General features: G+C 60.9%; 52 protein-coding genes and 2 pseudogenes. 24 read left to right on the forward strand and 30 right to left on the reverse strand.

Annotation, left to right across the window (positions count from 1 at the left end):
* A pseudogene (locus P3T40_RS20920) lies at positions 1 to 533 on the reverse strand (ISL3 family transposase); the annotation flags it as partial.
* Here P3T40_RS20920 and P3T40_RS20925 point away from each other — a divergent pair.
* The gene (locus P3T40_RS20925) at positions 532 to 963 is read left to right on the forward strand and encodes a hypothetical protein (RefSeq protein ID WP_429269640.1); all 432 of its coding nucleotides are present in this window, start codon (positions 532 to 534) and stop codon (positions 961 to 963) included. The pseudogene P3T40_RS20920 and the gene P3T40_RS20925 overlap by 2 nt on opposite strands.
* A 14-nt stretch (positions 964 to 977) precedes the next feature.
* Here the strand turns inward: P3T40_RS20925 and P3T40_RS20930 are convergent, their stop codons facing one another.
* The 8 genes from P3T40_RS20930 to P3T40_RS20965 form a co-directional block, all read right to left on the reverse strand.
* Positions 978 to 1223 carry a DUF485 domain-containing protein gene (locus tag P3T40_RS20930; protein ID WP_429269641.1) on the reverse strand — a complete coding sequence of 82 codons (246 nt, stop codon included), beginning with the start codon at positions 1221 to 1223 and terminating at the stop codon, positions 978 to 980.
* A 135-nt stretch (positions 1224 to 1358) separates the two neighbouring features.
* Positions 1359 to 2579: an FAD binding domain-containing protein gene (locus P3T40_RS20935; RefSeq protein WP_429269642.1), complete on the reverse strand. Its 1221-nt coding sequence runs from the start codon at positions 2577 to 2579 to the stop codon at positions 1359 to 1361.
* A gap of 5 nt (positions 2580 to 2584) precedes the next feature.
* Positions 2585 to 3070: a VOC family protein gene (locus P3T40_RS20940; protein ID WP_429269643.1), complete on the reverse strand. Its 486-nt coding sequence runs from the start codon at positions 3068 to 3070 to the stop codon at positions 2585 to 2587.
* Between the two features lie 219 nt (positions 3071 to 3289).
* Positions 3290 to 4213 carry a LysR family transcriptional regulator gene (locus P3T40_RS20945; protein ID WP_429269644.1) on the reverse strand — a complete coding sequence of 308 codons (924 nt, stop codon included), beginning with the start codon at positions 4211 to 4213 and terminating at the stop codon, positions 3290 to 3292.
* A gap of 161 nt (positions 4214 to 4374) precedes the next feature.
* Positions 4375 to 5046 (reverse strand): TetR/AcrR family transcriptional regulator, encoded by a 672-nt coding sequence (locus P3T40_RS20950; RefSeq protein ID WP_429269815.1) that lies wholly within the window; start codon positions 5044 to 5046, stop codon positions 4375 to 4377.
* Between the two features lie 200 nt (positions 5047 to 5246).
* Positions 5247 to 6461 (reverse strand): MFS transporter, encoded by a 1215-nt coding sequence (locus tag P3T40_RS20955; protein WP_429269645.1) that lies wholly within the window; start codon positions 6459 to 6461, stop codon positions 5247 to 5249.
* Between the two features lie 41 nt (positions 6462 to 6502).
* The gene (locus tag P3T40_RS20960) at positions 6503 to 7645 is read right to left on the reverse strand and encodes an FAD binding domain-containing protein (protein ID WP_429269646.1); all 1143 of its coding nucleotides are present in this window, start codon (positions 7643 to 7645) and stop codon (positions 6503 to 6505) included.
* Positions 7642 to 8295, reverse strand: coding sequence for a DsbA family oxidoreductase (locus P3T40_RS20965; protein ID WP_429269647.1), 654 nt, complete (start codon positions 8293 to 8295; stop codon positions 7642 to 7644). Before P3T40_RS20965 ends, P3T40_RS20960 begins: the two co-directional genes overlap by 4 nt.
* A gap of 398 nt (positions 8296 to 8693) precedes the next feature.
* On the opposite strand from P3T40_RS20965, the gene P3T40_RS20970 reads away from it, so the two are divergent.
* The 5 genes from P3T40_RS20970 to P3T40_RS20990 all read left to right on the forward strand — a co-directional run bounded on the left by P3T40_RS20970 (position 8694) and on the right by P3T40_RS20990 (position 13623).
* Positions 8694 to 9647 (forward strand): helix-turn-helix domain-containing protein, encoded by a 954-nt coding sequence (locus P3T40_RS20970; RefSeq protein WP_429269648.1) that lies wholly within the window; start codon positions 8694 to 8696, stop codon positions 9645 to 9647.
* Between the two features lie 61 nt (positions 9648 to 9708).
* Positions 9709 to 10653 carry a helix-turn-helix domain-containing protein gene (locus tag P3T40_RS20975; RefSeq protein ID WP_429269649.1) on the forward strand — a complete coding sequence of 315 codons (945 nt, stop codon included), beginning with the start codon at positions 9709 to 9711 and terminating at the stop codon, positions 10651 to 10653.
* A gap of 165 nt (positions 10654 to 10818) precedes the next feature.
* Positions 10819 to 11190 carry a response regulator gene (locus P3T40_RS20980; protein ID WP_429269650.1) on the forward strand — a complete coding sequence of 124 codons (372 nt, stop codon included), beginning with the start codon at positions 10819 to 10821 and terminating at the stop codon, positions 11188 to 11190.
* A gap of 68 nt (positions 11191 to 11258) precedes the next feature.
* Positions 11259 to 11933, forward strand: coding sequence for a response regulator transcription factor (locus P3T40_RS20985; RefSeq protein ID WP_429269816.1), 675 nt, complete (start codon positions 11259 to 11261; stop codon positions 11931 to 11933).
* A 211-nt stretch (positions 11934 to 12144) separates the two neighbouring features.
* The gene (locus tag P3T40_RS20990; RefSeq protein ID WP_429269651.1) at positions 12145 to 13623 is read left to right on the forward strand and encodes an ATP-binding protein; all 1479 of its coding nucleotides are present in this window, start codon (positions 12145 to 12147) and stop codon (positions 13621 to 13623) included.
* Here the strand turns inward: P3T40_RS20990 and P3T40_RS20995 are convergent.
* A complete protein-coding gene (locus P3T40_RS20995; RefSeq protein WP_429269652.1) occupies positions 13584 to 14237 on the reverse strand; it encodes a hydrolase in 654 nt (217 codons plus the stop codon). The genes P3T40_RS20990 and P3T40_RS20995 overlap by 40 nt on opposite strands.
* Positions 14238 to 14283: 46 nt before the next feature.
* A pseudogene (locus P3T40_RS21000) lies at positions 14284 to 14886 on the reverse strand (amidohydrolase family protein); the annotation flags it as partial.
* A 192-nt stretch (positions 14887 to 15078) separates the two neighbouring features.
* On the opposite strand from P3T40_RS21000, the gene P3T40_RS21005 reads away from it, so the two are divergent.
* From P3T40_RS21005 to P3T40_RS21015, 3 genes are all read left to right on the forward strand, one after another.
* On the forward strand, positions 15079 to 16035 hold the full coding sequence (locus P3T40_RS21005) for a helix-turn-helix domain-containing protein (protein WP_429269653.1): 957 nt from the start codon (positions 15079 to 15081) through the stop codon (positions 16033 to 16035).
* A 163-nt stretch (positions 16036 to 16198) separates the two neighbouring features.
* The gene (locus P3T40_RS21010) at positions 16199 to 16441 is read left to right on the forward strand and encodes a DUF1427 family protein (RefSeq protein ID WP_429269817.1); all 243 of its coding nucleotides are present in this window, start codon (positions 16199 to 16201) and stop codon (positions 16439 to 16441) included.
* Positions 16442 to 16450: 9 nt separating this feature from the next.
* Positions 16451 to 16861: a DUF3331 domain-containing protein gene (locus tag P3T40_RS21015; protein ID WP_429269654.1), complete on the forward strand. Its 411-nt coding sequence runs from the start codon at positions 16451 to 16453 to the stop codon at positions 16859 to 16861.
* A 26-nt stretch (positions 16862 to 16887) separates the two neighbouring features.
* Here P3T40_RS21015 and P3T40_RS21020 read toward each other — a convergent pair whose 3' ends face one another.
* From P3T40_RS21020 to P3T40_RS21035, 4 genes are read right to left on the reverse strand one after another with little or no spacing between them, the layout of a single operon-like run.
* Complete coding sequence (locus tag P3T40_RS21020; RefSeq protein ID WP_429269655.1) at positions 16888 to 18018, reverse strand: FAD-dependent monooxygenase; 1131 nt, start codon at positions 18016 to 18018, stop codon at positions 16888 to 16890.
* Between the two features lie 27 nt (positions 18019 to 18045).
* Positions 18046 to 20310 carry a molybdopterin cofactor-binding domain-containing protein gene (locus tag P3T40_RS21025; RefSeq protein WP_429269656.1) on the reverse strand — a complete coding sequence of 755 codons (2265 nt, stop codon included), beginning with the start codon at positions 20308 to 20310 and terminating at the stop codon, positions 18046 to 18048.
* Positions 20307 to 20792 carry a (2Fe-2S)-binding protein gene (locus P3T40_RS21030; protein WP_429269657.1) on the reverse strand — a complete coding sequence of 162 codons (486 nt, stop codon included), beginning with the start codon at positions 20790 to 20792 and terminating at the stop codon, positions 20307 to 20309. The genes P3T40_RS21025 and P3T40_RS21030 overlap by 4 nt, the downstream gene beginning before the upstream one ends.
* On the reverse strand, positions 20789 to 22075 hold the full coding sequence (locus P3T40_RS21035) for a c-type cytochrome (RefSeq protein ID WP_429269658.1): 1287 nt from the start codon (positions 22073 to 22075) through the stop codon (positions 20789 to 20791). The genes P3T40_RS21030 and P3T40_RS21035 overlap by 4 nt, the downstream gene beginning before the upstream one ends.
* A 263-nt stretch (positions 22076 to 22338) precedes the next feature.
* Between P3T40_RS21035 and P3T40_RS21040 the strand changes: the two genes are divergently transcribed.
* Positions 22339 to 22533 carry a hypothetical protein gene (locus P3T40_RS21040; protein WP_429269659.1) on the forward strand — a complete coding sequence of 65 codons (195 nt, stop codon included), beginning with the start codon at positions 22339 to 22341 and terminating at the stop codon, positions 22531 to 22533.
* A gap of 3 nt (positions 22534 to 22536) precedes the next feature.
* Here the strand turns inward: P3T40_RS21040 and P3T40_RS21045 are convergent, their stop codons facing one another.
* Positions 22537 to 23676 carry an alkene reductase gene (locus tag P3T40_RS21045; RefSeq protein WP_429269660.1) on the reverse strand — a complete coding sequence of 380 codons (1140 nt, stop codon included), beginning with the start codon at positions 23674 to 23676 and terminating at the stop codon, positions 22537 to 22539.
* Between the two features lie 304 nt (positions 23677 to 23980).
* Here P3T40_RS21045 and P3T40_RS21050 point away from each other — a divergent pair, with 304 nt between their 5' ends.
* Complete coding sequence (locus tag P3T40_RS21050; RefSeq protein ID WP_429269661.1) at positions 23981 to 24406, forward strand: CopG family transcriptional regulator; 426 nt, start codon at positions 23981 to 23983, stop codon at positions 24404 to 24406.
* A gap of 65 nt (positions 24407 to 24471) precedes the next feature.
* Positions 24472 to 25572, forward strand: a complete 1101-nt coding sequence (locus tag P3T40_RS21055; RefSeq protein WP_429269662.1) for an extracellular catalytic domain type 1 short-chain-length polyhydroxyalkanoate depolymerase — start codon at positions 24472 to 24474, stop codon at positions 25570 to 25572.
* Between the two features lie 65 nt (positions 25573 to 25637).
* Here the strand turns inward: P3T40_RS21055 and P3T40_RS21060 are convergent, their stop codons facing one another.
* Positions 25638 to 26867, reverse strand: a complete 1230-nt coding sequence (locus tag P3T40_RS21060; RefSeq protein WP_429269818.1) for an Nramp family divalent metal transporter — start codon at positions 26865 to 26867, stop codon at positions 25638 to 25640.
* Positions 26868 to 27116: 249 nt separating this feature from the next.
* Between P3T40_RS21060 and P3T40_RS21065 the strand changes: the two genes are divergently transcribed.
* The 3 genes from P3T40_RS21065 (at position 27117) to P3T40_RS21075 (ending at position 29844) form a co-directional block, all read left to right on the forward strand.
* On the forward strand, positions 27117 to 27419 hold the full coding sequence (locus P3T40_RS21065) for a putative quinol monooxygenase (protein WP_429269663.1): 303 nt from the start codon (positions 27117 to 27119) through the stop codon (positions 27417 to 27419).
* 77 nt (positions 27420 to 27496) lie between these two features.
* A complete protein-coding gene (locus P3T40_RS21070; protein ID WP_429269664.1) occupies positions 27497 to 28249 on the forward strand; it encodes an SDR family NAD(P)-dependent oxidoreductase in 753 nt (250 codons plus the stop codon).
* A 218-nt stretch (positions 28250 to 28467) separates the two neighbouring features.
* A complete protein-coding gene (locus P3T40_RS21075; RefSeq protein ID WP_429269665.1) occupies positions 28468 to 29844 on the forward strand; it encodes an IS4 family transposase in 1377 nt (458 codons plus the stop codon).
* A gap of 16 nt (positions 29845 to 29860) precedes the next feature.
* Here P3T40_RS21075 and P3T40_RS21080 read toward each other — a convergent pair whose 3' ends face one another.
* Both P3T40_RS21080 and P3T40_RS21085 read right to left on the reverse strand, forming a co-directional pair.
* Positions 29861 to 31207 (reverse strand): MFS transporter, encoded by a 1347-nt coding sequence (locus P3T40_RS21080; RefSeq protein WP_429269666.1) that lies wholly within the window; start codon positions 31205 to 31207, stop codon positions 29861 to 29863.
* Between the two features lie 81 nt (positions 31208 to 31288).
* Positions 31289 to 32368: a Gfo/Idh/MocA family protein gene (locus tag P3T40_RS21085; RefSeq protein ID WP_429269667.1), complete on the reverse strand. Its 1080-nt coding sequence runs from the start codon at positions 32366 to 32368 to the stop codon at positions 31289 to 31291.
* Between the two features lie 355 nt (positions 32369 to 32723).
* Here P3T40_RS21085 and P3T40_RS21090 point away from each other — a divergent pair, with 355 nt between their 5' ends.
* Positions 32724 to 33779 (forward strand): alpha/beta hydrolase, encoded by a 1056-nt coding sequence (locus P3T40_RS21090; protein ID WP_429269668.1) that lies wholly within the window; start codon positions 32724 to 32726, stop codon positions 33777 to 33779.
* 37 nt (positions 33780 to 33816) lie between these two features.
* Here the strand turns inward: P3T40_RS21090 and P3T40_RS21095 are convergent, their stop codons facing one another.
* From P3T40_RS21095 to leuC, 3 genes are all read right to left on the reverse strand, one after another.
* Complete coding sequence (locus tag P3T40_RS21095; protein WP_429269669.1) at positions 33817 to 35142, reverse strand: MFS transporter; 1326 nt, start codon at positions 35140 to 35142, stop codon at positions 33817 to 33819.
* Positions 35143 to 35240: 98 nt separating this feature from the next.
* A complete protein-coding gene (gene leuD / locus P3T40_RS21100; RefSeq protein WP_429269670.1) occupies positions 35241 to 35900 on the reverse strand; it encodes a 3-isopropylmalate dehydratase small subunit in 660 nt (219 codons plus the stop codon).
* A complete protein-coding gene (gene leuC / locus P3T40_RS21105; protein ID WP_429269671.1) occupies positions 35893 to 37308 on the reverse strand; it encodes a 3-isopropylmalate dehydratase large subunit in 1416 nt (471 codons plus the stop codon). The genes leuD and leuC overlap by 8 nt, the downstream gene beginning before the upstream one ends.
* Positions 37309 to 37433: 125 nt before the next feature.
* Here leuC and P3T40_RS21110 point away from each other — a divergent pair, with 125 nt between their 5' ends.
* On the forward strand, positions 37434 to 38348 hold the full coding sequence (locus P3T40_RS21110; RefSeq protein WP_429269672.1) for a LysR family transcriptional regulator: 915 nt from the start codon (positions 37434 to 37436) through the stop codon (positions 38346 to 38348).
* A gap of 30 nt (positions 38349 to 38378) precedes the next feature.
* Here the strand turns inward: P3T40_RS21110 and P3T40_RS21115 are convergent, their stop codons facing one another.
* From P3T40_RS21115 to P3T40_RS21135, 5 genes are all read right to left on the reverse strand, one after another.
* Entirely contained in the window at positions 38379 to 39047 is a 669-nt protein-coding gene (locus P3T40_RS21115) for a response regulator (protein ID WP_429269673.1), read from the reverse strand.
* Between the two features lie 51 nt (positions 39048 to 39098).
* The gene (locus P3T40_RS21120; RefSeq protein WP_429269674.1) at positions 39099 to 40181 is read right to left on the reverse strand and encodes a DUF3300 domain-containing protein; all 1083 of its coding nucleotides are present in this window, start codon (positions 40179 to 40181) and stop codon (positions 39099 to 39101) included.
* A gap of 125 nt (positions 40182 to 40306) precedes the next feature.
* Positions 40307 to 41245: an SMP-30/gluconolactonase/LRE family protein gene (locus P3T40_RS21125; RefSeq protein ID WP_429269675.1), complete on the reverse strand. Its 939-nt coding sequence runs from the start codon at positions 41243 to 41245 to the stop codon at positions 40307 to 40309.
* Positions 41246 to 41320: 75 nt separating this feature from the next.
* The gene (locus tag P3T40_RS21130) at positions 41321 to 42253 is read right to left on the reverse strand and encodes a dihydrodipicolinate synthase family protein (protein WP_429269676.1); all 933 of its coding nucleotides are present in this window, start codon (positions 42251 to 42253) and stop codon (positions 41321 to 41323) included.
* Positions 42254 to 42288: 35 nt separating this feature from the next.
* Positions 42289 to 43287 carry a 2-hydroxyacid dehydrogenase gene (locus P3T40_RS21135; protein WP_429269677.1) on the reverse strand — a complete coding sequence of 333 codons (999 nt, stop codon included), beginning with the start codon at positions 43285 to 43287 and terminating at the stop codon, positions 42289 to 42291.
* Positions 43288 to 43426: 139 nt separating this feature from the next.
* On the opposite strand from P3T40_RS21135, the gene P3T40_RS21140 reads away from it, so the two are divergent.
* The 7 genes from P3T40_RS21140 to P3T40_RS21170 all read left to right on the forward strand — a co-directional run bounded on the left by P3T40_RS21140 (position 43427) and on the right by P3T40_RS21170 (position 52713).
* The gene (locus P3T40_RS21140; protein WP_429269678.1) at positions 43427 to 45175 is read left to right on the forward strand and encodes an IlvD/Edd family dehydratase; all 1749 of its coding nucleotides are present in this window, start codon (positions 43427 to 43429) and stop codon (positions 45173 to 45175) included.
* A 154-nt stretch (positions 45176 to 45329) separates the two neighbouring features.
* Positions 45330 to 46007: a GntR family transcriptional regulator gene (locus P3T40_RS21145; protein WP_429269819.1), complete on the forward strand. Its 678-nt coding sequence runs from the start codon at positions 45330 to 45332 to the stop codon at positions 46005 to 46007.
* Entirely contained in the window at positions 46004 to 46810 is an 807-nt protein-coding gene (locus P3T40_RS21150) for an NAD-dependent epimerase/dehydratase family protein (protein ID WP_429269679.1), read from the forward strand. Before P3T40_RS21145 ends, P3T40_RS21150 begins: the two co-directional genes overlap by 4 nt.
* Positions 46755 to 47963 (forward strand): LacI family DNA-binding transcriptional regulator, encoded by a 1209-nt coding sequence (locus P3T40_RS21155; RefSeq protein WP_429269680.1) that lies wholly within the window; start codon positions 46755 to 46757, stop codon positions 47961 to 47963. Before P3T40_RS21150 ends, P3T40_RS21155 begins: the two co-directional genes overlap by 56 nt.
* A gap of 427 nt (positions 47964 to 48390) precedes the next feature.
* Positions 48391 to 49938 (forward strand): UxaA family hydrolase, encoded by a 1548-nt coding sequence (locus tag P3T40_RS21160; protein ID WP_429269681.1) that lies wholly within the window; start codon positions 48391 to 48393, stop codon positions 49936 to 49938.
* Between the two features lie 100 nt (positions 49939 to 50038).
* Positions 50039 to 51346, forward strand: a complete 1308-nt coding sequence (locus P3T40_RS21165; protein ID WP_429269682.1) for an MFS transporter — start codon at positions 50039 to 50041, stop codon at positions 51344 to 51346.
* A 74-nt stretch (positions 51347 to 51420) separates the two neighbouring features.
* On the forward strand, positions 51421 to 52713 hold the full coding sequence (locus P3T40_RS21170; protein ID WP_429269683.1) for an MFS transporter: 1293 nt from the start codon (positions 51421 to 51423) through the stop codon (positions 52711 to 52713).
* A gap of 83 nt (positions 52714 to 52796) precedes the next feature.
* Here the strand turns inward: P3T40_RS21170 and P3T40_RS21175 are convergent, their stop codons facing one another.
* From P3T40_RS21175 to oxc, 3 genes are all read right to left on the reverse strand, one after another.
* Entirely contained in the window at positions 52797 to 53228 is a 432-nt protein-coding gene (locus P3T40_RS21175) for a PAS domain-containing protein (protein ID WP_429269684.1), read from the reverse strand.
* A gap of 104 nt (positions 53229 to 53332) precedes the next feature.
* Positions 53333 to 54583: a formyl-CoA transferase gene (gene frc / locus P3T40_RS21180; RefSeq protein ID WP_429269685.1), complete on the reverse strand. Its 1251-nt coding sequence runs from the start codon at positions 54581 to 54583 to the stop codon at positions 53333 to 53335.
* 26 nt (positions 54584 to 54609) lie between these two features.
* The gene (gene oxc / locus P3T40_RS21185; protein WP_429269686.1) at positions 54610 to 56352 is read right to left on the reverse strand and encodes an oxalyl-CoA decarboxylase; all 1743 of its coding nucleotides are present in this window, start codon (positions 56350 to 56352) and stop codon (positions 54610 to 54612) included.
* Between the last annotated feature and the right edge of the window lie 43 nt (positions 56353 to 56395).

Below are 56395 nucleotides of genomic sequence, written 5' to 3' on the forward strand. Positions count from 1 at the left end.
GCCTCGATCTGGTAGACCAGGGTGAGGTACTGGTGTCCACGACCATACTGGATTTCATCAACGCCCAACGCGCGGATCGTGCCGAGTTCGCGGTGGCTCAGCCCCCAGTCGACGACCCATTCCACTGCATTGAAGACCTTCTCCCAACTGGTTCGGAAGCTGAGCGCCGTTTCTTTCCAGGATAGCTTACGTGCCCATTGCGCCAGGAAGATCATGTAAGCGCGGGTGAGCGTGTGCTTGCCGTTGGCCCACGGCAGAGCTTCGACCTTCACGCCACAGGCACGACAATCGACGCGCCGCATGGTATAGAGCAGAAACACGGCAAAGCCCCAGACGGGGATAAACTCGAAGCGGCGCTGCGTGAGCGAGTCGTAACCCCGCGCAGGCTGGTGACAGCATGAGCAAATCGGCTTCGAACCCTTGCGCGGCCGAACGTCGATCTCGATGCATTGGGTTGCCTCGCACAGCCGTGCACCCTCATAGACAAAGCCGGGAAAATGATGACAGGCGTTAAGCAGACGGGTCAGCAACATGGTTAGAAAGCTCAGAAGCGGCAAGGACGAAGCCGCCATTGTCGCCGAACAGCAAGCGCTCGCGCAGTACGTCCCAGATCTGCATAACTGGCCTGCGTCGTGGCGGGTCGACGACGAAGATATTTCGACTGGACAGGCAATCGTGGCAATACTCACGCCCTTCCTTGAACATCTGCTAACCTTGGGATACGCACACAAGACATTGCTTCGGCACCGCGATCACATCTGGATGCTCGGCGGCGAAATGATCCGACGCCGCCATGAAGATCCCGATCTCCTGAGCCTCCCCGTGGCAACCCTCCTGGACAAACTAATCGAGGAAGACGGCGGCCCCCTCATCTGGCCAGCTATCTCCGAGTCTGCACAAAACTCCTTTGATGCAACATGTCGCAAGCTCTATCAGTATCTGAATCGAGCTTCACTTGGCTAGCCGCGCACACTAATTCACCCACAGATTCCGCCGACGATCCGAACAATTGGACGACCGAGCAATGCGGGCCAAAACGCGAGCGTCAGGATGAAGGCAAAGTAGACGATCAGCATGACGAGGGTGAGCGTCCACGAGAAGGCCCGGCGGGCGCGCAAGAGCGCCTTGAAGCGTGGATCGTTCAGCAACGGATTGGCGGTGATTGCCGGATCGCTGCCTTCGCGCTGCGCGCTGGCCTGGTAGGTTGGGACGGTGTGTTCCATGTTGTCTCCTGTGGACCAGAGTTAGCGCTTTAGCACTTACTCCGATGCCATGCACTTGTTGCGGTGGCATCGCTCTTTTTTATTCTATTGAGCGAATAAACCGGCTCGAAGAGCCGGCCTGTTCAGTACACGAAATCAGAAGCGCTTGGACACCGCCGTCTCGCGCATCACGGCGTCGGGGGTGCGATAGCGCTCGGCCATGACACGTTCTGTGTCGTCCTTGAGTTGCGCCTGCATATACGCGCCGAGATGGCGGGCATGCTGGACGATCGCGGCGCCCACCTCCGTGCGTACGCGACTGTATTCGCCCAATGCCTCGCGCACATCGGCGGTTGCTCGCAAGGCGGCCACCAGCGCCATGGCATCGCTCGCCGCTTTGGTCACGCCCATGCCGCAGTGCGGACGAGCGACGAACGCTGCGTCGCCAAGCAGAGCAACCCTGCCAAAAGCCATTTGCGGCACTTCCAGATCGAAGATGGGCTGGAAAAGCGGTTCCGTCGCACGGGTCACAACCTCGGCGAATTGCGGTGCAAGCAGCGTAACCGCGGCTTCCTCCATATCGGCGAGAACGTCGGGCCGGATCAACTTGGGGGGAATGCCGCCGATCCAGCGCTTACCGGTCTCATCGGTCAGCAGGTTGGGGAGATCGACATCCTCGCTGGTGGCCCGGTACCAGACGAAGTTGTAGCGACGTTCGCCAGGAACGGTGCTGTTGCCGCGGCCTGCCACCGGATAGCCGAGAATCTGTTCACGCGGGGGCAGGCAAAACGCGAACTTTTCGAATAGAGCGTCGCGAGTTTGCTGCGTCAAGGCCATCTCCTCCACGAGTCCGCGCCATGCCACGTAACCCGCGTATTCGAGCTTGACGTCAGGGAGGAACTGCTCGCGGATGGCGGATTTGAATCCATCGGCAGCAATGACGATGTCGGCCTGATGGACGCTGCCGTCACTGAGCGTCACCGTTGCGTGCTCAGGACCGTCCGCGACGGACGCGACGCTGCCGCCGGAGCGGTAATGAAGGTCGGGCAGGGCGGATCGCAGGACGTGATACATCTTGCCCCACGCGGTCAGCGTTTGCGGCAGTGCCCGCTCAGACAGCACGGCGCCGCCTTGATCGAACGTCACGCGCGATTGCACCTTGACGCCGATGGAGTTGTCAATCTGCACGCCTGCCGCAGTTAGGGCTTCGAACAGTTCCGGATGGGTGACGATTCCGGCTCCGCGGCCAGCGAGCTCTTCGGGAACCCGTTCGAATACGTCGACGGCCCAGCCATTGCGTACCAGCAGATTAGCTGCGAAAAGGCCGCCAAGGGAGCCGCCTACGATGATTGCTTTGGGTTTGGCAGAAACGTTCATGATGTTCACTTTCCTGGGTTCGCTGCTTCTTGAGCGGCCGCCGCGTGCGGGATCGTTAGATGAGCGACTTCAGCGGCAGGAAAGTTGAGCTCGATGGTGACGCCAGACGGATCTTCGATGAAGATCTGATGCAGGCCGAGGCTGGGAACGGTGCGGTCGCGCCAGGGGATGTTTTCCGCTTCCAGCGTTTTCCACATTTCCTCGACTCCAGTTGCAAGGAAGGCAATGTGGTCGACGGTCCCGGTGCCGCTCACTGGGAGCGTCTTGTCGCCCAGATATGCTGTCAGGCCCTCCGGATTGTTCGGGTCGACACCGATGATATGAACGGTGCCGAAGTCGGCTTCGTCTCCGCCTTTGTAGAGCCAGAGACCCGGGAAGTCGAAGGGCGGCCGGTATCCCCGTTTGAAACCCAGAATCCGCTCGTAGAAGCGGCAGGATTTTTCCAGATGGGCGGTACGTATCGAATAGTGGGCTAGCTTGGTGACTGGCATGATTGCCTCCTGCAATTTATCGAACGATCATTGATCGATTGATAAATTGTAGGCCAAGCTGTCTCTTGCACAAAGCGGCGCGGAGCAGGTGTTTTCCCTGGTGTCGTGGGGATGACGCGGGCACGATCCCGGGTTAAAAAAAAGGGAAGGACCGGGTCCGATTGACGCGTTCGAAGCCCGGCTTAGGCGTGAACTCCCCAGACTGAAGCGAAGCGGAGTTCAGCCCTTCGGAGTCTTGCCCTGCAAAACAGGATTCCTTGCATACAGCGCCTCCAGCCAGTCGATAAAGAGCTTGAGCTTTTTGGGCAGATGGCGGTTGGGCATGTATAGCACTGAGATTGGCCGTGGCTTCGCGTTGAATCGCTGCAATACCGTCTGAAGGGAGCCGTTGGCGAGGTAAGGTTCTACGAGGTACATCGACGTCTTCGCTAATCCCAGTCCGGCGAGGGCACAGACGACGTAAGCATCGGCGTCGTTCACCGACACCGATCCTCTCATCTGTATAAGCTTGGCCTCCCCATCCACCAGAAAGTCCCACATTCGCGTGCGACCTGTTTCGTTGGAGATATAGTTCACGCCCTCGTGCTGATCCAGGTCTGCGATCATGATGGGAATGCCATGCTGAGCGAGGTAGCCCGGAGAGGCGCACGTACATGTGGTCATGCTTCCGATACGCTTCGCAACCAGGCCGGAGTCCTCCAACGCTCCAACCCGCACCACGCAGTCCACGCCCTCGCCGACAACATCGACCTGGCGGTCGGTCAGCCCCAGTTCAACATGTATCTCGGGATACTGTGCGGCAAAATCGGGCAGTGCAGGAATGACGATGCGCTTGGCCATCGCTGTCGGAAGGTTGACCTTCAGGCGTCCCTTCGGCGCCACCTTGGCGCTTGACAGGGACGCTTCCATATCGTCGATTTCATTGAGTACAGCGACGCACCGCAGGTAATAGGCGTGCCCGTCTTCGGTCAGCGAGACCTTGCGGGTGGTTCGGTTCAATAGTTTGCACCCCAGATGATGCTCGAGCGTCTGCATCATCTTTGATACGGTGGGAGGCGGAAGGCCGGATGAATCCGAAGCTCGTGTGAAGCTGCCCGCTTCCACGATACGGACGAAGACTTTCATTGCCTGGAGCGTATCCATTTTCTGTCATCGTGCTAGTACAACTAAGCAACTTCGCCGGTTACAATCATTCTAGATCGTCGATTTTCTTTAGGCCGTTAATTTTCCTGAAGGCCTTGCGGGTCGCGACGAACGGAGGCCCCGTCGCCTACTGAAGCAGAGGGAAGGGTAGACCAGGGAGACTAGCGTTTGCGCTGCCCGTTGAGCGCGGCGCCAGGCGCCATCTTCTGCAAAACGGCCGGCGTGCCGTTCAAAAAGGCGTCGACCTGGCGTTCGACGTGTGCGTCGAGATCCTTGGGCACGGGAAGGCCGTACACCCACCGCCGCATGCCGATATAGAAAATGCTCGCGTGCAGGCTCCAGATCAGTTCCAGTTCCGCTTCCTGCGCAGCCCGTGTCTTCGGCGCGGGGATGTCATAGGCGGCCCGCAGCTCCCGCATCACCGGGCTGAACACGCGCTCGCGCAGCTTGTCGAGATAACGGGTGTTGATGCCTTGCCGCGTCAGCCCGGCAAAGATGAAGGTGCGAATCCATTCGCGCTGCAGGATGACCCGCGAATAAGCCTTATAGAGCGTACACAGGCGTTCCTGCAGCGGAATCGAACGGTCGGCGATCAGGCTCTCCCATTGCGGATCCCACCGGTAGATCTCGTTGTAGACACGGTCTATCAGCGCTTCCTTGCTTGGGAAATAACGGTAGAGCAGGGGCTGCGTCACACCGATCTGCTTGGCCAGTTCACGGGTACTGCCGGAAAAGCCGTGGGTAGCGAAATGCTCGATGGCTTTTTCCACGATCTGCTGTTCCCGGTCTTCCGGCAGCATGCGCCGGCCACTTGTTGCCGGCGGCGTCGCCATGCCTGCTGCCGGCTCGGGTAACACTCCGGCGGCATCTTCCGCTCGCACTTCGGGGTGTGTGGTTGAGCGCTTTGGCCTCGGCATCGTCGTCCTCTTTCCCTTATCGGATGATCACTAATAAGGGAAATATAGCATGTTCGACGCTGCGATCCCGACGCGCCACGCGACCCGGCAGGACGTGTGTGGGCGTCCTGTACCACTCAATCCATTGCTGCCGCCACCGATCGTCCGAAGGCCAGATAGTGAATCAACGCGATCAGCGGGAACACGCTGGCGACTGTCGCGGTCAGCGTCCATCCGCCGTGGTCATACAGCGTGCTTGCGAGAGCCGAGCCGATCGCGCCGCCGACGAAAATGCTGGTCATATACAGCGCATTCAGACGGTTGCGGCTCGCCGCATGCAGCGCGTAAATCTCGCGCTGGCCGAGCACCATGTTCATTTGCACCGCAAAGTCCAGCACGATAGCGGTAACGACAAGGCCCCCCACGCCCCAGGCCGGATGAATCAGGGCGGGCGTAAACGCGAGCGCTCCGACCACCAGCGCAATCAGCGTCGCGCGCACCGAGTGGCCGGCATCGGCGAGTCGTCCCGCCACCGGCGCGGAGGTCGCGCCCACCGCGCCGACGAGCGCGAACAGGGCGATGGCGTTCTGCGACAAGCCGTAGTGACGTATCAGTTCGATCGGCACGGCGGTCCAGAAGAGACTGAAGGTGGCGAACATCAGCCCTTGGTATAGCGAGCGATGGCGCAGCACCGGCATGGTCACGACCAGATGCTCGAGCGAACGGATCAACTGGAAGTAGGTGGCCTGATGCGAGGGTTGGCGGCGCGGGATCGTCAGCGCGAGCACGGTCGTGACGATGGCCATCAGCACCGCTGCCGAACCGAACACCGCGCGCCAGCCAAAATGCCCGGCCACCACGCTTGAAATCGGCCGCGACAGCAGGATGCCGAGCAAGAGGCCGCTCATGATGTTGCCGACCACACGGCCACGCGATTCATCTGGCGCGAGATGCGCGGCGAGCGGAATCAGGATCTGCACGGCAACCGAGCTGAAGCCCACCAGCAACGAAACGGCCAGAAACGCGCTCGGCTGGCGCGTCACCGCGGCCAGCGCGAGACTGACGATCGAGACCAGCGCCGTGGTGATCATCAGCTTGCGGTTTTCCAGCAGGTCGCCGAGCGGGACCAGAAAGAACAGTCCGAAGGCGTAGCCGATCTGTGTCAGCGAGACGATCAGACTGGCCGTGCCGCCCGTCATGTGGATGTCCGGCGCGATCAGTTCGGTGATCGGCTGCGCGTAGTAGAGGTTGGCGACGATCGCGCCGCAGCAGAAAGCAAACATCGCGATCAGGCCGCGGGTTAGTTTGACTGTGCCGCCCTGTTCGGCAGCAGCAGATGCATGGGATGTCATGGTGGGTCCTTCGAGATGACAAGTGGCCATCAGGTTCAGAGTTAAAGGTTCATCAGGCGGTCGCCGAGCGCCACGCCGAGGTCAGTCATGCGGTTACCGAGTTGAAGCTGCACACGTTGCCACCGCGCGAGCGCCGCATCGAGGTGCGCGCCGTCGTGCTGCGTCGACGTGAGCGTGCTGGCGAGCGCCAATGCGTTCGCGGCGGCCTTGGCCGTGCTGCCGGCCGTGTGAGGCCTCGGGACAAACGCTGCATCGCCGAGCAGGATCACCTTGCCGAACACCATCTGTGGCACGCGTAGATCCTGAATGGCTTGCACAAACGGTTCTTGCGTCGACGCGACCAGCGACTGGAATGCCGGCGCCAGCAGTTCGCCCGAAGCGGCGCGCAATGCGGCGATGTCGGCGTCTTTCAGCGCGCCCGGTGGCAGCGAGAAGGTACGCTGCGTGCCGTCCCGATCAACCAGCAACTGCGCGAGTTCGTCGGCGCTCTGTCTGCGGTACCAGACCCAGTTCCAGCGGCGCTCGCCCACGGCGGTCGAACCGTCTTCGCCTGGGACCAGATAGGCGAGGGCGGAATGTCCCGAGTCCTGCTGAAACGTGAAGCGGTCACGCAAAATATCGGCGGCGCCTGGCGGCAAGGCGTTTTCGGGCACGAGTCCGCGCCAGGCGACATAGCCCGCGTAGCTGGGCGCAACCTCCGGCAATACGACCCGCCGGACACTCGAGCGCGCCCCGTCAGCGCCGATCAGGAGATGGGCACGCTCGACGCGCCCACTCGAGAATCGCGCCACGATCTGCTCACCCTCGACTTCAAAACCGGTAAACATCTCGCCCGCGTGGAGCGACTCGGCCGGCAGGGCCTGCTTCATCGTGGTGTACAGCAGATTCCAGGAAGTCTGTGTCTGCGGCATGTAGAACTGCTCAATCAGGTTGTCGTCACGATCCAGATAGATCCGGTCTCCCGAATCCACGCCGAGCCGTTCAGGCAAGCCGATGCGGGCGAACCGGAAGGCGGCGAGTACATCCGGCTGCAGCACAATGCCGCCACCGCGACTGTCCAAGTCGCTTGGCGACAGTTCGAATACGTCGACATCCCAGCCTGCCTGACGCAATGTCGTAGCCGTGAACAGTCCGCTTAGCGATCCGCCGACGATCACGGCACGCGGTTTGACTGACGTGGTCATGCCGCGCTCCTTTCGAGCGCTGCGCGCAACGCGGCGGTGAATACCGCCGGAGGTTGTGCACCGCTGATGGCTTCACCCGCGATGAACACGGTCGGCACGGAACGGATGCCTTGCCGTTCAGCGAGCCGCTCGGCTTCTTCGACCTTGGCGACGCCGCGACCTTGGGTCAGGTATTCCTGCGCAGCAGTAGCGTCGAAACCGTTTGCCGCGGCGATCGCGACCAGTGTCTCCAGCCGGCCAATATCGCGTCCTTCCGAAAAGTACGCAGTGAATATGGCCTGGTAGAGCGCCGCGGTCTTTTGCGCGTCACCGCTGCTCATGGCGAATTGCATGAGTTGATGGGCGAGGCGCGTGTTCGGGGTGCGCGTGACCTTGTCGTAGTTGAACGGGGCACCTGCGGCGACGCCGGCGGCTGCGACCTGCGCGTCCATGCCTTGCGAGCGCACCCAACTGCCGAACTTGGCCGTCCGGTATTCGCGCCGGTCCATGCCGTCGGCGGGCATCGTGGGGTTCAATTCGAACGGTACATACTGGATCGAAACGGGCACCGGGAGATTGGCTTCACGAATACCGGAAGCAAGTTTCAGATGACCGATCCAGCACCACGGGCAGATAAAGTCGTAATTGACGGAGATTTCGATGGCTTGCACGGCAGACTCCTTTACGCAGAATGCACACAGGATATCGTTTGCGATCTGTTAGAAGAATGGGCCCATGCAGCAACCTGGCATTGCGTGCTGCGCAACGGCAGCTGTGACTTCCGCCGCGCCTTGCCGCCCTGTTTGCCACGTTGGTCTATACCGGCAGCGGAATAAAGTTAACCTTTCTGAATCTGTCTGACCCAAGGTTTCGTTACTTTCAATTGTCCGAACCGGATGATGTCCGGCACTTTCTGTTCCGCTTTAGTCAAGTCCTCATGTCACTCGGTACAAGTCCGGCGAGTTCGGCGTTGGTAGTATCTAATGCGTCCCCGGCATGTTGAACGCCCGTATTGACGGAGCATGACTGGTCGTCTTTCTTACTACGTTAGCTGTACGGAGGGTGACCCATGCGCTCGGAATTCGACCTCAATGTGCTTCCTGCCCGGGAGCGTTACGACTTCTGGCGTGACGTATCGCAGTCGCTGCATGTGCCGGTGGGGGTCAGCTGCGAGCGACCGGAGTCATTCAGCGCGCGTTATGACGGCCGTCATCTGGGGCGCTTTGCGGTAGGGAGTGCATTCATTAGCGTCGAGCACAGAGTGTCACGTACGCCGCAGCATATAAGACGGTCCTCGGACGATATGGTCGGCGTCTGGCTGCCACTGACGGGCGGCATTCTGATGCACCAGGACGGGCGCGACGCGCATATTCGGCCCGGCCAATTGGGCGTTGTCGATCCCGCGCGACCTTACGAAGAGCTGACGTTCGACGACTTCAATTTCCTGTGGATTCAGCTGCCGCGCGAAGACGTCGAAGCGAAAATCGGTTCGACGAAAGCGATTACGAGCGTCGCGTTCACCCCGGAAGAACCGCGCACGCGCCTCGCCATCGAGTATCTGAACAGTCTTTCGCGCGTTTGGGACACCATTGCGGGCACGAGTGCCGAGCAGGCCGCCGGGTATGCCTGTACATTGCTGGCACTCGCTTTCGATCGACAAAAGTCCGCATCGCGAAGCGCGGATGCCGCCGATCCCGAGCTACAGATGCTGCGTATCAAGTCTTTCCTGAACAAGCATCTGGCGGATAGCGATCTGTCGAGTGAAATGGCCGGTTGCGCCTTGGGTATCACGGCGCACGAAGTCGAGCGCATCGCGCGCCTGCACAACATGGAATTCGCACAGTACGTGCTAAAGACCCGGCTGATGCGCTGCGCGCAAATGCTGGCCGATCCGCGTTTCGGGGCGTACAGTACAGCGGATATCGCAAGTATGAACGGCGTGCCGCACGCCGAACGTTTTCACAAGGCGTTTGCCGAAACCTACGCTATGTCGCCCGATGATTATCGGGCTGCGAGACAGTGAAGATCACCATAACGGTCATCTTTCCAGGGTGTAAGCGCGAGGGGGTGGGATGGGCTCAAGCATGAATCTGGATGAAATCCCTGTTGAGAAGCGCTTCAGGTACTGGCGCGATCTGGCGGAGGATCTCTATGTTCCAGTGGGTCTCGAATGCGATGCACCGGAGACGTTCCGGTTCTGGTGGAATGGCCGCCACCTCGGCGACACATGGGCGGGCGAATCGTTGACGACGCCTTTGTACGTCAATCGTACGCGCCAGCATATTGTTCGCTCGGAGAATGATGCGCTCAAGCTCGTGGTGCCATTGTCCGGCGAGATATGGGTTAGTCAGGACAAGAAAGAGACGCGGGTGCGCGCCGGTCAATTCTATCTGCTCGATCCCGCCAGACCGTATCAGGAAACCATCACGGAAGACCTGACGTTTATCTGGATGCATATACCGCGCGCGTCGGTTACGTCCAGGATCGGGCGCATCGAAGCGGTGACGGCGATGGCCTTCGGGAACGAGACGCCCTACGCCAGATTGACGACGGAATACATCCTTAGTCTGTCAAAGGTCTGGGACGATATTACGGGGGTGGCAGCCGAACACGCCAATTCCGCTGCGATCGATCTGTGCACGATGGCAATATGGGAGCGGACGAATCAGGTGCGCACGCACAGCACTGAGCATCGCACCGCACAATTCCAGCGCGCAAAGACGTTTATCGACCACGGTCTCGCAGACCAGGCGCTGACCCTTGACGCCGTCGCGGCGGCCCTTGGCGTCTCCACTCGATATGTACGGGCTCTCCTGTCCGAAGGAGGGCTGACTTATCGTCAATATGTGCTTGAACAGCGGCTCGCCCGTTGCGCGCATGATCTTGCTGACCCACGCATGGCGAACAGGACCGTGACCGACATCGCGTATGCATGGGCATTTTTCGACGGCGCACATTTCAGCCGCGCCTTCAAGGCAGCTTATGGCGTGTCGCCGCGGGAATATCGAGCGGCAAAGCAAAAGCTTTAATCGACATCCAGGATTTCCGGCAGCGAGACCGAATGCGGCGTTAGCCAGACGCTCATACATTTGTATGATTTTCTTCTGGCGACTTGCATCGTACTCTTGATGATCTGAATGCGCATGCCATAAACGTGTGTATCTCCGGATCATTTCCGACTGCCGAGGTCTTGCGTGCAAGCCACACAGATTGTTTCCATCGTCGAGGACGACGAAGAGGTCCGGTTGGCTATCGCTAGCCTCGTTCGCTCGTTGCGGTTGCAGACAAATCTGTTTTCGTCAGCGGAGGAATTCCTGCAGTCCGCACGGCTTCGTGATACTTCGTTTCTGATCTCGGATGTCCGGATGCCGGGCATGTCGGGTACTGAAATGCACGATCAACTTCTGAAACTCGGGTATGCGCCGCCAACCGTTTTTATCACCGCGTTTCCGACGGTCGCCTTGCAGACAAAATTGCAAACGAAGGGCGTCCTGGCTATTCTGCCGAAGCCCATTGATGCGACCGCGATCTCACATTGGCTGAAGCTGGCGCCGGGGACACCTTAGCGTGTGGCGACTCGATGATTCACCCTGAACGGACTATACTTTCTCTCATGGAAAAGGGGAGGAGGGTGATGCTCTCGGGCTCGGATTCGAATTCCGCTCCGCACGACAGCGAGAGCGAAATCCCGGTCGTCTATGTGATTGACGATGACGAAGAGATTCGGCTTGCGCTGAGTGCGTTGCTCCGTTCAACAGGGCTGCGTGTTGAAACCTTTGGTTCGTCGAAAGATTTTCTCGCGTTCCCGAAATACGATGCACCCAGTTGCCTGATTCTCGATGTCAGGCTAAGGGGCGAGAGCGGCCTGACGTTTCAGGAGGAACTGGCGAGGACCGATCTGCGCATTCCAATCGTGTTCATCACAGGGCACGGCGACACCGAAATGTCGGCCAAGGCAATGAAGGCAGGTGCGCTCGACTTCTTTGCAAAGCCCTTTCGCGATCAGGACATTCTCGACGCCGTCGAAAACGCCTTGAGCCGGGACAGCCAGCGTCGCGCGGCTGAAGAATCGATCGCCACACTGCGCAGTTCCTACGGGTCATTGACTCACCGTGAGCGCGAGGTGATGGGCTTTGTCGTGGCTGGCTTGATGAACAAGCAGATCGCTTCAGCGATGCGCGTTAGCGAAATTACGGTGAAGATTCATCGTGGACAAATGATGAAAAGGCTGGCCTGCCGCTCCGTGGCGGATCTGGTTCGAATGGCAGAAGCACTCGGCGTCGGCTCCGAGCATTTGAATATCTCCTGACCCGTCTCACCGGTTCACACTTTGACGGCCCGCAGTGCACGTACCTCCCGATTGCAGCTATACAAACGTTTGAATAACTCAAACCAATGTTTGTGAAACGAACCTGCTTGCAGGTTTGAATTCATAGAGGGACTGCGATACCTTGAAGGCTTCAAGACGCGAGGCATGCCGTGCGATGGCTGGCAGGTCAAACCTGGATTGGGGGGCTTCGATGATTCAGATTGGCCGTTTTGAGCTCGATCCCGAGTTGCGCACGCTCAACGGCCGAAGCGGTCGCGTGCGCATCGGTGCGCGAGCGTTCGACATCCTTATGTATCTTGCGACTTCACGCGGCCGCCTCGTCACCAAGGATGAACTGATCCGGCATGTGTGGCCGGACACGATCGTTGAGGAGAACAACCTGCAGGTTCATCTGTCGGCCTTGCGCAAGGCGCTTGGAGCCGACAGGAATCTGATCGTGACGCTGACCGGGCGGGGCTATCAGTTGGCGGGCCACTTCACACGCGCGCAGGAAACAACGGCCGCGCAGACGGCGAGGAATGCGCGTGTGCCAAGGCGCATCATCGGGGATCTGCCCGCACAGGTGGGTGAACTGTACGGCCGCGAGAACGTGATTCAGGAAATCACTGATCTTTTGCCGCGGGCACGGGCAGTCACGCTGGTGGGCGCCGGCGGGATTGGCAAGACGTGCCTTGCGAGTGCTGTTGCCCGATGCCTCGCAGACCAGTTTGCCGATGGCGTGCACTTCGCCGGACTGGCGCCCCATGCGAACACGCCGGCAGTGCTGGGCGCAGTCGCTCACGCCTGCGGTCTGGCGTGCTCAGGCGGCACAATGAGTGCCGTGCAGATCGCGGCGGCACTTGCGGAGAAGCGCTGTTTGCTTGTACTCGATAATGCCGAGCATGTCATCGACGTGGTTGCCGATCTGGCCGAGGCTCTGACCCGTTTCAGTCCAGAGTTGCGCCTGTTGACGACCAGCCGTGAACCGCTTCGAGTGGCGGCCGAATCGGTCTACCAGGTGAAGCCGCTGGAGGCCCCGGCGAGCGACGCCCAATGCCAGGAGGTGCTGGCGCATTCCTCCGTGCGGCTGTTCTTGCAACGCGCCCGAGCGCTCCAGCCGGGCTTTGGCGACGACGCTGCGAGTATTGCGCTGGTCGGGGAGGTGTGCCGTCGGCTGGACGGCGTACCGCTTGCCATTGAGCTGGCCGCCGCACGCGCGGCGACGCTCGGTATAGACGGCTTGCACCGCAGACTCGATGACCGCCTGAATATATTGACCGGTGGCCGCAGGACTGCGCTGCCGCGGCACCGGACACTGCGTGCCACGTTTGACTGGAGTTACGCATTGCTCGACCCGGTAGCCCGGACCGTGTTTCGCCGGGTGGGCCAATTAGGCGGCACCTTCCACATCGAAGATGCGTGCACGATTGCCGCGAACGATGAAATCACCCCGACGCTCGTCATGACCAGCATCATTGAACTGGTCGAAAAATCGTTGCTCGGGGTAGAGTTCGAAGGCCCGGTGACACGTTACCGCCTGCCGGAATCGACACGGGCCTATGCGCGGGAAAAGCTGCGCGACGAAGGTGAAGGAGATGATCAGGTGGCCGGACAGCGGGTGTCCGGCTCTCGTGGTTCGCGATCCGCGCGTCAATGGCCTTCGCTTGCGCCGAACATGGTCTTCGCGTAGATCAAACCAAGGCCGTATGCGCCGCCATGGGCAATCGAGGTGGCAACGGTCTGGTTATAGGTTTCAGTACGGGCCCAGTCGCGTTGAAGTTCGAGCAGGTATTGCAGCGAAGTCATAGGTCGTGCGCCGATCTGGATCATCCGTTCCATCGCACGTTCATGCGCCTCGTCGGAGACATCGCCGCATGCGTCAGCAATCACGTAAACCTCGAAGCCCTGATCGATCGCGGATAAGGTGGGGCCGACGATGCAGACCGAGGTCCAAAGACCTGCCAGCGCAATCTTGTCCTTGCCGATCTTGTTGACCTGTTCAGCGATGCGGGCGTCTTCCCAGGAGTTCATCGTAGTCCGGTCGATAACGTGGTGCTCGGGAAACACCGAGCGGATCTCGTCGAAGATCGGACCGGAGAAGGATTTCTCGGCGACGGTGGTGAGAATCGTCGAGACCTTGAATTCCTTCGCTGCCTTCGCGACCAGCGCCGCGTTGTTGCGCAGCGTTACCGCATCGATCGATTTGGTCGCGAAGGACATTTGCGACTGGTGATCGATCATGATCAGCGTGTGATTGCTGGGATCAAGCATGGTCTTGCCGGGTTGAGCTTTTGCTACGGGCATGGTGGCCTCCGTAAAAGTGCTTTGAACCTACGATCTCCCGAGCGAGTCAGAAGGCAAAACAGCTACAGCCGAGCGCGCCCCAGAAGCCATTGGCGTCGCTCGCGGGAACATTGCTGCGCCATGCCCACAGGTGTCCGTGACCGTGTATGCCACACAGACTCACGCAACCGTCCGCGCAGGCCTGCAGCGGCGCCACAACTGGCCGGTACCGGCTGTAGCCGCCGAACTCGGTCACGGGTGACCATGACGGGCTAACCGGCAAGGGCGGGGGGGCAAGCGAACTGAACTCTTCATCGGCGTATACGACCTTGCCGTTCACTACTGTCAAAACCGATGTCAGGTATTTAATCTGCGGTTCGTCGATCGTGAAGTAGTCGTCGGTCAGTGCGGCGAAGTCAGCGAACTGTCCGGGCATCAGCGCGCCTTTACGGTCATCCTCTGAGGAGAACCAACTGCTGCCCACCGTATAGCGGCGCAGCGCTTCCATGCGGTCCAGCCGGTTTTGCTCGGGATACATCGGCGTGCCGCCGACCGGCAGGCCGGCTGCGAGCATCAGGCGGATGGGTGGCGTGCGCGCTACAGCTTCTTTGCCGTAGCGTTCGATGAAATACTCGCCCTGGTAGGCCATCCGATGCTGCAACGAGATACCGCGTTCTGAAGGGAATGGCGCGGAATTTCCACACCCGCGCGCGATGATTACGATCTGTAATTTCAGGCGGGTCGCTATCGAACTGTGCGGTTTGTGGGCTATGTATGATTGCGTCCGCGAATTCGACGGTACAGAATTTCGCCGTGAGCCGCTGCACCGTGATCAAGTCGTTCCGACATACGGGAGAAGGTAATGGCATCAACCGTCTTTAGCCTCGACGATACCCCCGTGAATCAACGCTTCTCGCACTTTCGCGAGGTGGTGGAATCGTTTTACATCCCAATCGGGCTGGAATGTGAGCATCCCGAACGGTTCAATGCGTGGGTTACCGGCAGCGAACTGGGCGAGGTCAGCGTCGGGACCTGCTTTCTTGCAGAGCAGCGCGTCAGCCGCAAGCCCGAGCATATCGCCCGCTCGGAAGACGATCGAATCAAGCTGATTCTGCCGCTGTCAGGCGCCATCGCGTCGCATCAGGACGGGAACGATGTCGTGGTTCGTCGCGGTGAGTTCTACATAACGGATCCCACCCGGCCTTATGAGGAACAGATTCTCGAAGACTTGACCTTTATCTACCTGTTGTTGCCGCGCAATCACGTGGTATCCAAAATCGATCAGATCGAAAAGGTCACGGCCACGAGTTTTGCTTGCGAGCAGCCGTACGCCCGGCTCGCTTCTGATTTCGCTCACAGTCTTTCAGCGGTCGGACCTGCGCTCGAAGGGTCCAAAGCGGTTCAGGCGGCCTCGGTTGTCACCGACCTTTTCACCATGGTGCTGTGGGAGCATATGAGCCAGGTGCGCACGCATAGCACCGTCTACCGGTCCACCTTATTTCGCCGGGCCAAGGCATTCATCGACGAGCACCTCACGGAGCCTGATCTCAGTCTTGCAAAGGTCGCGGCGGCGATGGGCGTGTCGAGTCGCTACCTGAGCGACCTGTTTTCGGAGGCCGCCTTTAATTACCGGCCGTATGTGCTGGAGCAGCGGCTCTTGCGCTGCGCGCAAAACCTGACCGACCCGCGGCTCGCTTATCTTGCGATAGCGGAAATCGCCTTGCAGTGTGGCTTCAGCGACAATGCGCATTTTAGCCGGGCGTTCAAGGCGGCGTATGGAATATCGCCGCGCGAGTACCGCGCGTGTCACAAGATTTAACGCTGCCTTCAGGACTTTTAAGTCGTCTATCCGTAACCTGATCTCAGTCGCAGCGTTGCGGATGGCTTCCTCGTTCTGGTTCGCATCACTAAGCGTGCATACCAGCACGCTGGCACGCGGTTCTGGACGTTCAGTCACGGAAGAACAGCATGAGAGAGAAGCGATGCCGTATCTGATCTCATTTGGAGCCGGTCTGGTGGTAGGGCTACTTTACTGGCTGGTGCGCGTGCATTCGCCTGCGCCACCCTTGATTGCACTGGCCGGCCTGCTGGGTATAGTTATTGGCGAAGGGGCGGTGCCGTTTGTGCAGACGCACCTGTTGCACGCCGGCTCTCGTGCGAACGTCGCGCCTGCGGCAAACGAGCAGCGTTCCGAGAGCGCGATCGATTTGCCCAAACAGACTTGAGATGCCGTCATGGAACAAGCCAATCCCTGGACTCGGGTAGTGTCGCTTTTATCTCATCTTGCCGGCGAGGACGACCTCCTCAGCGAGTCGTGCCGCGATCTCGCCTGGAACCTCCACGGTGCATGCAGAGGGCAGCGGAGCGACCCGCATCAAGACACGTCGACTGATCAATACTGCAGCAAGATTACGGCGATCGAGCGCCAGGGCGATGCAGCGGTTCTGGTTTCATGGTGCGATCCGACGATGTGCCGCTACGTCGATCAGGTCTGGACTCGAGTGACGGCCCGCAATGGCGGCTACTGCGCGCTGACCGGCGAGCGCATCCAGAGAGGTGACCTGATCTTCAAGCCGCGCGGCCGAGGCCAACACCGTCCTTCCAATTGCAACGAGATGATCCTGGCCGCCGCGTTCGTTTCGTAAGACGAGCGCGCCTGGATACAGGGGTGTCAAGCCTGCGCGTTGCCAAGGCCGAATTCGGCCGCCAGTTGCGGGCCTTTCTGCAGCAGCGGCGCAACGGCCTCGCGGCGCGCCGCGGCCCAGACTGCAAGACGCTGCGCAACGTCGTCGCTGTTGGCGGCTAGAGCCTCGGCCAGCGACACGGCGTCGTCCGCTGCTTTGGATGTGCCTGAGGCTGTATGCGGCCGCAGTGTGCAGGCTGCGTCGCCGACCAGCGCGACCCGTCCTTCGACAAAGCTGGGACTCAGCGCGTCGAAAATGGCCTGCACGAACGGCGCCCGGGTGGCGAGCACGAGTTGCGACAAGACCGCCGGCAAGCGCTGCGCCGCCAGCCCGTAGAGCTCGGCAAGCGAGCCGGCATTGAGTCGTCCTGCGCTGATCGACGCATTGTGGTGGCGCCCAGCGGAGTCGGTCAGATGCCGCTGGAGTTCGGCGGCGCTGCCTTCGTTGCGATACCAGAGCCAGTTGAAACGGCGCTTGCCGGGCGTGAGCGAGCCATCCAGGGCAGGAATCAGAAACGCCATGAACAGCTCGCCCGGTTGCCGGTGCAGCGTCATGTTTTCGACCAGGCTCGCGATCGCTTCCGTCTCGAAGGCGGTTTCTTCGACGATGCCGCGCCATGCAATATAGCCTGCGAATGACGACTGGTAGCCGGGAAAAAGCTGGGAACGCAGGCGCGACCCGGTGCCGTCGGCCGCAATCAAAATGTCAGCCTGCTCGCTGTGGCCGTCGCCGAACTGCACGTCGACACCCTGCGCATCCTGGACGAAGCTCGTCACCTCGCGTCCGTAGTGCATGCACTGCGCGGGCAACATGCTGCACAACGAACGATAGACCGCATCCCATGAAGAAAACGGCAACATCTCGGGCTCGTCGCGTGTGACGGCGCCGTCCGCCTCGATCCAGCGGCGCCGATGTGTGGGCACGCTGATCATGTCGCGGCAAGCGTGGCCATGATTCTCGAGAAAACGCATCATGCGGCGCAACACTGCCACGCCGCCGCCTTGCCCGCGTAGGGCATGCGCGGAGCGTTCGTAGACACGCACCTCATGGCCGGTGCAATTCAGTGTAAGGGCTGTCGCGAGCCCCGAAATCGAACCGCCTGCGATTGCTATCTTCATGTGGGCCGCACACTGCCAGTCATACGGTTAGACCTCGATTTGCCTTCGCAAACTGTCGCCGCCAAGCGGCATCTGACGCACACGCTTGCCTGTCGCGTCGAACAGGGCATTGGCGAGTGCCCCGGCCGTAGGCCCCATCGAGGCCTCGGCGCTCCCCAGAAAACGCGCGCCGGGGCGGTCGATCAGATGCACCTTGACACTGTCTGGAACCGCGGAGAAGCGCATGATCGGATAACTGCTCCAGTCAAAGCTTCGGATCTGCTTCGTATCGTATTGCAGTTCTTCGTACAGGGTCCAGCTCGACGATTGAATAATGCCGCCTTCAATCTGGTTGCGCACGCCATCCGGATTGACGATCTGCCCGCAGTCGACTGCGGCCACCACATGCTCGACGCGCACCTGGCCGGTTTCCCGCTCAACGGAAAGTTCAAGCGCAATCGCCACATAAGCCATCAGGTTCTTGTACTGCGCAAACGCAAAGCCAATCCCGTGGTTGGGCTGACGCGGTGGCCGGGGCCAGCCGAATTCCTTCGCGGCGAGGCGGATTACATCCTGCGCGCGTGAATCCTGCAGGTGCTTGAGGCGAAACTCGACGGGGTCCATATGCGCTGCGAACGCCAGTTCATCCATGAAGCTTTCGATGGCGAACACGTTGGTGTGCGCGCCGAGTGAGCGCATGGCCGACGTGTTGAGCGGCATTGTCGGCGAGAAATTGTTCATCACATGGGCGTTCGGCAGGACGTACAAGGGAATCGCATTGCGGTCGCCGCCGCCTTCGGGCTGCAGCATCGGCGTCGACGGTGCAGAGACGAAGGGCTTGGCCAGCTGTCGTGCGGGAACGAGACGCCCGGCGTTGACGATCCGCTCGTTGTGCGAACTGCTCCAGAGCGCGTAGTCCCAGTTGACGATGTTGCCCTGCGCGTCGAGCGATGCGCTCACCTCGGTCACCATCGCAGGCGTGAAGTGATCCCACGTGTTCTCCTGATCGCGCATCCATTGCACGCGCACCGGCTGGGCGGGGAGCGCCACTGCGATCAGCGCCGCATGTGTGGCCGCGTCGTCGGCGCCGTTATGGCCGTAGCAGCCCGAGCCTTCGGTATGGATGCAGCGGACCTTTTCCTTCGGCATCGAGAGCATTTCCGCCAGCCCGTCGCGCAACGGGTAGACGCCTTGGGAGTGGGTCCAAACGGTGAGGGCGTCGTTTTCGAAGACCGCCACCGAGCACGACGGACCAATCGAACCATGCAGCAGGTAGCGCTTGATGTAGGCCGCATTCAGCGTCTTCACCGCCGGTGCCGCAGCCCCGTGCGTGTTGGCGATTTCGATGTGTTGCGTGCAAAGGGGCTTGAGCTGCTGATGGACGGTAGCGGGATCGGGCAGCGCGCGTCCGGCGCTCCATTTGCTGCCAGCCGAGAGCGCTCGTTGTGCGAGTACGGCCTGCCATTCGCCCTTGGCCACGACGGCGAGCATATTGCCATTTCTGACGATCTTCACCACGCCGGGCATTTTCATGACCTCGGCCTCGTTGGTCTCGAGCAGATTGGCGTCGTAGGACGGCGGCATCACAGCACGGGCATGCACCATGTTCGGCAGGTGCATGTCCTGCACGTAGCTGGCGCCGCCCGTGAGTTTGCCCGGTATGTCCAGACGCGGGAGCGACGTGCCGATGACCTTGAACGTGCCCGGATCTTTCAGTGACGAAGTGGGCGTGGCGCTGCGATGCAGATCGACGCTTTGGACGGCTTCCCCGTATGTCACAGTGCGTCCATCGGGGGTGGTGATCTTCGCGTCCTGAACCTTGAGCGTTGCACTGTCGACGCCTAGACGTTGCGCCGCTGCATCCACCAGCAGGCCGCGCACCTGTGCCGCCGCATTCAGCAAGGCTGTGCCGCTGTCCGCGATGGTGTGACTGCCGGCGGTCAAGCCTTCGTCGGGGGAGAGGCCGGTGTCGGCGGTGAGAAAGTTGATCAGCGACGGCGCCATGTTCAGCTCCTCCGCCGCGACCTGCAGCAAGGCGGTGCGCACGCCGGTACCGAGTTCCACCTTGCCGGTGAACACCGTCACCTTGCCGTCAGGCGCGATCTTGATCCACGCGTCGAGCAAAGGGTTCGTCTTCAGGCTGCCGGCGAGCAGATCGTTTTGCTTGCTGACCTGCACTGCGGCGCCTTCGTCGGCGATCACTTCCTGCGCCAGCGCATTCGCGCCCGGCACCAGAGTGAAGCCGACGACCAACGCGCCCGACAGAACGAAGCGGCGGCGTCCCTCGTCGACCTGATCGTCCTGTGCGCTCATTGCGATGCTCCGGTTGCCTGAGCGGGTTCGGGCAGTCCTGCCACCTGCCGGATGGCCGCCAGAATGCGTATATGAGTGCCGCAACGGCAAAGGTTAGGCTCCATCTGCTCGCGCAACTGCACCTCAGTGGGATGCGGCGTGCGGTCGAGCAGGGCTTGGGCGCGCATGACCATACCGGCAATGCAATAGCCGCACTGTGCCGCCTGAAGCTCGATGAAGGACTTCTGCAAGGGGCTGGGATGGTCGACCGTGCCCAGGCCTTCGATGGTCCGCACAAGGCGGTTGCCGATGGCCGAGACCGGCAGCAGGCACGAAAAGACCGCCCGGTCGCCGACAATCACCGTGCACGCGCCGCATTGCCCAAGGCCGCAGCCGAACTTGGCGCCGTGCAGTTGCAGATCGTTGCGCAGGGCATACAGCAGCGGCGTCGACGGATCGATGTCGAGGGCGTGCTGCACCCCATTTACTGTGAGCTGGATCATCGCGCCTCATTCTCCTTTCTGACCTTCGATACGGTGTCGTCGACAGCGGTCCACTGAACCCGCGTCGAGTAGGTGGCGCGCAGGTAGCTCGCCAGATCGGCAAGCTGGTCGTTGCTGAAGACGTCGCCGAACGGCGGCATGTAGTTCATCCTGTCCTCACCGTGCCACGGCACGCCACCCATCATCATCTGGATCGCGTTGCGTGGCGTTTGCGCATTCACAGCCGTACTGAACGCGAGTGTGGGACGCGTGCCGATGGTCTGCATGGGCGAGCCGCTGCCGTGACAGGACGCACACGAGCCGTTAAACAGAATCGCGCCGCGCTGTGCACTGGCTGATCCGGCATCCTGAGATGTCTGCGCAGCGGTCTTCCCGATCGCAGGCGGGACCGGATTCTGAATCGACAGGATGTAAGCCGCGATGGCCTCGACGTCTTCTTGCGGCACGGTGGCCAGGTCGCGCGTGACGGGCAGCATGGGGCCCGCAGCGGCGCCGTGCTCGCTGGCGCGGCCGGTCCGCAGATAGGTCACCAGCTGCTCTTTTGTCCAGGGCCTGACCGCATTGCCCAGCTGGTTAAGCGGCGGTGCCTCCCAGCCGTCCACCTGGCCGCCGTCGAATGCACGGCCGGACTTCTCGCCGCCGATGACGTTGAGCGGTGAATGGCACGATGCGCAGTGTCCGAGGCCGTCCACCAGCAGGTGACCGTGATTCCACTCCGCGGTTTGCGCCGCGTCCGGCGTACGCTCGCCCGGATGCAGGAACAGCACGTTCCAGAACGCGACCAGCGGCCTGAAATTCAACGGAAAGATCAGCTTGTTGTCGGGCGCTGTGGCCTTGACCGGATCGCGGCTCATCAGATACGCATACGCAGCGGCCACGTCATGGTCCGACATGCGCGTGAAGTGGATATACGGAAAGGCTGGGTAAAGTTGATGGCCGTCACGCGAGATGCCGTAGCGCACCGCGCGGGTGAACGCCTGCAGCGACCACGTACCGATGCCCGTCTCAGCGTCGGGCGTGATGTTGGTCGCATAGATGGTGCCGAACGGCGTAGCCAGCGGCAGGCCGCCGGCAAACGGCGGGCCGCGCCTCGCGGTGTGGCAGACCACGCAGTCACCGAGCGCGACGACGCGCGCGCCATCCAGTTTGAGCTGACGGTCGAATGACGATGCCGCAGGCGGCTGCACCGCAGCAATGCTGGGTTCCCACATGATGCCCACAGCGACGGCGCATGCCACAAGGACAGCGGCGATAGCCGCGAAAATTACCGGCTTGCGAGTCATCGCAGCACCTTCCACAAAGTAACCGCGTCACAACGCGTCAACACGAAGATATCGGTCAGCATTCCGTAATACTCACGGACTCAACGTGAGTTGAAATATACTCTATAATTGATCACATGATCAATTGAGTTCGAATTTTTCGAGTTTTCACCCACGGTGTCACATGCCACTCCCGCGTATTTGAATGCTATACAGGCTGCAACGAAATATCCTTGGGCGCCGCTTAATTTTCCTGAAGTCACGTGCATTTCGTGCTGCAACGCATGGCGCGAGAGACCTGGAACACGATCGCGGACGCCGACGCCAAGGCGATCATGCTGGATGCACTGCGCCGGGTGCAGGACGCACTGAACGACATCGCGACGCAACTGCAGCGCATCTCGGGATGGCAGCCGGCCGAAGCCGCAGGTCCCGGCGTGGTCAACGCGGCCCATAGCGTGGCTGCAATCACTCAGTGATATTCAAAAGTCGCCTAGTTCCAGTCCTCCCGGGGCCGCCTTTTCGTTCGCATAGGTCGGGTAGTCTGTGTATCCCGCAGCGTCGCCCCCGTACCACCCAAAGCTGTTGGCGGTCGTTAGCGGCTGCTGATGCCCGATGCGTGCGACGAGGTCCGGATTCGCGATGAAGAGCCGAGCGTACGCGACTAACTGTGCCGTTCCGTCAGCAATCAAGGTGTCCCCTTGCTCCAGGCTCAGGCCTCCATTGACCATCAATGTTCCATCAAAGGAGCCCCTGATAATTTCGATAATTTCCGGCAAATCCGGCTTTCCGATCCAGCCATTGGTGTCTGCTGCGTGGACGTAGGCAACGCCCATTTCCTGGAGCATCTGTGACACGTAACGGCAGGTCGCGCCAGGGTCGGGGTCCCGGACATTGTTGTACAACGCGAAGGGTGAAATGCGCACACCGACTCTGCTAAGCGGCATGACATCGCCAATCTGTTCGAGAATCTCGCGGAGAAGGCGTGCGCGATTTTCGACGGAACCGCCGTATTGGTCATTGCGCGTGTTAATAGTCGAAGAGAGAAACTGATGCAGGAGGTATCCGTTGGCGGCGTGGACTTCGACGCCATCAAAGCCTGCCGCGTGAGCGCGCTTGGCCGCCGCCCCATAGCAGCTTACGACTTCGGTGACCTCGGCCGTGCTCATCGCCCGCGAGGGAGTGGCGTGGATCTTGGTGTAGTGCCCGTTTTGCAACTGCGCCCATACCTGTAGTTGCTCGAGATCGTCATTGATTCCCGAGGGTGACAATGGAGCTTGCCCGTCGAGCAGCGCGAAAGAGCTAATGCGGCCCCCATGCCAAAGCTGCAGGAAAATCCGTCCGCTTGCTGCATGCACACGCGCAACAACAGGACGCCAGGCTTCCCTCTGTTCATCGGTATAGATCCCCGGCGCTAGCTCGAACGCGGCAGACATTTCGCTGACGTTGGTGGCCTCGGTAATGATCAGACCGGCCGAAGCCCGTTGCTCGTAGTACTGAGCCATGAGCGCATTGGGCAATCCACGAGTCTTTGCTCGACAACGTGTCATAGGCGCCATAACAACCCGGTTTTTGACGGACAAGCCGGATGGTAGTTGATGAGGCGTGAGAAGGGCGGACATGCTTTCTCCTGCAGGCGTCGAGGGTGGTGGCGTCAGAAACGTATTTGATTCTATGCAGTGCGAAGCAGCCGAACACGTTAAAAGATATGAAGGTCTGACCAGCCGGTGTAACGGGAACATCGCGCTACTCCTGCCTCCGGGCGCATGCGGAAAGGTTCAGAAAATTTAATGTTGCGTCGAGCTGTGGGGCAGCGCTGGGCAGATTGGCGGCGCGCGCCGACATCGTCCGACCCCTAATTAAGATGTTGCGGCGCGCCCAGAATCGGCCTATAACCATCCATATGGATGGTAAGAAGATGGAAATATGAAAAATCTGGCGGCACCCGACGCGACGCGTCCCAAAGGCGGTGATTCGGAAAAGATCACGATCAATCTCGGTCCCGTCGATCTCGGACAGATCGATCTGCTGGTCGAAGAGGGCTTTTATTCGAACCGGACAGACCTGATTCGCACGGCCATTCGCAACCAGCTCGCGCTGCACGCGCAGGTCGTCCAGGAAACCATTACGCGTCGTGCGCTGGTGCTCGGATTGCAGCATTTTTCCAGGCAGGATCTCGAGGCGGTGCGAGCCGCGCACGAACGTCTCAACATTCAGGTGCTGGGGCTGGCGAGCATTGCCTCGGACGTTTCGGCAGAACTCGCGCTCCAGACCATCGGGAGCGTGGAGGTGCTGGGAGCGTTTCATGCTTCGCCAGCCGTGAAGAGGGCGCTTGCGGACAGAATCCGCTAGCCGTTCGACGACCGGCACCGTCAAACCCCGACTAACCCCGATACACTCGCTAACCGGACAAGATGATGAAATTAAATGAAGGATTCCTAAATTCGATGCACGAAGCGATGACGCTATTACGTACCCGCGGCGCTGCTGAAGCGACAGAAGTGATACAACGCGCACTGCGAGGCGAAGCCTCCGGCGCACCGAGCGAAACCGTGCCGCAGGATGAGACGGCGAGACCCGTAGTCTCACCGTTTGCGGAAGCAAGGAAGACGGCGCCTGTCGCCCGTGCGACGCGGCAAGCAGACGTCGACGTTGAAGAGCGCGGCCATTTCAGCACGCTCACGTATTCGAACGCTGCCGGTAGCCGTCAATATCGGCTCTATGTGCCTGCGGGCGCCACCGGTGAGCCACTTCCGTTGGTTGTGATGTTGCACGGTTGTACGCAGGACGCCAATGATTTCGCGAGGGGCACGCAGATGAATGCGCTTGCCGAGCGGCATCGATGCCTCGTTGCTTATCCGGTGCAGCCGCGGGAGGCCAATCCGTCGAAGTGCTGGAACTGGTTCAAGCCCAACGATCAGCATCGCGAGCGCGGCGAGCCGTCGTTGATCGCAGGCATCACGCGTGAAATCATCGCAGCTCACAACGTTGATCCTTCACGCGTTTATATCGCCGGTATGTCGGCGGGCGGCGCCATGGCGGCGATCATGATTGAGGCGTATCCGGAACTGTACGCCGCGGCCGGTGTGCACTCCGGTCTTCCCGCGGGCTGTGCGCACGATTTACCTTCGGCGCTCGCAGCCATGAAAGGCGGCAGACGCGGTGGAGCAGCAGGGCGTGCAATCCGCGATGCACGTGCGCCACGACGGCCCATGATCGTCTTTCACGGCGACGCAGACGCGACGGTGCACATCACGAATGCCACGCGCATCGTGCAGGGCTTTGATGCAAAACCGGACGTTTCCAACGACGCGCGCCGGATCAATGCGGGCCAGCGGGCCTGCAGCGTTTCGCGACTGGTCTCCAGCGATGGTGTCGAGGCGGAAATGTGGACCATTCACGGCGCACCGCACGCGTGGGCGGGTGGGAATGCCCAGGGCAGCTACACGGACCCGAGCGGTCCAGACGCGAGTGCCGAAATGCTGCGCTTCTTTTTTGATCATCCCCGTCGCGAATGATGATCTGCTCTCCGAAGGATCGCGCGACGGCGGCTTTATCGACCACGGCGGTCCGGGCACGCTGATCAGCCAGGCCAGAACATGCCGATTGCCGCCAATCCCATCGCCGCCGTAGCGATCCAGCCGAAGATGCGCAGCAGACCAACTACGGCAAACTCGCCCATGACCCGCCGGTTGCCCGACATCAGCATGACAAGCGCCATGATCGGCACGGCGGCGAGACCGTTGATAACAGCGCTCCAGTAGAGCGCTTTGATCGGATCGAAGTGTGTGAAGGTCAACGCGACGCCGCCGAGAATCGATACTGCAATTACGGCGTAAAACTGCTTTGCGAGGTTGACCTGGAGCGCCAGACTATTGCGCCACTTCATCGTTCCGGCCGCAGCGTATGCAGCGGAGCCAGCCAGCACAGGCAGCGCGAGCATACCGGTGCCGATAATGCCAAGGCTGAACAGCGCGAATGCAAGGTTCCCCGCGATGGGCTTGAGCGCGCTGGCGGCATCGGCCGTTGTGTTCACCTCGATGTGGTGAGCATGCAGCGTTGCCGCCGCCGACAAAATGATAAAGAACGCGATACCGTTGGACAGACCCATGCCGACCCATGTGTCCAGATTGATGCGCTTGAGTTGGGCGGTGGCCTGTATCGGCGCACGTAGCAGTGGCTGCTGCACCGGACTTGAGCGGATCTCCTCGACTTCCTGCGATGCCTGCCAGAAAAAAAGATAGGGGCTGATTGTCGTCCCCAGTACCGCGACCACGGTTGTCAGATAGGGAGCCGAAAAAACGATGGGAGGTTTGACGATGCTCAAACCCACCGCCTTCCAGTCGACGGGAATCACGAAGGCAATCGCAACGTACGCAAATAGCGTCAGCGTGAGCCATTTCAGATAGCGTGCATAGCGCTCGTACGGCATGAACATCTGCAGCAGAAGAGAAAATACGCCCAGCAGCACGACATAGAGTTGCACCGGGCCGCCAAGCACCAGCTTCGCGGCTGCGCCCATGGCCGCGATATCGGCGGCGATATTGATGGTGTTTGCGATGAACAGCAGCAGCACTGCGAAGTAAAGCACGGCAGGCGAGTAGTGACGCCGCAGATTGGTAGCGAGTCCTTTTCCGGTAACTCGTCCCATCCTTGCGCTGACCAGTTGAATGGCGACCATCAGCGGGTACGTGAGCAGCATGGTCCACAAGAGCCCGAAGCCGAACTGCGCGCCGGCCTGCGAATAGGTTGCGATGCCGCTCGGATCGTCGTCGGCGGCTCCCGTTATCAGGCCCGGGCCCAGGCGTCTCATCCAGGAGCGTTCCGCTTTGTCTTCGACAACGAGCTCCGGCTCTAGCTGGTCCTGCAGATTTTCGGTTGTCATTTTCATGCTCCCGGTGGTCGGCTCGACGCAGTCTCTTCGCAGTCTCTTTGGGACGCATACGCAAGGAGCGTTCCTGACCGCTTTGCTCGTTTGTGCCCCCCAGATGCCCTGACGGCCCGCGAGCATGATCGCCGGTATGGCGCTACACTCGTGACCCTTTGTCAAGGAGAGCACCGCATGTCGTCTGAAATCCGTGTAGTCGCAATCGTTCAAGGCAAACCGGGTACCGCTGACGCGATCGAGCAAGTGTTATTGCGTTGTGTGGCGCCGAGTCGTGCCGAGACGGGCTGTCTGCTTTATACGCCGCACCGCGACCTCAACCGCGCCGATCAGTTTGTCTTTTTCGAACGATGGGCAAGCCGCGCAGCGCTCGCCCAGCACGAGCGCACCGAGCACTTTAAGCAACTGGTTCGCGAACTGACACCCCTGGTTGTCAAGCCGCTCGACGTGACGATACTCGAGGCGCTACTCGACGACTGAGCATGTTCCGTCGCCGCGGCGAGGTCATCGTTGTCGACGATGGTCACGCTCTCGTTTAACAGTCCTGGAGGCAAAACATGGGGTTCGATTTCAACGGTAAGCGCGTCGTCGTTGCGGGAGGCTCGCGCGGCATTGGCCGCAGCATCGCGCAAGGTTTCGCGCACGCAGGCGCCGCCGTGTCCGTCTGTGCACGCAATCTGCAAGGATTGAAAGCAGTCGAGGCGGAGCTAGCCGTCTATAACCATGCGGTCCATACCGCACCTTGCGATCTCGCTGACGGCGAGGCGATCACCGCTTACATCGCGGCCGCTGGCGAGGCGCTCGGCGGTATCGACATTTTGATCAACAACGCGTCCGGTTTCGGAGGCGGGGATACCGAGGCCGGTTGGGAGGCCGGCATCCAGGTCGACCTGATGGCAACGGTGCGCGCGGGTCATGCGGCATTGCCATTCCTGCGGAAGTCGGCCGACGCCGCCATCGTCAACGTGACGTCCATCGCAGCGCTGCGTCCGTCGCCACGCACCCAGTCTTACGCGGCGATCAAGGCAGCGGTCGCGCACTATACGGCTTCACATGCATTGACACTCGCGCCGGATCGGATCCGTGTCAACGCGGTAGCACCCGGCTCGATCGAATTTCCAGGTGGGTCGTGGGAACAGCGCAAGACGTCCGATCCCAAGCTTTATGAGCGGATACTGCATTCGGTTCCGTTCGGCCGGCTTGGGACGCCGGCGGAGGTCGCGAGTGCGGTGCTGTTTCTCGCCAGCTCGCACGCGGGCTGGATCACCGGCCAAACCTTGGTAGTCGATGGCGGCCAGGTGTTGACGTAAGCACCAATACGCATGCAGGGACGGGCATAGGTCCGTCCCTGCATGCAACATCCGTAAGGCGATACGAACTGTGTCTAGCTGGAATGGCACTTACTTAAGCCAGCATGGAGGAGAAGACGCGGGTAAGTACTTGAAGAGAAACGGAGGAGGCTGATCCAGGGATTGATAGGATGGTTGTTACCAGGCAAACACCCGTCTCATTCCAAGGACCGGCCCCCATGGATCGTAATGCACGAAGTCATCAGAGGCAAACACGAGGCGGCGTTCAAAGCCGGGCACGCAGGGCCCAGGCGGTTGACTACTTCAACATACTGACGAGCCCAGGGCTGTTGGACATAACGGAAGCGCATTTGCCAGAACATCGGGAACGGCTGTATCCGCCGACGGTGACACTGTCGATGTTCATGCGCCAGGCGCTGGAAGAGGACGCCTCCTGTCAGAAGGCGGTCAACGGGTGGGCCGCGCAGCGAGCTGCCGACGGGCTGCGACCCATGAGTGTGCGTACGGGAGGCTACTGCCGCGCTCGCCAGAGACTGCCGCTGACGATGGTGCGGGAGTTGACGCGCGAGACAGGACGTCAACTGCACCAGCAGGCCAGAGCGGCCTGGAAGTGGCGCGGGCGCCCGGTCAAGCTGGTTGACGGTACAGGGATCTCGATGCCCGATACGCCGTCGAACCAGGCCCGCTTCCCGCAGTCCAGTTCTCAGGCCGAAGGAGTGGGATTTCCGTTAGCCTATCTGGTTGCGGTGATCTGTCTGGCAAGCGGCGCAGTGCTGGAGGCGGCTATCGGAACGTACGCGGGCAAAGGCAGCGGGGAGCTGACGGCGTTTCGCATGCTGCAAGATACGTTTTGCAAAGGTGATGTGATCGTCGCCGATGCCTTGTACTGCCACTACTTTCTGATGGCCTCAATGATCGCCGCCGGAGTGGATGTCGTGATGGAACAGCATGGGGCGCGCCGCACCGACTTTCGGCGAGGCAAGTCGCTGGGCATGCGCGATCACATTGTGACGTGGCCCAAACCCCGGCAGCGTCCCGACTGGATGACGCGTGAGCAGTACCAGGCCTTCCCCGATGAACTGATGGTGCGCGAGTCCAGGCTGCATCACCGGGTACTGGTCACCACGATGCTTGATGCACGCAAGACCAGCAAACAGGACCTCTCGCAGTTGTACGCCAGGCGTTGGAACGTGGAACTGGATCTACGTAACATCAAGACGACGATGGGTATGGACGTACTGCATTGCCAGACTGCCCACATGAACGAGAAGGAGATCTGGGTCCATCTGCTGGCCTATAACGTGATTCGGTTGCTGATGGCTCAGGCCGCGAGCCACCATGCCACCGATCCGAGAACACTGAGTTTCAAACACACCGTGCAGTTATGGACTGAATGGCTGGCCCGAGGTCTGGCAGCAACTCACCACCAGAGTCTCCTGTTCAACCTGATCGCGCAGTCTCGTGTTGGGAACCGCCCCGGGCGCATCGAACCACGAATGCGGAAACGAAGACCGAAGTCTTACCCATGGCTCAAAGAGCCTCGTCACACCGCACGCGAGCGCGTCCGAAAATATGGGCACGCGCCACGGGCTTAAGTAAGTGCCATTCTGTCTAGCTGGACTGCGTAACCGCATAGGTGTCCTGCTCCCGCTTCATTGGCGGCACGATAATTTCGATTTTGCCCACAAGAAAGATATACGACAGGATGCCCAGTACGGCGACGATCGAGACGTACCACATTGCATAGTGGAAATTATGCGTACGCTGCAGGATGACGCCGAAAATAATAGGCGTCGTAATGCCCGAAATATTGCCGAACAGGTTCAGAAATCCGCCCATCGTCCCGATCAGATTGCGGGGAATGACATCCGTAAATACCACCCAGCCGAGATTGGCCACGTTGTTGCCGAAGAAGGCCAGCGACAGGATGCCGATCGCGATGACAGGCTGGTTTTCGAAAAAATTCACAAACACTATCATGGCCGTCAGCGTGAGGCCAAAGATCACTGGCACCTTGCGCGCGACGGTCAGGGATTTACCCCTTTTCAGCAGGCTATCGCTGAGGAAGCCGCCGGCTAGCATGCCCACCATCGCCATCAGATAGGGGATGGATGCGCCAAGTCCCGCTTTGGAGAGCGTGAGGTTCAAGCCCTTTTCGAGGTACACGATGAACCACGTCATGAAGAAGATCAACGTCGAGTTGTAGGCGAACTGTGTGACGAACAGGCCCCAGACGGTCTTGCTCTTGAGAATGTACAGAATGTCCTTTCCGTCGAATCTGGCTTCAACTGCGGACTGATCCTGAGATCCGTAGCCGCCTCCCGCCTTGATATAGTCGAGCTCGGCCTGACTGGTTTTTTTGCTGTCCTTGGGGTCGCGATACACGAGCAGCCAGTAAATCCCGAACGCGATCCCTGCACCACCTGTCGCGTAGAACACCATTTGCCAGCCGTAACGCGCCGTCAAAAAAGTCAGGACAGGTGTGAACAACGCGAGACCGATATATTGCGAGCTGATATAGGTCGCCGTCGCCCGCGCGCGTTCGTTTTTTGGAATCCAGTTCGCGAGGATCTTGGTGTTCGAGAGATAGGAGGGCGCCTCAGCGAGGCCAATCAAGGCCCGGCAGACCAGCAGCACCGCAAACGAGGCGCCGACCGTCGCGAACAGACGATGGGAAGCAAAACCCATCGCGAACGTACATGTGCTCCAGACAAGGATCGCGCTGCCGTACAGGACTCGCGATCCGATTCGATCGAGGAGATAGCCCACGGGAATCTGACTCGCGGCATAAGTCCACGTGAACATGGAAAAGAGCAGCCCGAGCTGCGTTGCCGAAAGAGCAAACTCTCCCTGTATCTTGCTGCCCGCGATCGCGAGATTGGCCCGGTCCATGTAGTTAATGGCCGTGACCACAAAGAGTAAAAAAACGACGAAATATCGGGTCTTTGTTGTTTTCATGATCTTGCTTTCAAGATGCCTTGGTGAGGCCCAATCAGACGTGTGTCACCCGACTTGAGAGTCGGCCATTCGTCGTCGCTCTCACAGTGGGAATTTGATAACGGCATTCTTCTGCTTGCTGCGGTAAATGGCCGTGAACAGCTCCACGGTCTTCCGGCCATCCACCCCGTCAATCAAGGGCCTCGTATGGTTGCCTACCGCAGTCAGAAAATCGTCGATTTGCCGCTCGTGGTAGACGTATAAGGAGTCCGCAGAACTGAATTGCTTCGCATCCTCATTTTTCCAATCGGCGAGCATGTGTTCTTCTCCTTTGATCGTCCAGATATCGTTGTACGGAGGCTCTGTGATGGTCGACACGCCCGCGATGAACATCGCGCCACCGTCGGTCTGCACGCCAACCGAGGCACCGTTGTCGCCGTGAACGTGGACCTTCCCGTATAAAGCGGGATTCTGCGCATTGCTCACCAGGATGTTGGCAATGGCGCCGCTTTTGAACTTCACGATGGCCGCTGCCGTATCTTCGACTTCAATGTAGTCGTGGTTGACGTTCTTCCATACGCCATAGAGTTCGTCGATATCGCCCAAATACCATTGCAGCAGGTCCAGCTGATGGGGCGCCTGATTGACGAGAACGCCGCCGCCTTCGCCGGCCCACGATCCCCGCCACGGATCGCTCTCGTAGTACTGCCGGTCTCGCCAGCCGAGCATGACGACGTTGCCGATGACGGGCCGGCCGATCTTGCCGGCATCGATGGCCTGCCTGACCCGCATGGCGGATGGATAAAAACGCCGCTGGCAGACGACGCCGACAGCGCGCCGGTGTTCTTCCGCGCAGGACAGGATCAGATCGCAGTCTTCAAGAGACGAAGCGAGGGGTTTTTCGATCAGCACATGGCAACCGCCTTTCAACGCGGCGACCGCGACCGAAGCGTGTTGCGGATGCGGCGTGCAGATGCAGACGACGTCGACCTGCGCGTCCTCGGCCATGGCTTCGACGTTGTCGAATGCCCGCACCCCGTACTGACGGCCAAGGGTCGTCGCCCTATCGAGAGAAGTGCTGCATACGGCGACGAACTCCGAGTTCTCGAGGCGCGCGAGCGCTCTCGCATGGAAATGACCGACCTTTCCGCAGCCGACAATGGCCGTTCTGAGTTTTTTCATGGTGGTTCCCAATTACTTTAAGAGTACTGACGGGTTCATTACCGTTTTGAAAGCCGGGTCGTTTATGAATTGTGCACGGGTATGGAAAGCATTGCACCGTACATGACACTAGCCAACGCACGTCGACACTGAAATGCTGACCGTCGGCATCACTGCAGCGTTTATTCATTTCACTTACCATGTGATCGATCGTGTCAAACGCACAAGACCGTTTGCCCGATCGTTCAATCACACACCGTCATAGCTTCACTACCGCGACGCATTCGAAGCCGACACTGTCCTGGCCATCGGCCCGGCGCCGCGCCGCTTCCTTTGTGATCGATTTAACTTAACTCACCACGCGAATCCATTACCCATGAGGTTTTCGAAGTTCTTTCTCCTTGCATGCGCCGCCTTCGCCGGAGTGTGCGGCACTGCTCTTGCTGACGACAGCACGCTTGCGCCCCGGCAGGTACCCGCGAAGACCGTGCCGGTTCCCACTGATGTCAGCCCTGAGATGCAAAAGTTGATTGCGGCGCCGCTCAATCCTGCCTGGAACGTTTTGTGGAAGACCGGCGAGGAATGGAGAGCGGCGGCGAATGTGCGCGCCGCCCAGGTCGATAAAACGATCCCGGCAATGCTCGAACGTCTGCATGTGACGATGCACGCCGAAACGATGAACGGGGTGAGGGTCTTTGTCCTGACACCTGACGACATTCCGCCTGAACACCGCGACAAGGTACTCATTCATGTTCACGGCGGCTGCTATGAACTTTATCCCGGCGAGTCGGGAACGACCGAGGGCATCATCATGGCGGGGCTTGGACACTACAAGGTCATCTCGGTCGATTACCGCATGCCGCCGGAGGCTTATTTTCCCGCGGCCCTTGACGATGTGTTGACGGTGTACAAGGACGTGCTCAAGACCACGGACTCCAAAAACGTAGCGGTGTTCGGCACCTCTGCGGGTGGTGCCCTGGTACTCGAGACGATGCTGCGCGCGAAGCAGGAGGGGTTGCGACTGCCAGGGGCGATAGCGCCAGGCACGCCGATGTCCGATGTCACGAAGACGGGCGACTCGTTCTACACGAATGAGAAGGTCGACAACGTGCTGGTGTCGCCCAATGGATTCTGTCACGCCGCGACGGTGGTGTACGCACATGGCCATGATCTCAAGGATCCGCTGCTTTCGCCGGTCTACGGAGATATGCATGACTTCCCGCCCACCATCCTTACGACTGGGACACGCGACCTGTTGCTGAGCAATACGGTGCGCGTGCACCGGAAGCTTCGGGAGGCGGGTGTCGAGGCGCAACTTGAAGTCTTCGAGGGTCTGTCGCACGCCCAATATCAGGTGGACGATCGCATACCGGAAACCAAGGAAGCCTTCGGGGAAATCACCGAATTCTTCGACAAGCATCTCGGCCATTGATGGGACATGGCGGCTGCTCAAGCCGCCATGCCTGCGCTTATGGCATCTTCGGTTCGGTACGCGCCGCGCCCCGGCGCAGGCCGAACGCATAGGAGATCACGGCCGACACGAGCAGCGTCGCACTGACGAAATACAAGCCCAGCGAGAAGTCTCCACTCATATCGCGCAGCTTGCCGATCACCATCGGGCCGATCGTGCCGCCGATCAGGCTGCCCATTGCGTTGATCAGCGCGATGCCTGCTGCGGCCGCCGAGCCCGACAGAAATTGCGTCGGCATGCTCCACAACGGCGGCTTCGCCGCATTGATGCCGAAGTTCGCGACCGACAACCCGACGATCAGGATCAGCGCGCTAGTCGCATGGCCGGCCATCAGCATCCCGACACCAGCAGCGAGACAGGCAATCGCAACGTGCAGACGGCGTTCGTTGGTGCGGTCGGAGTTGCGCGCCCACAGCACCATGCCAACCACCGCGACGAGGTTCGGAATGGCATTGACGAGGCCCAGTTCGAAGTAACCAAAGCCGAAATGGTGGATGATCATCGGCGCCCAGATGCCGACCGCGTACAGCCCGGTCGAGGTGCCTGCGTAGACGAGCGCAAGCAGGAGCACGCGCGGGTCCTTCACGGCACCCCATACGCTCGACGCGCTTTGCGCGGCCTTCGTCGCGCGCTCACGTGTCATTTCATCGGTGAGCCAGCTACGCTGCGATTCGCTCAGCCATTTCGCGTCTTCCGGACGGTCGGTCAGGACGAACCACGACGCGATGCCAAGTAGCACGGTCGGCAGCCCTTCGACGATGAACAACCACTGCCAGCCGTGCAGGTGCGCGACGCCATTTATCCCTAGCAACGCGCCCGAGATCGGCGAACCGATCATGTTCGACAGCGGAGCGGCGGTCATGAACATCGCGGTGACGAACGCACGGTGCCGGGCGGGGAACCAGTAGCTGAGATACAGAATGATGCCGGGAAAGAAGCCCGCTTCGGCGAGACCGAGTGCAAAGCGCAGCGCATAAAAGCTATACGGACCGGTGGCGAATGCGGTCGCCGCCGATAGCGCGCCCCACACGACCATTAGCAGTGCGATCCAGCGGCGCGCGCCGACGCGCTGCAGCGCCAGGTTCGACGGCATCCCAAACACGATGTAGCCGACGAAGAAGATCCCGGCGCCGACGCCGAACATCGACTGCGTGAGGCCAATGTCGTGGTTCATGGTCAACGCCGCGAAGCCGACGTTCACCCGGTTCAGGAAGCTCACGAAATACAGCACGATGATGAACGGAGCGATACGCCGCGAGATCTTGCGGATGGTGCTTGCCTCGAGCGTGCTGAGCTCGTCTGCCGCAGGGGAGGTCGATGTCATCTGTGTCTCCTTGCCGTTTCGCGCGACGTGCGAACGATCTGTTTGAAACGAACGGCTCGCCGCGACCTTGTGGCGAGCCGGACGAGCACAACTTCAGTTCATGACGCGGCGGACTCTGCCGCCATTTTTGCCTGCTGCGCCGGCAGATCGATGCGGGCCCACGGCTGCGCGGCCCAGTGGCCAGCTTCGAACGCGTCGATCGCATCAGCCTGGCGCAGCGTCATGCCGATCATGTCGAGCCCTTCGAGCAGCATCTGCTTCTGCCGCGGCGGGATCGAGAACGCATGGCGCCGGCCGCTTGGGCTCACAACAACCTCGCCGACCACGTCGATCGTGATCTGCTTGTTGCTTGCCGTTTCAACCTCGGCGACAAGCGCCTCGACTTCGTCGGGCGGCAGCGTGACGAGCAGCAAGCGGTTATTCAGCGCGTTGAAATAGAAAATTTCGCCATAGCTCGGCGCAATGACGGCGTCGATGCCGGTTTGCTGCAAACCCCATACCGCGTGTTCCCGGCTCGAGCCGCAGCCGAAATTCGAACCGCCGAGCAGGATCCGCACGCCGCGATACTCGGGACGGTTCAACACGAAGTTCTCGCGCGGGCGGCCATCGGTGTCGAAGCGCAGGTCATACAGCACGCCACGTGCGAGGCCCGATTTGTCGATGCCAAGCAGGAACTGCTTGGGCATGATCTGGTCGGTGTCGAGGTTGTTGATCGGCAGGGGCGCCGCGATTCCGGCAATCACATGCTGTTCAGACATGACTGAGTTCCTTGCGTACGTCGACGATGTGTCCCGCGATGGCGGCCGCAGCGGCCATCGCAGGGCTCATCAGATGGGTTTTGCTGCCGCGTCCCTGGCGGCCCTCGAAGTTGCGATTCGTCGTCGAGGCACAGCGCTCTCCCGGCTTGAGGACGTCGTCGTTCATCGCGAGGCACATCGAGCAGCCAGGTTGGCGCCATTCGAAACCGGCGTCGATCAACACCTGTGCGACGCCTTCGCGCTCCGCCTGGTCCCGCACGAGGCCCGAACCGGGCACCACCATCGCACGCACGCTAGCGGCGACTTTGCGGCCGTGCACGACGGCGGCTGCCGCGCGTAGATCCTCGATTCGCGCGTTGGTGCACGAGCCGATGAACACGCGGTCGATGGGCGTGCCTTCAATCGGCGCGCCGCCTGGCAACGCAATATAGTCGAGCGCCTTGCGCATCGTCGCGGCGTCGAGGCCGGCGCCAGCCGCGCTGTCGGGAATACAGCCATCTACCGGCACGGCCTGATCCGGGCTCGTTCCCCATGTGACATACGGCGCAACGATGCTCGCGTCGAAGCGGTGTTCCGCGTCGAAATGCGCATCCGCGTCCGAGCGTAGCGTGCCCCACGCGGCGCAGGCCGCATCGAGGGTTGCCGTATCGAGATCGCGGACCTTCGAGCGTACGTATTGAAGTGTGGTGCGATCGGGAGCGATCAGCGCAGCTCGCGCGCCGGCTTCGACCGTCATGTTGCACAAGGTCATACGGGCTTCGGCGGAAAGCGCGGAGATGGCCTCACCGGTGTATTCGACCGCGAAGCCGCGGGCGCCTTGCGCGCCGATCTGCGCAATGATGTGCAGCACGAGATCCTTGGAGGTCGTGCCTGGTTGCAGCACGCCGTCCACGGTGATTCGCATGTCCCGTGCAACGCGGTAGACGAGGGTTTGTGTTGCCAGCACGTGCTCGACTTCCGACGTGCCGATGCCGAAGCCTAGCGCACCGAGTGCGCCATAGGTGGTCGTGTGGCTGTCGCCGCACAGGACGACCATGCCGGGACGGATCAGCCCGAGCTCGGGCGCGACCACATGTTCGATGCCTTGTACGGGATCGTTGACGTCGAACAGGTGAATGCCTTGTTCGGTGCAGTTGCGCGTAAAGTTTGCGGCCTGCTTTGCCGCGTCGACGACCTCGATCGTGCGCGCCGCGACTGGAACAGGGCGCGTCGGGATCACGTGATCGACGATGCCCATCTGCTGGTGCGGACGACGCACGCGCAACCCTTTCTCACGCAGTCCGGCGAACGCCTGCGGGCTGGTGTATTCGTTCATGATGTGCAGATCGGCATAGAGCAGCACGTGCTGCTCGTCGATCCGGCTTACCGTATGCGACGCAACAAGGCGCTGATACAGGGTCTGTGACATTCGATCCTCATGCAGTTCAAAACAACGGTTCCGAGGCTCAGGAACAGTGGGCGATTGAAGTGTAATCTGCAAGTTGATCTATATAATGCAGATGTATTTAACCTATTCTTAAGCTAGATTTATCAATGAGCGCGGTCTCGGATCTCGAGTTTTTTGTGGGACTCGTACGGCACGGCAGCCTTTCGGCGCTCGCGCGGGAGATGGGCGTGACGCCGCCCGCAGTCAGTGCGCGGCTGGCGCAGATGGAACGGCGCCTCGGCGTGAGGCTGCTGAACCGGACCACGCGCCGCCTAAGCATGACCCACGAAGGCGAGCAGTACCTCGCAACAGGTTCGGGTCTGTTGTCGCAATTACAGGAACTCGATCGCACGATCTCCAGCAGCCGCGCGACGCCGAAGGGACTGTTGCGCGTGAATGCGACGTTCGGGTTCGGGCGGCGCTACGTGGCACATGCGATCGCGGCATTTCACCGCCGTTATCCGGACGTGGACGTTCAGCTGGAACTGACCGACCGGCCGCTGAATCTTCTCGAGACTTCGTACGACGTGTGCATCCGCTTTGGCGCTATTCCCGATTCGAACCTGATCGCGCGCCGCGTCGCGCACAACCAGCGGATCGTGTGTGCGTCGCCCATCTACCTTCGGCAGCACGGCGAACCGGCGACGCCGCGGGAACTGCAACAGCATCGCTGCATCGTGTTGCGCGAAAACGAGACCGCGTATGGCACCTGGCATTTCAGCAAGGGAAACCGTCATGAGACCGTCAAGGTGCACAGCGAACTGAGCAGTAACGACGGCGAGGTGACACTCGTGTGGGGCCTCGACGGTCAGGGCATCCTGACGCGCTCTGAATGGGATGCCAACCCGTATCTGGAATCGGGGCGTCTGAAGCGGCTGCTGCCGGACTGGACGCTGCCGTCGGCGGACATCTGTGCGGTTTATCCGCAGCGTTTGCACCTCTCCGCGAAGGTGACGGCGTTTGTCGATTTTCTCGAGCAGTTCCTTGACGAGGGGCGAGCATGGACAGCAGCGGGTCAGTGAGGTCACAACCCGGCCCGATCAAGCCTTGCGTCATATTCCATTGAACTTCTCTACAACATAGCCAATGCCGCGGACTGTCCTGATCAACTCCGCGCCAAGCTTCTTGCGCAGGTTGGAAACGTGCACTTCGATCGTGTTACTTTCAATTTCCTGTTGCCAACCATACACGCTCTCCTCAAGGCGCGATTTCGACTGAGGGACTCCCTGATGCGAAAGCAACTGTAGAAGCAATGCCCACTCGCGGGCTGTCACCGGCACCCGTATGCCACTTCGCAGGACCGTCTGTGCCGTGGGATCGACAGCAATATCGCGGTACTGGATGACCTCGACACTTCGCCCTTGTGACCTGCGCAACAGCGCGCGACAGCGGGCTACCAGTTCGGAAAGGTCGAAGGGCTTGCCGAGATAGTCATCAGCGCCTGCCTCCAGCAGCCCCACACGATCGGTTACTTCGTCTCTCGCGGTCAGCACGAGGACCGGTACATCATTGCCGGAATGCCGCAGCCACTTCAGGAGTTCCATGCCTGAAAGCTTGGGTAGTCCGAGATCGAGGATGACCAGGGCGTAGTTCGTAGTGGACAGGGCGAGATGTGCTTCCTGGCCGTCACGTGCCCAGTCAACCGTGAACACCGCCTGACGAAGTCCTGCCTCGACACCACTGCCAATCGGATAGTAGTCTTCAACCAACAGAATACGCATAAAGAGGGAACTGCCGAAATGTTGCGTTAGCCAGCTGTGGAGTTGAGCGGTCTAACCTCGGCCGCCCCCGCCATGGCCGCCTGCGCTCCCTGCGCTCATATGTCCCATCCCGGCGTGTCCCATCGCGCCGAAGCCCGGACGCCCACCGCCGAACGCTGCGCGACCGAAGCCTTCACGGCCCATACCGCCGAACTGACTGAATCCGACGCCCGGAACCGTACGCGGTCCGACGAATCCCCGCGGCTGCATCGCAGACAAATGCGTGGCCGCCGCGCCGTACATGCCGTGCATGTCGTAAGCCCCGTGAGAACCATTGAAATCTTCGTGGCTATTCAGGAAGTGATCGGTGTCGAGGCGACTGCGGTCATGCCACACATACTGGCCGCCGTTGAACCACACCGCACGATGATGCCAGTCGGGCCTCCAGTGATGCCAGCCCCATCCGTAGCCGCCGAAGTATCCCAGGTCGAATCCAACGCCGAACACAATCCCCGGCCCATCAAGGTAGAGGTCCGGATCGGGATACCAGCCAGGCCAGAGCGCCACTGGCGCGCCGTACACGAGCGACGGATCGTATTCGGGCACGTACACCATCCCCGGATCGGCTGGCAGGATGCTGATCGATCCATCATCGGTCGTTACCGTTTGCTGTTGGTTGGCTTGCAGGTTACCCGCTGTGCTGGCTCGCTGCCGCATCGTCTGGATGGCCGCCATCACCTGCTGCGGCTGGCTCCGGTAGGCATCGCCAAGCGATGATGTCCAGACCACGTTCTGATCCATGTCCTCGAGCACGGCGGGAAATCCGGTGAGCGCCTTGACGCTGGCATCCCAGACCTGCTGATCGACTTGAGCGGCGAGTTCGCCCCCCTGCAGTTCGGCATGCGACTCCATCCAGCGGTCTGCCGCGACGACTTCGGCAATATGAGTGGCTCCCGCGAGAATCTGTGCGACCAGAGCGTCCGGATACAGCGCGATGGGTGCGACAAGTTGCTGCAGTTCGGCAGGCGTGCGCTGGATGCTGGCGGACGGCGGGGGCACTGCCGGATTATTCTGATCGGCGAACGCATGGCCCGCCATCCCGAAGGCGATGGATGACAACACAACTAATGAGAAAAACCGTTTCATCAACTTCATGGCATCTGTTCCAGGCTTGCAATCCGATACACCTACTATAGGCAAGCGGGGTGTCTGGAAACTGGCCCGTTGATGACGTTTTCTTCATGTTGCGGTGAGATCCGGTTCGATGCGTTCGTGACGCGTCATCCACCGACGGCGCCCTGCGTGTTGACATGCACCGCATAGATCGATTGCGACGCCGCCATGAAAAGCCGGTTGCGGGCACGGCCGCCAAAACACAGATTGGCACAACGCTCGGGCAGTGCGATGCGGCCGATCATCTTGCCTTCCGCCGAAATGATCATGACGCCGTCCAGTTCGTCGTTTCCCATGCCCCAGCCGCACCAGAGATTGCCGTCGACGTCGGCGCGCATCCCGTCGATCGTGCCCACGCCTGCGTTGAAGAAAACCCGTCCGGTGCCGATGCTGCGGCCATCCGGCTGCATTTCGTAGACGTGGATCAAGCGTTCGGGCACGGCACGCGATTCGATGATGTACAAGAGCCGCTCGTCTGGCGAAAAGCACAGTCCGTTGGGGCCCTTCAGATCTCGCGTGACAACCGAAGTCTCGCCGGTCGCACCGTCGATCCGGTAGACGGAGTGGGGCAGTTCCTGCTCGGCCTTGTTTCCTTCGTAGTGACCGGCAATGCCCATCGGCGGGTCAGTGAACCAGATCGAACCGTCTGACTTGACCACGACGTCGTTCGGCGAGTTCAGACGTTTGCCATCATACGAATCCATCAGTACGGTGATGCTGCCGTCGTACTCGGTACGCGTGACGCGCCGGCCGTGTTCGCAGGTAATAAGGCGTCCCTGGCGATCACGGGTGTTGCCGTTGGCAAAGTTGGACGGTTTTCGAAATACGCTGACGACTCCGGTCTCTTCCTCCCACTTCAGCATCTGATTGTTGGGGATGTCGCTCCATAGCAGGTAGCGGCCATCCCCGAACCATACTGGGCCTTCGGTCCAGCGATAGCCGGTTGCAAGACGCTCGACCGCCGAGAAAGCGACACGGTATTTATCGAACGCTGGATCCAGCGAAATGACGCGCGGGTCGGGATAGCGTTCAGCCTGCTGCCACATGGGGTATGTCTCCGATTGAGGGGTGGTTTCTCGAAGGTGGATCTTTGCGGGCTGACCGCGCCCGTTGCTTGAGCACTAAGCCAGAGCCGCCTCGATTCCCGGCATCGCGAAGCCGGCTTGCGTCAGGGCTTCTTCGAGGGTGGCACGTTGCTCACTATTGAGCGCCACCAGCGGCGGCCTGACCGTTCCCCAGTCGCCGTCGTGCGAATAGATGCCGATCGCCGACTTCAGGGCGGGAATCATGGGAAAGCGTGCGAATACGGCCCGGATGTTGTCGAGCGCCTGCTGGCGAGCATCAGCATCGGCGGACTGCCAGTTCCGGTACAGGTCGACGATCGCGGCGGGGTTCACATTGCCGGTCGCCGTAATGCAACCCGCGCTGCCGGCCCGCAGCGTCGCGAGCAGGAAGGTTTCGCTACCGGCGAACACATCGAAGCCTTGGGGCTGGAAACGTTCGAGCATCGCTTGCGTGTGACTCCAGTCTCCGGAACTGTCTTTCACACCGGCGATGATGCCCGGATAAGCCTTGAGCAGACGCTCGATCAGAGCAAGCCCGAGAGGTACCTGGGATACCTGAGGGATGTGATAAACGTAGATGCGCAATGCGTCCGAGCCGACTCGTTCGATGATTTCAGCGTAGCTGCGAAACAGGCCTTCGTCGCTTACGCCCTTGTAGTAGAAGGGCGGCAGCATCAGGACATGGCGGCAGCCCGAGGCCACGGCATGCCGCGTCAATTCGACCGTATCGGTCAGCGCCACGCAACCGGTACCCGGCATGAGCCGGTCGACCGGCAGCCCCGCGGTCACGAGTGTATCGAGCAGGCGCTTTTTTTCGTCAACGGACAGCGAATTTGCTTCGGAGTTCGTACCGAATACAGCGAGGCCCACGTCCTGTTCGATAAGCCAGCGACAGTGGCGCACAAAGCGTTCGTGGTCGGGCTGCAGGTTACGGGTGAATGGCGTGACGACAGGCGAATAGACGCCGCGGGGCCGGTTGACTGCATTCATCGGAAGGTCCTCCTGAACAGGTCGGGCGCGCGTTGTCAGACCGCGCGTTGTTGAGGCTGCGGGCGCAATTCGAGCGCCGCAGGGTTGACGCAAGTCGCTGAGAAGCGGCCTTCGAGTGCGTCTAGAAGATTCAGCGCGGCACGGCGGGCCATGGCTTCGCGCGTCTGAGCGGTGGCCGAACCGATGTGCGGAGCGAGTACCACGTTCGGTAGCGCGAGCAGGGGCGAACTGGATGGAAGGGGTTCGCGCTCGAATACGTCGAGACCGGCGCCCAGGATGCGGCCCTCGCGCAACGCGTCGATCAGCGCGGCTTCGTCAAGCACCTGACCGCGCCCGCCGTTGATGAGAATCGCGCTGGGCTTCATCAAGCGCAGCTCTGCGGCGCCGATCAGCTTGTTGGTGGCGTCGGAAAGCGGCACCAGCAGGCAGACGAAATCAGCTTCGGCCAACAGGTCCGGCAGCGCACGCCAGCGCGCACCGAACGCTTCTTCCGCAGCCGGATTGCGCGAGCGGTTCGAATACAGCACGTTCATTCCGAAGCCGTGCGCCGCGCGTCGCGCCACTGCGCTGCCAATGCGGCCCAGACCGACGATGCCGAGCATCTTGTGATGCACGTCGACCCCGAACTGCGCCGGCCCAGAGGAAGCCTGCCACTCGCCTCGCCGCGTCGAGGCATCCAGTTCCGCGATCCGGCGTGCCGCTGCGAGGATCAACGCGAAGACGAGGTCGGCGGTCGTCTCGGTGACTTCATCGGGGGTATTGCACAGGACGATGCCGCGGCGCGTGAGGTCGGCGACATCGAAATCGTCATATCCCGCCGAGATCGTCGACACGGCCTCAAGCGTGGGCGCGGTGTCGAGCAATTCATTGGTCAACTTCAGCTTGTTGCCTATCGCGCCGTGCGCGCCGGCCAATGCATCCATGAACGCGGCACGCTCGGTATCGGCGTCAGCGGTGGTGACGTCGAACTGGGCTTCGAGAATCTGGAGAGCGGAGGTAGGTAGCTTGCGGTAGGCGACAACGCGTTTTTTCATCGGAACATCCAGTAGAAGAGAAGCAGAAGCGGCTGCGCGCCATATTTCCCGTCTTTGAGAAAGCGCTTACTTGCGCTCTACTATATGTCTCGATAGAATCATCGTCAACATTATCGATAATCTTTCCGAGGACACGGCGATGACAGATACGTTCGATGACGGCCAGCCGCGCGGTTTGCGCCAAGGGCTGACCAACTACGGGGACGAGGGCTTTTCGCTGTTCCTGCGCAAGGCGTTTATCAAGGGCGCCGGCTACACAGACGACGCGCTCTCGCGGCCGATCGTCGCCATCGCCAATACGGGCAGCGCGTATAACCCGTGCCATGGCAATGCGCCGCAGCTCGTTGAAGCCATCAAGCGGGGCGTGATGCTGGCGGGCGGCCTGCCGGTCGAATTCCCGACCATTTCGATCGCGGAAAGCTTCTCGCATCCGACCAGCATGTATTTGCGCAACCTGATGTCCATGGACACCGAGGAGATGATCCGTGCGCAGCCGATGGACGCGGTGGTGCTGATCGGCGGCTGCGACAAGACGGTGCCGGCGCAACTGATGGGCGCCGCGTCCGCCGGCGTTCCCGCCATCCAGCTCGTGACCGGCGCGATGCTGACCGGCTCGCATCGCGGCGAGCGCGTGGGCGCGTGCACCGATTGCCGCCGTTTCTGGGCGAGCTTTCGCGGCGACCAGATCGACGCGGCCGAAATCGATGCGGTGAACAATCAACTGGTGGCGACGGTCGGCACCTGTTCCGTGATGGGCACGGCGAGCACGATGGCGTGCATCGCCGAAGCCATGGGCATCATGCTGCCGGGCGGCGCGTCGCCACCGGCGGTGAGCGCCGACCGTATCCGCATTGCCGAACGCACGGGCGCCCAGGCGGTGGCGATGATCGGTGCAAAGCTGACGCCGGCAAAAATCCTGACGCCGAAGGCAATCGAAAACGCGTTGCGCGTGTTGCTGGCAATCGGCGGCTCGACCAACGGCATCATCCATCTGACCGCGATCGCCGGGCGGCTCGGCATCAAGATCGATCTCGATGCGCTCGACCGGATGGCGCGCGAAACGCCCGTGCTGGTCGATCTGAAGCCGTCGGGGCAGCACTATATGGAGGATCTGCATCGCGCGGGCGGACTCACAACCGTGATGCGCGAAATGAAGAACCTGCTGCATCTCGACGCGCTGACGGTCACCGGTCGCACGCTCGGCGAAGAGCTCGACGCGGCACCGTCGAGCTTCCCACAGGAGGTCGTGAGACCCTTCAGCCAGCCGATCTTTCCGCAAGGCGGCATTGCCGTACTGCATGGCAATCTGGCGCCGGGCGGCGCAATCATCAAGCAGTCCGCAGCGAATCCTCAATTGATGGAGCACGAAGGCCGCGCCGTCGTGTTCGAGGACGCGGCAGACCTCGCGGGGCGCATCGACGATCCGGAGCTTGAAGTCGAGGCGCACGACGTGCTCGTCCTCAAGAAGATCGGGCCGGTCGGTGCGCCGGGCATGCCTGAGGCAGGCTATATCCCGATCCCGCGCAAGCTCGGGCGGCAGGGCGTAAAAGACATGGTGCGCATCTCCGACGGCCGCATGAGCGGGACGGCAGCCGGTACGATCGTGCTGCACGTGACGCCGGAGTCGGCGATCGGCGGCCCGCTTGCGATCGTCCGCACGGGCGACCGGATTCGCCTGAGCGTGGCGAAGCGCTCGATCGAGCTGCTGGTCAGCGACGACGAAATTGCCGCACGTCTGGCAGCATTGCCGCCGCGCGAAGCCGAGCCCGATGCGCGCGGTTATCGAAAGTTGTTCTTGACGACGATCACGCAAGCCGACGAAGGCTGCGATTTCGACTTCCTGAAGGCGACCAAAACCGTCGCCACCGTGCCAGGGAACAAGCCCTGATGCGCAGCAGGCCAGTGTGCGACGCGCGATTTGCGCTACGCTCTGCCGTTTCTGCACTTTGGTGGAGTCTTCCGGTATGAGCAGTGCTGTCACTTCGAAACGCCCTGCGGACGCGAGCGGCCCGGTGCTGCGCGACCGCAATACCGATGAAACGATGCGGCGTGTCGCGGATCAGCTCGAAGAGCAGATCGTGCTCGGCCTGTTGCATCCGCGGGAACGGCTCGTCGAAGACGATCTGTGCGAGCGCTTCAACCTGAAGCGGCACGTTGCGCGCCAGGTGCTGGCCGAGCTCGAACGTCGCGGTCTGGTGGAACGGCGCAGGCATTTTGGCGCGCTGGTGAAGTCGTTCACCCTGCGCGAAGTCACCGAGTTGTACGCCTTGCGGGAATTGCTGGAGACCGATGCGGCGAGCCGGATCGCCTTTCCCGTCGACGCCGTCAAGCTGGCCGAGCTCGAAGGGATCCAGGCCCAGCATGACGATGCCGCACGCGCCAGCGACCTGCGCCGCGTGTTCCGCCTGAACATGGCGTTTCATCGAACGTTTTTCGTATTGTCAGGCAGCCAGGTGCTGGTCGATGCGATCCACGAGTACGAACGGCGCACGCACGCGATCCGTTCCGTCTCGATCGTATTTCCGCAGTACCTGGAGAAGGCCCGCGCCGAACATCATCAGATGATCGACGCTTTGCGGCGCGGCGATCGCGACAGTCTGATCGCGCTGTGCCGCGCCCATCTCGTGCCGTCGCGCGACGCATATCTCAACGCGCATCACCAGCGCTCGATCGCGGCCGCGGCGTTCGCCTCATCAGCATCGAATGGAGTCATCGAATGAAACGGGTTTTGATTACCGGCGCGGCCGGCCATATCGGCCGGACGCTGCGCGCCGGATTGCGCGGGCAGTACCAGTTGCGCCTCGCCGACATCGCGCCGCAAGCCGAAGCAGGCGAGGGCGAAGAAATCGTCACCGCTGACATTACGCGGCTCGAGGATCTGTTGCCAGTGATGCAAGGTGTCGATGTGGTCGTGCATCTCGCCGGCATTCCCGATGAGGACCGCTGGGAAAAGATCCGCGACATGAACATCGAAGGTTGCTACAACGTCTTCGAAGCCGCGCGGCAGGCCGGCGTCAAACGCGTGGTGTTCGCGAGCTCGAATCACGCGGTGGGATTTCATCGGCGCGACCGGCTGATCGACAATTCCGTCGCGCCCCGGCCGGATAGCCGCTACGGCGTATCGAAGGTATTCGGCGAAGCGCTCGGACGGATGTACGCGGATAAGCATGGCATGTCGGTCGCATGCATGCGGATCGGCTCGTTCCGTCCCGACGACAAGCCGACGGCGCCGCGGCACCTCTTCACGTGGGTCAGCCATCGCGACATGGTGCAACTGACGAAGCGCTGTATCGATCACCCCGATTACCACTTCGTGGTCGTGTACGGCGTTTCGGGCAATACGCGCAACCGTTGGGACAATGCCGACGTGCGACAGCTGGGTTATGTGCCGGAGGACGACGCGGAGCGGTATGCCGCTCAGATCGCCGCCACGGGGCAGACTGAGGACGCGCGTGAGGCGCTCTTTCATGGCGGCTTTGGCTGTCTCGTGGAGTTCGACGGGAGCCCTGAACGCATCGACTAGGCTACCGCCCACGCCCGGTGGTGGCCATTCCCCAATTGGCCGCGTTATAGTACGCGGAATAGGGAGGGTGCGATGGTGCGCGCCTCGACACCGGGCAGGGTGCAAGTTGACCATAGAAACAAAGAAAAGAGCTCAGCGTCGCAAATCGAATTCGATTTCCGTGGCGGATGTTGCGCGCGCGGCAGGGGTCTCTACCGCGACGGTTTCGCGCGTGTTAAACGGCAACGCAACGGTCGCTGCCGAGCTTCAGAACCGCGTGCGCGACATCGCGCATCAACTCGGCTACACGCCGCACGCCGCGGCGCGCGCGCTGGCATCGCAGCGCTCAAAGACCATCGGCGCGGTGATCCCATCGCTGGAAAACCAGAACTTCGCGATCGGCGTGTTCGCACTGCAAAAGCGCATCGGGGAAGCCGGCTATACGTTGTTGCTCGGATGCTCGTATTACGATCAGGAAGACGAACTCAAGCAGGTGCGCGCCCTGATCGCGGACGGCATCGCCGGCTTGATGCTCGTCGGCCGTAGCCACTCGCCGGCGCTCTACGAACTGATCGAAAAGGAACAGATTCCGCTCGTCAACGGCTGGACCGTCGATCACGACCATCCGTATGTCGGTTTCGACAATGTTGCGGTCGGGCGGCGCCTCGCCGAATATCTGCTCGATCTGGGGCACACCCGCTTCGGCATGATTACGCAAATGACGCAGCACAGCGATCGTGCGGCTGATCGCATCATCGGCGTGCGCGCGGCGCTACAGTCACGCGGGCTTCAGTTACGCCACGAGCATCTGATCGAAATGCCGCACAAGATCATTGAAGGGCAGATGGCGATGAAGGCGCTGATGAACGGCCCCGAGCGTCCAACGGCCGTGATCTGCGGCACCGATCTGTTGGCAATCGGTGCGCTGGCGGAAGCACGCGACGCGGGTATCGACGTGCCGGGCGAGCTGTCGATCGCGGGCATCAACGACATTGAATTTTCCAGCTTCACTTCGCCGCCGCTCACGACCATGCGCCTCGCCGCCGATGAAATCGGCGCGCGCAGCGCTGAGTATCTGCTCGCGCGGATCGAAGGGCGGCCCGTCAGTTCACAATACATCGTGCCAACCGACCTGATCGTACGCGGTACGACGGCGCGTCCTCGCAACCGCTAGGAGCTGGTACGCGCCGGCAACGATTGCCGGCGCGCGTACCTCTCGCGCAGCACGCGCCTCCTTCAGTCGATCGCCATCCCACGCCTGACACTCATTTCCCAGGCATGACGCCATCGGGTTCGTCATCGCCTATACCCCAACGCATCACCCATTGACGTCGAGATCGGCGCGTATTGCGCCGTTCGGTCGAGCCGGCCCCTCTTCGGGTACCGGCGTGTCCGCCCTATGTGGGGCGGCGCGTTGGACGGTGTAATGAAAATGAGTAAGCGCTTTCTATTGAATTGGTGAGAGAAGTGCCATAAGATGGCTTAAATATGTGGGATCCAAGTGGTAGGGCGTGCATTGCAGTGGCTTTGAAAGAAAGCGGTTACTCGAATCGGACCTTTTTCGACGCTCGAGTGCAAAAATTTTTGGAAGGCAATGTCTGATGATTGAGACGATGAGCAAAAACGTAAGCGGGCCGGTGATCCGTCTGCATCCCGCCGACAACGTGGTCATTGCGCGCATCGACGTAGCAATCGGTACGCCGGTTCCAGCGGAAGATTTTGTTTGTCGCAGTCAGGTGAGCGCAGGCTACAAGATCGCAGCGAGGCCCATAAAAAAGGGCGAGCCGGTTCGAAAATACAACGTGGTGATCGGTTTCGCCGCCACGGATATTGCGCCGGGCACGATGGTGCATAGCCATAACGTCGAGTTCCGCGAGTTCGACCGGGACTACGCATTTGGCGCGGACTACCAACCGGTGGAGATGATTCCGGAAGCTGAGCGCGCCACGTTCCAGGGCATCGTGCGGGACAACGGCGAGGTTGCCACGCGCAACTACATCGGTGTGTTGTCGACAGTCAATTGCTCGGCCACGGTCGCACACAAGATCGCCGAATGGTTCACGCCGGAACGGCTGGCCGACTACCCGAACGTGGACGGGGTGGTCGCGTTCACCCATTCGATCGGTTGCGGCATGGAGATGAGCGGCGAGCCGATGGCGCTGCTGCGCCGAACCATGGCGGGGTACGCGCGCCATCCCAATCTTGCCGCGGCGTTGATTGTCGGGCTGGGATGCGAGCGCAATCAACTGGCCGGACTGATGGATCAGGAAGGCCTGAAGGTCGATTCGCGGCTACACACCTTCATCATGCAGGAGAACGGCGGCACCCGTCGCACGATCGAGGCCGGCGTGGCCGCGGTCAAGGCGCTGCTGCCCGACGCCAATCGTGTGAAGCGCACGACAGCTCCGGCGAGCCACCTGAAGATCGGCCTGCAATGCGGCGGCTCGGACGGCTTTTCGTCGATCACCGCCAATCCTTCGCTCGGCGCGGCGATGGACTTGCTGGTCCGTCATGGCGGCACGGCCATCCTCTCCGAAACACCCGAAATCTACGGCGTGGAACATACGCTTACGCGCCGCGCCGTCAGCCGCGAAATCGGTGAAAAGCTGGTTGAGCGGATCCGCTGGTGGAAAGACGAGTATTCGGTCGGCCGGGACGTTCAGATCAACGGCCAGGTGAGCCCCGGCAATCAGGTGGGCGGACTCGCGAACATCTTCGAAAAGTCGATTGGGTCTGCGATGAAAGGCGGCACTGGGCCGCTGATGGAAGTGTATCGATACGCCGAGCCGGTGAAGCAATCGGGCCTCGTTTTCATGGACACACCCGGCTTCGACCCGGTCTCAGCGACCGGTCAGATTGCCGGCGGCGCGAATCTGATTGCCTTCACCACAGGCCGCGGTTCGATGTTCGGCGCCAAGCCCGTGCCATCGCTGAAGCTCGCTACTAATACGCCGATGTACAACCGGCTCACCGAAGACATGGATCTGAACTGCGGTGGGATTCTGGATGGCGTTGCATCGATCCGGAGCACGGGTCAGCGAATTTTCGACGCTATTCTTGCCGCCGCGTCGGGTGAGCGCACAAAGAGCGAAATGCTAGGGCTGGGCGACCACGAATTCGTACCGTGGCAGATCGGCATCATGAGCTGAGCGCGCAGCGGCTCAGCGCATCCGAGGGCGAACGGCTATTTACACCCATAAGTAAAACCGCCGCCCCGTAGTCAGTCTGACAAAAATGTGGAGACAGCCCTTGAGTACCCAAACACCGGCGATACGAATACCCGACAGCGCGGCAAGCAACTCGATTTACACGCGAGTGGTATGGCGCTTCATGCCCTTGCTGTTCGTCTGCTATGTGGTGGCGTATCTGGATCGGGTCAACGTGGGCTTCGCCAAGCTCCAGATGCTCAGCGACCTGAACTTCAGCGAAGCGATGTACGGCTTCGGCGCCGGCATCTTTTTTGTTGGGTACTTCTTCTTCGAGGTGCCGAGCAACTTGCTGCTGCACAGGCTCGGCGCGCGACGCTGGATCGCCCGGATCATGCTCACGTGGGCGGTGCTTTCGGCCGCGACCGCATGGGTCACCACGCCTGCGATGTTCTACGTATTGCGCTTCTTTCTGGGCGTGGCCGAAGCGGGATTTTTCCCGGGGCTGGTGCTGTATCTGACCTATTGGTTTCCAGCACACCGGCGCGGCAAGATGGTCGCTTTCCTGATGGCGGGCAATCCGGTGGCGGGGATTGTCGGCGGCCCGATATCCGGTTTCATCATGCAGCGTCTGGCGGGGAACGCAGGGCTTGCCGGCTGGCAGTGGCTGTTCATTCTGGAAGCGGTCCCCGCGCTGATTTTGGCAGCCGTCATCTTCTGGTTCCTCGACGACCGGGTGAAGGACGCAAAGTGGCTGCCGGCTCAGGACCGCGACCTCATTGCAGCGGAAATCGACGCGGAAGCGCGCACCAAAAGCCACGGTTCCGTGCGTGAGGTCTTCACGTCGCTCAAGGTCTGGACTTTGTGCGCGATTCTCTTCGGTATCGTGATGGGCTCTTACGCGGTTGGCTTCTGGCAACCGACCATCATCAAGGGTTCGGGCATCACGGACGCTTTCACCATCGGGCTGCTCACGGTCGTGCCTTATCTTGCCGCCCTGATCACGATGATCGTAGTCGGCCGCCATGCTGACCGCACGCGTGAACGCCGCTGGCACGTCGTGTTGCCCCAGTGCGTGGCGGCAGCGGGTTTCGTGTTGTGCGCGTATGCGGGCAACGATACGTATATCGCGTTGCTTGGCCTGACGCTTGCCGCTTCGGGTGTGATTACCGCCTTACCCATGTTCTGGGCATTGCCCACGTCTTTTCTCGGCGGCACCGGTGCGGCCGCCGGCATTGCATTGATCAATGCGACGGGCAATCTCGCGGGCTTCGTCAGCCCTACGGTTGTCGGGTGGCTGAAGACGGTCACGCATTCACTTGATTCGAGCCTGTTCCTGATTGCGGCATCGCTGATCGTGTCTGCAGGTCTCATCTTGACGCAGCTTCCCGCCAGACTCGTCAACAATTAGACCCGCCGCATCACTCGTTCGAACTACAAAATAATAAAAAATCGACATCCTTACTTACATGGAAGAGAGACAACATGAAGATCGGAAAGTATCGCTACGTTGTCGCCTTGCTGCTGTTTATCGCGGGTGCGATCAACTATATGGACCGCGCGGCGCTGGGGGTGGTGGCACCTATCATCAACAAGCAGTTAGGTCTGTCGCCGTCGCAACTCGGCGTGGTGTTCAGCAGTTTCTTCTTCGGCTATTCCATTTTTGCATTCGTGGGCGGGCAGCTCGCCGACAAGTACGGACCACGCCGGGTTTTTTCCTGGGCGATGGGGACGTGGTCCATTCTCTGCGGGCTGACCGCAGCCGCGAGCGGATTCGGCACGCTGCTCGTTTCCCGGGCGCTGTTCGGTTTCGGCGAAGGCCCAATGAATTCGACGACCAACCGGACCATCACCAACTGGTTTCCCCGGGATGAAACAGCGACCATGGTCGGCTTTACGTTTTCGGGCCAGACGGTAGGCAGTGCGATCGCGGGGCCAGTGGTCGGACTGATTGCCATCGCTTACGGCTGGCGCACGTCGTTTGTGATCATCGCGGCGCTCGGGCTGGTGTGGATCGTCGCATGGCGCATATTCGCGACCGACAAGCCGGCGCAAAGCGCGCGGGTCGGCGCGGCCGAACGCGAAATGGTCGAAGCGAGTCGCGGCGCGGCGCACCCGGCAGAGGGCGGCGACGAAAGCACACCGTTGCGCAGCTACCTGTTTCGTCCGAGCACACTCGCGCTTGGCGTCGGCCTGTTCGCGGTGAACTACACGTTGTTCGTATTCATCTCGTGGATGCCGAGCTATTTCACCAACGCGCTGCATCTGGACATGGCACACATGAGCATCCTTAGCGCAGTGCCATGGGCATGCGGCGGGATCGGCTACTTCGGCGGAGGGCTCGTCGCCGACGCGTGTTTCAAGCGCATGAGCAACAAGCTGCTGGCGCGCAAGCTCTCGGCTACTGTGCCGCTCGCGCTATCCGGTCTCGCCTTGCTCGGTGTTAGCGTGGTCGATTCGGTGATGCCCGCAGTACTGCTGGTAGCGTTCGCCGTGCTGTTCCTGACGGCTTCGTCGCAAGCTTGCTGGTCCACCATGCACGAGCTTGTGCCAGGCAGGCATCTGGGTGGCGTAAGCGGCTTTGTTCACCTGATAAGCAATATTTCCGGCATCGTCGGTCCGTTCATGATGGGTGTCGCGGTCCAGTATTTTGGCGGCTACAGCAGCGGCTTCGTGCTCGGCGCGGCGGTCGATCTGGTCGGCGTGCTGGCCATGCTGCTGGTCATCGGCCGGCGAAGGGTAGGCGAGGCAGGGGAGACGCAGACCACCGTCGCATAGGCGGTTCGTTCCTGTCCGTTCCGTTCCGTTTGGGCGTAGGCTGTCCTGACTGGCTGGTTAGCTGAACTTCCCTGTGTGGCCGCTCACGCGCCTGCGGCCGCTTCCAGTTCCGCAAGACGTTTGCGCAGCAAACGATCCTCCTGGAAGCGGCTGGTTTCGTCGCGGATCACTGCGACGATGCCGGTGAGTTCGTTCTGCGGCGAATGCAGCAACGCAACCGTAAAGGCAATCGACAGTGCCCGCCCGTCCTTGTGCGCGGCGGGGACACGCAGCACGTCGTTGCCATAACGGGTTTCGCCCGTTGCCATGGTCTTGTGATAGCCGTCCCAATGGCGGCCGCGCAAACGTTCCGGAATGATCAGGTCCAATGAGTTTCCCAGCGCCTCGCTTTGCGTAAAGCCGAACATGCGTTCGGCCGCGGGGTTCCACAGTGTGATGCTGCCGCCGGCATCGGACATGATGACCGCGTCGCCGATGACGTTGACGAGTTGCTGAAAGTCGATGGCTGTTTGCATGGCGCTCCCCGCATGTAAAAGCGCTGATCCTTGAATCGGATACGGCGCCGGCAGGGGCGCCGTATCTGCTGGCCCGATCGTACAAACAGGCCTGCCTGGCGCCGTCAAACCGCTTTGACTTCGCGCAGGTTAAAGATATCTTGCCTGCTGTAGCCAAGGCTCGCCAGTACTTCGTCGGTGTGTTCACCGAGCAACGGCGACGCGGTGACTTCCGGCTTCATATCCGAGAACTTTATCGGACTGCCAACCGTCAGATACGAGCCGCGTTTCTTGTGCGGCACTTCGACGATTGTGCCGCTCGCGCGCAACGAGGGATCGTTGGCGAGTTCCTTCATCGTCAGCACCGGCGCGCACGGAATGTCGAACTTGCGCAAGATGTCGACCGCTTCGAACTTGGTCTTGTCGGCGAGCCAGGCTTCGATGGTGCCGAAGATCTCGAAGATATGCGGTTGACGTGCCTCGGCAGTCTTGTAGGCGGGGTCATCGATCCATTCGGGTTTGCCGAGTGCCTTGCAGATCGGCTCCCATGCATGGCCCTGGATCGTGAAGTATATGTACGCGTTCGGATCCGTTTCCCAGCCCTTGCACTTGAGCACCCAGCCCGGCTGACCCCCGCCGCCCGCGTTGCCGCCACGCGGCACGACATCGCTGAATTCGCCGTGCGGATACTGCGGATATTCCTCGAGATAGCCCACGCGCTCCAGCCGCTGCTGGTCCCGAAGCTTCACGCGGCACAGGTTCAGCACGCTGTCCTGCATCGACACGGCGACCTTCTGGCCTTTGCCGGTTTTGTCGCGCCCCAGCAGCGCGGTCAGAATGCCGATGGCGAGATGCATGCCGGTATTGCTGTCGCCGAGCGCCGCGGCGCTGATAGTCGGCGGACCGTCCCAGAAGCCGGTAGTGGATGCTGCGCCGCCTGCGCACTGCGCGACGTTTTCGTAGACCTTCAGGTCGTCGTAGTGATGGCCGTCGCTGAAGCCCTTCACCGAGGCGACGATCATCTTCGGATTGAGTTCGTTCAGGCGTTCCCACGAAAAGCCCATCCGGTCCAACGCGCCCGGGCCAAAATTTTCGACCAGCACGTCTGATTCGCGAATCAGTCTTTCGAGTACTTCTTTGCCTTCGGGCTTTTTCGTGTCCAACGTCAGCGACTTCTTGTTGCTGTTGAGCATCGTGAAGTACAGCGCGTCGGCGTCGGGGATGTCGCGCAACTGGTTGCGCGTCACGTCACCCGAACCGGGTCGTTCAACCTTGATGACGTCGGCGCCGAACCAGGCGAGCAACTGGGTGCACGCAGGGCCAGCCTGAACATGGGTGAAGTCGATGATCTTGATGCCTTCGAGAGGTTTGGTCACTTTGGTATCTCCGTAGTTAGTCTGGATCACTTTTTCATCGCCGCGCTTTGCGGATTCAGATTGGTCAGGCGGCCGCTTTCGGTGCCCGCGGCTTCATCGATGACGGCGTTGATCAAGGTCGGCTTGCCCGATGCGATTGCTTCAAGCAGCGCTCTCGTCAGTTCTTCCGGTGTGGTCGCGTGGTGGCCGACACCGCCGAATGCCTCGATCATCCTGTCGTAGCGCGCTCCCTTCACGAACACGGTCGGCGCGACGTCCTTGCCGCCGGTCGGGTTCACGTCGGTGCCGCGATACACGCCGTTGTTGTTGAAGACGATCGTCCAAACCGGCAAGTCGTAACGGCAGATGGTTTCGAGTTCCATGCCGCTGAAACCGAAGGCGCTGTCACCTTCGATCGCGACAACCGGTTTGCCGCTCGTCACCGCCGCACCGATTGCGAAGCCCATGCCGATGCCCATGATTCCCCACGTGCCCGAATCGAAGCGTTTGCGCGGCTCATACATATCGATGATGCTGCGCGCGTAGTCGAGCGTGTTCGCGCCTTCGTTAACGACGTTGATGTCCGGGCGCGTCTTCAGCACATCGCGGATCGCACGCAACGCGCTGTGGAAATTCATCGGCGACGGGTTCTTGTCGAGCGTGGCGGCCATCTTTGCAAGGTTCTTGCTCTTGCGCTCGGCGATCGCTCCGATCCATTCGGTGCTCGGCTTCGAAATTCCCGTATCGAGGCCTGCGCGCAATGCCGCCACGCACGAGCCGATATCGCCGATCACCGGCGCGGCAATCGCGACGTTGCTGTCGATTTCGGTCGGCGAAATATCAACCTGGACGAACTTTTTAGGTTCCGCGCCCCACGTTTTGCCCTTGCCATGCGAGAGCAGCCAGTTCAGACGCGCGCCGATCAGCACGACGACATCTGCTTCCTGCAGCACGAACGAGCGCGCCGCCGACGCCGATTGCTCGTGCGTATCGGGCAACAGGCCCTTGGCCATCGACATTGGCAGATACGGAATGCCGCTTTGCTCGACGAACGCGCGAATCTCCGCGTCGGCCTGCGCATACGCGGCCCCCTTGCCGAGCAGGATCAGCGGACGCTTGGCGCTCCTCAGCACATCAATCGCACGCTTGACCGATTCCGGCGCCGGCAACTGACGCGGCGCGGCATCGACCACTTTGACCAGCGACTGCTGCGCCTTCACAGCGTCCAGCGTTTGCGCGAGCAGCTTGGCCGGCAAGTCCAGATACACGCCACCCGGGCGGCCCGACACTGCAGCACGAATCGCACGCGCCACGCCGATGCCAATATCTTCCGCATGCAGCACGCGATACGCGGCCTTCGCGTACGGCTTGGCCGCATTCAATTGATCCATTTCTTCGTAATCGCCTTGCTGCAGATCGACGATTTCGCGCTCGCTCGAGCCGCTGATCAGAATCATCGGAAAGCAGTTGGTGGTCGCGTTGGCAAGCGCGGTCAGGCCGTTGAGAAAGCCCGGTGCCGACACTGTCAGGCAGATACCCGGCTTCTGCGTCATGAAACCGCTAATGGCCGCTGCGTTGCCCGCGTGCTGTTCGTGACGAAAGCCGATAAAACGCATCCCTTCCGCCTGGGCAAGGCGCGCCAGGTCCGTGATGGGGATCCCGACCAGTCCAAAGATGGTGTTGATGTCGTTCAGTTTCAGCGCATCGATGACGAGATGGAATCCGTCAGTCGTCTCGTTTGCCTGTTGTTTCAGCGTATTTTCTGTTGTGGGGCTGTCGGCTTCTGCCATGTTGTCTCTCCTTGGTCGCGGGACGTTATGGGGTTTGTCGTGA

The sequence above is a fragment of the Paraburkholderia sp. EB58 genome (genome assembly GCF_050436665.1).
GTDB lineage: Bacteria > Pseudomonadota > Gammaproteobacteria > Burkholderiales > Burkholderiaceae > Paraburkholderia.

Bases quoted from the DNA above. Each gene is read 5' to 3' on its own strand.
- P3T40_RS20925 (WP_429269640.1), top strand. From the start codon at position 532: ATGGTTAGAAAGCTCAGAAGCGGCAAGGACGAAGCCGCCATTGTCGCC.
- P3T40_RS20930 (WP_429269641.1), bottom strand. From the start codon at position 1,223: ATGGAACACACCGTCCCAACCTACCAGGCCAGCGCGCAGCGCGAAGGC.
- P3T40_RS20935 (WP_429269642.1), bottom strand. From the start codon at position 2,579: ATGAACGTTTCTGCCAAACCCAAAGCAATCATCGTAGGCGGCTCCCTT.
- P3T40_RS20940 (WP_429269643.1), bottom strand. From the start codon at position 3,070: ATGCCAGTCACCAAGCTAGCCCACTATTCGATACGTACCGCCCATCTG.
- P3T40_RS20945 (WP_429269644.1), bottom strand. From the start codon at position 4,213: ATGGATACGCTCCAGGCAATGAAAGTCTTCGTCCGTATCGTGGAAGCG.
- P3T40_RS20950 (WP_429269815.1), bottom strand. From the start codon at position 5,046: ATGGCGACGCCGCCGGCAACAAGTGGCCGGCGCATGCTGCCGGAAGAC.
- P3T40_RS20955 (WP_429269645.1), bottom strand. From the start codon at position 6,461: ATGACATCCCATGCATCTGCTGCTGCCGAACAGGGCGGCACAGTCAAA.
- P3T40_RS20960 (WP_429269646.1), bottom strand. From the start codon at position 7,645: ATGACCACGTCAGTCAAACCGCGTGCCGTGATCGTCGGCGGATCGCTA.
- P3T40_RS20970 (WP_429269648.1), top strand. From the start codon at position 8,694: ATGCGCTCGGAATTCGACCTCAATGTGCTTCCTGCCCGGGAGCGTTAC.
- P3T40_RS20975 (WP_429269649.1), top strand. From the start codon at position 9,709: ATGAATCTGGATGAAATCCCTGTTGAGAAGCGCTTCAGGTACTGGCGC.
- P3T40_RS20985 (WP_429269816.1), top strand. From the start codon at position 11,259: ATGCTCTCGGGCTCGGATTCGAATTCCGCTCCGCACGACAGCGAGAGC.
- P3T40_RS20990 (WP_429269651.1), top strand. From the start codon at position 12,145: ATGATTCAGATTGGCCGTTTTGAGCTCGATCCCGAGTTGCGCACGCTC.
- P3T40_RS20995 (WP_429269652.1), bottom strand. From the start codon at position 14,237: ATGCCCGTAGCAAAAGCTCAACCCGGCAAGACCATGCTTGATCCCAGC.
- P3T40_RS21005 (WP_429269653.1), top strand. From the start codon at position 15,079: ATGGCATCAACCGTCTTTAGCCTCGACGATACCCCCGTGAATCAACGC.
- P3T40_RS21010 (WP_429269817.1), top strand. From the start codon at position 16,199: ATGCCGTATCTGATCTCATTTGGAGCCGGTCTGGTGGTAGGGCTACTT.
- P3T40_RS21015 (WP_429269654.1), top strand. From the start codon at position 16,451: ATGGAACAAGCCAATCCCTGGACTCGGGTAGTGTCGCTTTTATCTCAT.
- P3T40_RS21020 (WP_429269655.1), bottom strand. From the start codon at position 18,018: ATGAAGATAGCAATCGCAGGCGGTTCGATTTCGGGGCTCGCGACAGCC.
- P3T40_RS21025 (WP_429269656.1), bottom strand. From the start codon at position 20,310: ATGAGCGCACAGGACGATCAGGTCGACGAGGGACGCCGCCGCTTCGTT.
- P3T40_RS21030 (WP_429269657.1), bottom strand. From the start codon at position 20,792: ATGATCCAGCTCACAGTAAATGGGGTGCAGCACGCCCTCGACATCGAT.
- P3T40_RS21035 (WP_429269658.1), bottom strand. From the start codon at position 22,075: ATGACTCGCAAGCCGGTAATTTTCGCGGCTATCGCCGCTGTCCTTGTG.
- P3T40_RS21040 (WP_429269659.1), top strand. From the start codon at position 22,339: ATGGCGCGAGAGACCTGGAACACGATCGCGGACGCCGACGCCAAGGCG.
- P3T40_RS21045 (WP_429269660.1), bottom strand. From the start codon at position 23,676: ATGTCCGCCCTTCTCACGCCTCATCAACTACCATCCGGCTTGTCCGTC.
- P3T40_RS21050 (WP_429269661.1), top strand. From the start codon at position 23,981: ATGAAAAATCTGGCGGCACCCGACGCGACGCGTCCCAAAGGCGGTGAT.
- P3T40_RS21055 (WP_429269662.1), top strand. From the start codon at position 24,472: ATGAAATTAAATGAAGGATTCCTAAATTCGATGCACGAAGCGATGACG.
- P3T40_RS21060 (WP_429269818.1), bottom strand. From the start codon at position 26,867: ATGAGACGCCTGGGCCCGGGCCTGATAACGGGAGCCGCCGACGACGAT.
- P3T40_RS21065 (WP_429269663.1), top strand. From the start codon at position 27,117: ATGTCGTCTGAAATCCGTGTAGTCGCAATCGTTCAAGGCAAACCGGGT.
- P3T40_RS21070 (WP_429269664.1), top strand. From the start codon at position 27,497: ATGGGGTTCGATTTCAACGGTAAGCGCGTCGTCGTTGCGGGAGGCTCG.
- P3T40_RS21075 (WP_429269665.1), top strand. From the start codon at position 28,468: ATGGATCGTAATGCACGAAGTCATCAGAGGCAAACACGAGGCGGCGTT.
- P3T40_RS21080 (WP_429269666.1), bottom strand. From the start codon at position 31,207: ATGAAAACAACAAAGACCCGATATTTCGTCGTTTTTTTACTCTTTGTG.
- P3T40_RS21085 (WP_429269667.1), bottom strand. From the start codon at position 32,368: ATGAAAAAACTCAGAACGGCCATTGTCGGCTGCGGAAAGGTCGGTCAT.
- P3T40_RS21090 (WP_429269668.1), top strand. From the start codon at position 32,724: ATGAGGTTTTCGAAGTTCTTTCTCCTTGCATGCGCCGCCTTCGCCGGA.
- P3T40_RS21095 (WP_429269669.1), bottom strand. From the start codon at position 35,142: ATGACATCGACCTCCCCTGCGGCAGACGAGCTCAGCACGCTCGAGGCA.
- leuD (WP_429269670.1), bottom strand. From the start codon at position 35,900: ATGTCTGAACAGCATGTGATTGCCGGAATCGCGGCGCCCCTGCCGATC.
- leuC (WP_429269671.1), bottom strand. From the start codon at position 37,308: ATGTCACAGACCCTGTATCAGCGCCTTGTTGCGTCGCATACGGTAAGC.
- P3T40_RS21110 (WP_429269672.1), top strand. From the start codon at position 37,434: ATGAGCGCGGTCTCGGATCTCGAGTTTTTTGTGGGACTCGTACGGCAC.
- P3T40_RS21115 (WP_429269673.1), bottom strand. From the start codon at position 39,047: ATGCGTATTCTGTTGGTTGAAGACTACTATCCGATTGGCAGTGGTGTC.
- P3T40_RS21120 (WP_429269674.1), bottom strand. From the start codon at position 40,181: ATGAAGTTGATGAAACGGTTTTTCTCATTAGTTGTGTTGTCATCCATC.
- P3T40_RS21125 (WP_429269675.1), bottom strand. From the start codon at position 41,245: ATGTGGCAGCAGGCTGAACGCTATCCCGACCCGCGCGTCATTTCGCTG.
- P3T40_RS21130 (WP_429269676.1), bottom strand. From the start codon at position 42,253: ATGAATGCAGTCAACCGGCCCCGCGGCGTCTATTCGCCTGTCGTCACG.
- P3T40_RS21135 (WP_429269677.1), bottom strand. From the start codon at position 43,287: ATGAAAAAACGCGTTGTCGCCTACCGCAAGCTACCTACCTCCGCTCTC.
- P3T40_RS21140 (WP_429269678.1), top strand. From the start codon at position 43,427: ATGACAGATACGTTCGATGACGGCCAGCCGCGCGGTTTGCGCCAAGGG.
- P3T40_RS21145 (WP_429269819.1), top strand. From the start codon at position 45,330: ATGCGGCGTGTCGCGGATCAGCTCGAAGAGCAGATCGTGCTCGGCCTG.
- P3T40_RS21150 (WP_429269679.1), top strand. From the start codon at position 46,004: ATGAAACGGGTTTTGATTACCGGCGCGGCCGGCCATATCGGCCGGACG.
- P3T40_RS21155 (WP_429269680.1), top strand. From the start codon at position 46,755: ATGGCGGCTTTGGCTGTCTCGTGGAGTTCGACGGGAGCCCTGAACGCA.
- P3T40_RS21160 (WP_429269681.1), top strand. From the start codon at position 48,391: ATGATTGAGACGATGAGCAAAAACGTAAGCGGGCCGGTGATCCGTCTG.
- P3T40_RS21170 (WP_429269683.1), top strand. From the start codon at position 51,421: ATGAAGATCGGAAAGTATCGCTACGTTGTCGCCTTGCTGCTGTTTATC.
- P3T40_RS21175 (WP_429269684.1), bottom strand. From the start codon at position 53,228: ATGCAAACAGCCATCGACTTTCAGCAACTCGTCAACGTCATCGGCGAC.
- oxc (WP_429269686.1), bottom strand. From the start codon at position 56,352: ATGGCAGAAGCCGACAGCCCCACAACAGAAAATACGCTGAAACAACAG.